The 56,693-nt window shown below is 68.5% G+C and carries 51 protein-coding genes (2 of these 51 only partly in view); 16 read left to right on the top strand and 35 right to left on the bottom strand.

All coding sequences use genetic code 11. The annotated features are described in order from the left end of the window. Positions 1 to 2,821, bottom strand: the 5' portion of a protein-coding gene (locus AB0N68_RS09015; protein ID WP_292796470.1) for a pyruvate carboxylase. The gene continues 587 nt to the left of window position 1, outside the view; only the first 2,821 of its 3,408 coding nucleotides appear in the window; its start codon is at positions 2,819 to 2,821; its stop codon lies off the left edge, out of view. 92 nt (positions 2,822 to 2,913) lie between these two features. On the opposite strand from AB0N68_RS09015, the gene AB0N68_RS09010 reads away from it, so the two are divergent. After that, positions 2,914 to 3,726, top strand: a complete 813-nt coding sequence (locus tag AB0N68_RS09010; RefSeq protein ID WP_025105105.1) for a ParA family protein — start codon at positions 2,914 to 2,916, stop codon at positions 3,724 to 3,726. A gap of 68 nt (positions 3,727 to 3,794) precedes the next feature. Here AB0N68_RS09010 and AB0N68_RS09005 read toward each other — a convergent pair whose 3' ends face one another. The 3 genes from AB0N68_RS09005 to AB0N68_RS08995 all read right to left on the bottom strand — a co-directional run bounded on the left by AB0N68_RS09005 (position 3,795) and on the right by AB0N68_RS08995 (position 5,608). Next, positions 3,795 to 4,340, bottom strand: coding sequence for a MerR family transcriptional regulator (locus tag AB0N68_RS09005; RefSeq protein WP_060921155.1), 546 nt, complete (start codon positions 4,338 to 4,340; stop codon positions 3,795 to 3,797). Positions 4,341 to 4,439: 99 nt separating this feature from the next. Further along, positions 4,440 to 5,126 carry a transcriptional regulator FtsR gene (gene ftsR / locus AB0N68_RS09000; RefSeq protein ID WP_280564186.1) on the bottom strand — a complete coding sequence of 229 codons (687 nt, stop codon included), beginning with the start codon at positions 5,124 to 5,126 and terminating at the stop codon, positions 4,440 to 4,442. Beyond that, the gene (locus tag AB0N68_RS08995) at positions 5,126 to 5,608 is read right to left on the bottom strand and encodes an FHA domain-containing protein (RefSeq protein ID WP_187661811.1); all 483 of its coding nucleotides are present in this window, start codon (positions 5,606 to 5,608) and stop codon (positions 5,126 to 5,128) included. Before AB0N68_RS08995 ends, ftsR begins: the two co-directional genes overlap by 1 nt. 100 nt (positions 5,609 to 5,708) lie before the next feature. Here AB0N68_RS08995 and AB0N68_RS08990 point away from each other — a divergent pair, with 100 nt between their 5' ends. Both AB0N68_RS08990 and lpdA read left to right on the top strand, forming a co-directional pair. Further along, a complete protein-coding gene (locus AB0N68_RS08990; protein WP_292796475.1) occupies positions 5,709 to 6,359 on the top strand; it encodes a copper resistance CopC family protein in 651 nt (216 codons plus the stop codon). A gap of 9 nt (positions 6,360 to 6,368) precedes the next feature. Beyond that, positions 6,369 to 7,766 carry a dihydrolipoyl dehydrogenase gene (lpdA, locus tag AB0N68_RS08985; protein ID WP_259962874.1) on the top strand — a complete coding sequence of 466 codons (1,398 nt, stop codon included), beginning with the start codon at positions 6,369 to 6,371 and terminating at the stop codon, positions 7,764 to 7,766. Positions 7,767 to 7,820: 54 nt separating this feature from the next. On the opposite strand, the gene AB0N68_RS08980 is transcribed toward lpdA, so the two are convergent. From AB0N68_RS08980 to AB0N68_RS08955, 6 genes are all read right to left on the bottom strand, one after another. After that, positions 7,821 to 8,948, bottom strand: a complete 1,128-nt coding sequence (locus AB0N68_RS08980) for an FAD-dependent oxidoreductase (protein ID WP_363332560.1) — start codon at positions 8,946 to 8,948, stop codon at positions 7,821 to 7,823. Then, positions 8,929 to 9,654 (bottom strand): methyltransferase domain-containing protein, encoded by a 726-nt coding sequence (locus tag AB0N68_RS08975; protein WP_292796481.1) that lies wholly within the window; start codon positions 9,652 to 9,654, stop codon positions 8,929 to 8,931. Before AB0N68_RS08975 ends, AB0N68_RS08980 begins: the two co-directional genes overlap by 20 nt. Then, positions 9,651 to 10,808 (bottom strand): type III polyketide synthase, encoded by a 1,158-nt coding sequence (locus AB0N68_RS08970; protein ID WP_292796484.1) that lies wholly within the window; start codon positions 10,806 to 10,808, stop codon positions 9,651 to 9,653. Before AB0N68_RS08970 ends, AB0N68_RS08975 begins: the two co-directional genes overlap by 4 nt. Before the next feature lie 62 nt (positions 10,809 to 10,870). Continuing rightward, entirely contained in the window at positions 10,871 to 11,482 is a 612-nt protein-coding gene (locus AB0N68_RS08965) for a CYTH domain-containing protein (RefSeq protein WP_292796487.1), read from the bottom strand. After that, positions 11,475 to 11,687 carry a response regulator gene (locus AB0N68_RS08960; RefSeq protein ID WP_292796490.1) on the bottom strand — a complete coding sequence of 71 codons (213 nt, stop codon included), beginning with the start codon at positions 11,685 to 11,687 and terminating at the stop codon, positions 11,475 to 11,477. Before AB0N68_RS08960 ends, AB0N68_RS08965 begins: the two co-directional genes overlap by 8 nt. A 47-nt stretch (positions 11,688 to 11,734) precedes the next feature. Further along, positions 11,735 to 12,205, bottom strand: coding sequence for a prepilin peptidase (locus AB0N68_RS08955; RefSeq protein WP_292796493.1), 471 nt, complete (start codon positions 12,203 to 12,205; stop codon positions 11,735 to 11,737). Positions 12,206 to 12,333: 128 nt separating this feature from the next. Between AB0N68_RS08955 and imuA' the strand changes: the two genes are divergently transcribed. From imuA' to AB0N68_RS08940, 3 genes are read left to right on the top strand one after another with little or no spacing between them, the layout of a single operon-like run. Next, complete coding sequence (gene imuA', locus AB0N68_RS08950; protein ID WP_292796496.1) at positions 12,334 to 13,119, top strand: DnaE2-dependent mutagenesis accessory factor ImuA'; 786 nt, start codon at positions 12,334 to 12,336, stop codon at positions 13,117 to 13,119. After that, positions 13,116 to 14,651: a Y-family DNA polymerase gene (locus AB0N68_RS08945; protein WP_292796498.1), complete on the top strand. Its 1,536-nt coding sequence runs from the start codon at positions 13,116 to 13,118 to the stop codon at positions 14,649 to 14,651. Before imuA' ends, AB0N68_RS08945 begins: the two co-directional genes overlap by 4 nt. Further along, positions 14,651 to 18,106, top strand: coding sequence for an error-prone DNA polymerase (locus AB0N68_RS08940; protein WP_292796501.1), 3,456 nt, complete (start codon positions 14,651 to 14,653; stop codon positions 18,104 to 18,106). The genes AB0N68_RS08945 and AB0N68_RS08940 overlap by 1 nt, the downstream gene beginning before the upstream one ends. A gap of 33 nt (positions 18,107 to 18,139) precedes the next feature. On the opposite strand, the gene AB0N68_RS08935 is transcribed toward AB0N68_RS08940, so the two are convergent. Together AB0N68_RS08935 and AB0N68_RS08930 are read right to left on the bottom strand one after the other, a co-directional pair. After that, positions 18,140 to 18,520 carry a hypothetical protein gene (locus AB0N68_RS08935; protein ID WP_292796504.1) on the bottom strand — a complete coding sequence of 127 codons (381 nt, stop codon included), beginning with the start codon at positions 18,518 to 18,520 and terminating at the stop codon, positions 18,140 to 18,142. A 387-nt stretch (positions 18,521 to 18,907) separates the two neighbouring features. Beyond that, positions 18,908 to 19,123: an Rv3202a family protein gene (locus AB0N68_RS08930; protein WP_268777344.1), complete on the bottom strand. Its 216-nt coding sequence runs from the start codon at positions 19,121 to 19,123 to the stop codon at positions 18,908 to 18,910. A gap of 84 nt (positions 19,124 to 19,207) precedes the next feature. Here AB0N68_RS08930 and AB0N68_RS08925 point away from each other — a divergent pair, with 84 nt between their 5' ends. After that, entirely contained in the window at positions 19,208 to 20,071 is an 864-nt protein-coding gene (locus tag AB0N68_RS08925; protein WP_292796507.1) for a DUF72 domain-containing protein, read from the top strand. Positions 20,072 to 20,086: 15 nt separating this feature from the next. On the opposite strand, the gene AB0N68_RS08920 is transcribed toward AB0N68_RS08925, so the two are convergent. After that, a complete protein-coding gene (locus AB0N68_RS08920) occupies positions 20,087 to 20,671 on the bottom strand; it encodes an NADPH-dependent FMN reductase (protein ID WP_292796618.1) in 585 nt (194 codons plus the stop codon). A 125-nt stretch (positions 20,672 to 20,796) separates the two neighbouring features. Here AB0N68_RS08920 and helR point away from each other — a divergent pair, with 125 nt between their 5' ends. After that, positions 20,797 to 22,926: an RNA polymerase recycling motor ATPase HelR gene (gene helR, locus AB0N68_RS08915; protein ID WP_292796510.1), complete on the top strand. Its 2,130-nt coding sequence runs from the start codon at positions 20,797 to 20,799 to the stop codon at positions 22,924 to 22,926. A gap of 14 nt (positions 22,927 to 22,940) precedes the next feature. Here helR and AB0N68_RS08910 read toward each other — a convergent pair whose 3' ends face one another. The 12 genes from AB0N68_RS08910 to AB0N68_RS08855 form a co-directional block, all read right to left on the bottom strand. Then, positions 22,941 to 23,153, bottom strand: coding sequence for a DUF2188 domain-containing protein (locus AB0N68_RS08910; RefSeq protein ID WP_187661826.1), 213 nt, complete (start codon positions 23,151 to 23,153; stop codon positions 22,941 to 22,943). After that, positions 23,153 to 23,470, bottom strand: coding sequence for a sugar ABC transporter ATPase (locus tag AB0N68_RS08905; protein WP_187661827.1), 318 nt, complete (start codon positions 23,468 to 23,470; stop codon positions 23,153 to 23,155). Before AB0N68_RS08905 ends, AB0N68_RS08910 begins: the two co-directional genes overlap by 1 nt. 115 nt (positions 23,471 to 23,585) lie before the next feature. Beyond that, complete coding sequence (locus AB0N68_RS08900) at positions 23,586 to 24,371, bottom strand: SDR family NAD(P)-dependent oxidoreductase (protein WP_292796515.1); 786 nt, start codon at positions 24,369 to 24,371, stop codon at positions 23,586 to 23,588. Positions 24,372 to 24,479: 108 nt separating this feature from the next. Then, positions 24,480 to 25,385, bottom strand: coding sequence for a LysR family transcriptional regulator (locus AB0N68_RS08895; RefSeq protein ID WP_292796517.1), 906 nt, complete (start codon positions 25,383 to 25,385; stop codon positions 24,480 to 24,482). A 59-nt stretch (positions 25,386 to 25,444) separates the two neighbouring features. Further along, positions 25,445 to 25,897, bottom strand: coding sequence for a DUF6389 family protein (locus AB0N68_RS08890; protein ID WP_187661830.1), 453 nt, complete (start codon positions 25,895 to 25,897; stop codon positions 25,445 to 25,447). Continuing rightward, the gene (locus tag AB0N68_RS08885) at positions 25,894 to 28,956 is read right to left on the bottom strand and encodes a hypothetical protein (RefSeq protein ID WP_292796520.1); all 3,063 of its coding nucleotides are present in this window, start codon (positions 28,954 to 28,956) and stop codon (positions 25,894 to 25,896) included. The genes AB0N68_RS08890 and AB0N68_RS08885 overlap by 4 nt, the downstream gene beginning before the upstream one ends. Positions 28,957 to 28,993: 37 nt before the next feature. Continuing rightward, a complete protein-coding gene (locus AB0N68_RS08880) occupies positions 28,994 to 29,347 on the bottom strand; it encodes a hypothetical protein (protein WP_292796523.1) in 354 nt (117 codons plus the stop codon). Between the two features lie 162 nt (positions 29,348 to 29,509). Next, a complete protein-coding gene (locus AB0N68_RS08875; protein ID WP_187661833.1) occupies positions 29,510 to 30,973 on the bottom strand; it encodes a purine-cytosine permease family protein in 1,464 nt (487 codons plus the stop codon). A gap of 69 nt (positions 30,974 to 31,042) precedes the next feature. Further along, on the bottom strand, positions 31,043 to 32,686 hold the full coding sequence (locus tag AB0N68_RS08870; protein WP_280564208.1) for an amidohydrolase: 1,644 nt from the start codon (positions 32,684 to 32,686) through the stop codon (positions 31,043 to 31,045). A gap of 19 nt (positions 32,687 to 32,705) precedes the next feature. Further along, the gene (locus AB0N68_RS08865; protein WP_280564211.1) at positions 32,706 to 33,809 is read right to left on the bottom strand and encodes a C45 family autoproteolytic acyltransferase/hydrolase; all 1,104 of its coding nucleotides are present in this window, start codon (positions 33,807 to 33,809) and stop codon (positions 32,706 to 32,708) included. Beyond that, entirely contained in the window at positions 33,806 to 35,527 is a 1,722-nt protein-coding gene (locus tag AB0N68_RS08860) for an amidase (RefSeq protein ID WP_292796529.1), read from the bottom strand. Before AB0N68_RS08860 ends, AB0N68_RS08865 begins: the two co-directional genes overlap by 4 nt. Next, a complete protein-coding gene (locus AB0N68_RS08855; protein ID WP_280564214.1) occupies positions 35,524 to 36,567 on the bottom strand; it encodes an agmatine deiminase family protein in 1,044 nt (347 codons plus the stop codon). The genes AB0N68_RS08860 and AB0N68_RS08855 overlap by 4 nt, the downstream gene beginning before the upstream one ends. A gap of 72 nt (positions 36,568 to 36,639) precedes the next feature. Here AB0N68_RS08855 and AB0N68_RS08850 point away from each other — a divergent pair, with 72 nt between their 5' ends. After that, positions 36,640 to 37,278 carry a TetR/AcrR family transcriptional regulator gene (locus AB0N68_RS08850; protein WP_268777334.1) on the top strand — a complete coding sequence of 213 codons (639 nt, stop codon included), beginning with the start codon at positions 36,640 to 36,642 and terminating at the stop codon, positions 37,276 to 37,278. A gap of 330 nt (positions 37,279 to 37,608) precedes the next feature. Here AB0N68_RS08850 and AB0N68_RS08845 read toward each other — a convergent pair whose 3' ends face one another. From AB0N68_RS08845 to AB0N68_RS08835, 3 genes are all read right to left on the bottom strand, one after another. Further along, on the bottom strand, positions 37,609 to 38,253 hold the full coding sequence (locus AB0N68_RS08845) for a hypothetical protein (protein WP_149085713.1): 645 nt from the start codon (positions 38,251 to 38,253) through the stop codon (positions 37,609 to 37,611). 2 nt (positions 38,254 to 38,255) lie between these two features. After that, on the bottom strand, positions 38,256 to 39,257 hold the full coding sequence (locus AB0N68_RS08840) for a CFI-box extended C-terminal domain-containing protein (protein ID WP_126892908.1): 1,002 nt from the start codon (positions 39,255 to 39,257) through the stop codon (positions 38,256 to 38,258). Positions 39,258 to 39,343: 86 nt separating this feature from the next. Beyond that, a complete protein-coding gene (locus tag AB0N68_RS08835; RefSeq protein ID WP_126892907.1) occupies positions 39,344 to 44,731 on the bottom strand; it encodes a DUF3320 domain-containing protein in 5,388 nt (1,795 codons plus the stop codon). A 281-nt stretch (positions 44,732 to 45,012) separates the two neighbouring features. On the opposite strand from AB0N68_RS08835, the gene AB0N68_RS08830 reads away from it, so the two are divergent. From AB0N68_RS08830 to AB0N68_RS08820, 3 genes are all read left to right on the top strand, one after another. Next, positions 45,013 to 45,522 (top strand): hypothetical protein, encoded by a 510-nt coding sequence (locus AB0N68_RS08830; RefSeq protein ID WP_105950077.1) that lies wholly within the window; start codon positions 45,013 to 45,015, stop codon positions 45,520 to 45,522. After that, positions 45,522 to 46,004 carry a hypothetical protein gene (locus tag AB0N68_RS08825; protein ID WP_105950078.1) on the top strand — a complete coding sequence of 161 codons (483 nt, stop codon included), beginning with the start codon at positions 45,522 to 45,524 and terminating at the stop codon, positions 46,002 to 46,004. The genes AB0N68_RS08830 and AB0N68_RS08825 overlap by 1 nt, the downstream gene beginning before the upstream one ends. A gap of 163 nt (positions 46,005 to 46,167) precedes the next feature. Then, positions 46,168 to 46,737, top strand: a complete 570-nt coding sequence (locus tag AB0N68_RS08820) for a hypothetical protein (RefSeq protein ID WP_105950079.1) — start codon at positions 46,168 to 46,170, stop codon at positions 46,735 to 46,737. 267 nt (positions 46,738 to 47,004) lie between these two features. On the opposite strand, the gene AB0N68_RS08815 is transcribed toward AB0N68_RS08820, so the two are convergent. Next, the gene (locus AB0N68_RS08815) at positions 47,005 to 48,183 is read right to left on the bottom strand and encodes a protein kinase family protein (RefSeq protein WP_158698549.1); all 1,179 of its coding nucleotides are present in this window, start codon (positions 48,181 to 48,183) and stop codon (positions 47,005 to 47,007) included. Between the two features lie 94 nt (positions 48,184 to 48,277). On the opposite strand from AB0N68_RS08815, the gene AB0N68_RS08810 reads away from it, so the two are divergent. Both AB0N68_RS08810 and AB0N68_RS08805 read left to right on the top strand, forming a co-directional pair. Continuing rightward, complete coding sequence (locus AB0N68_RS08810; protein ID WP_199787649.1) at positions 48,278 to 48,850, top strand: hypothetical protein; 573 nt, start codon at positions 48,278 to 48,280, stop codon at positions 48,848 to 48,850. A gap of 79 nt (positions 48,851 to 48,929) precedes the next feature. Continuing rightward, entirely contained in the window at positions 48,930 to 50,078 is a 1,149-nt protein-coding gene (locus tag AB0N68_RS08805) for a TRAFAC clade GTPase domain-containing protein (RefSeq protein ID WP_363332549.1), read from the top strand. Positions 50,079 to 50,432: 354 nt separating this feature from the next. On the opposite strand, the gene AB0N68_RS08800 is transcribed toward AB0N68_RS08805, so the two are convergent. The 6 genes from AB0N68_RS08800 to AB0N68_RS08775 form a co-directional block, all read right to left on the bottom strand. Beyond that, entirely contained in the window at positions 50,433 to 50,618 is a 186-nt protein-coding gene (locus AB0N68_RS08800) for a DUF2510 domain-containing protein (RefSeq protein WP_105950811.1), read from the bottom strand. 722 nt (positions 50,619 to 51,340) lie between these two features. Continuing rightward, a complete protein-coding gene (locus AB0N68_RS08795) occupies positions 51,341 to 52,237 on the bottom strand; it encodes a hypothetical protein (RefSeq protein ID WP_105950083.1) in 897 nt (298 codons plus the stop codon). A gap of 565 nt (positions 52,238 to 52,802) precedes the next feature. Then, positions 52,803 to 53,933, bottom strand: a complete 1,131-nt coding sequence (locus AB0N68_RS08790) for an NAD(P)/FAD-dependent oxidoreductase (protein ID WP_174235357.1) — start codon at positions 53,931 to 53,933, stop codon at positions 52,803 to 52,805. Between the two features lie 144 nt (positions 53,934 to 54,077). Beyond that, complete coding sequence (locus tag AB0N68_RS08785) at positions 54,078 to 54,380, bottom strand: putative quinol monooxygenase (protein WP_105950085.1); 303 nt, start codon at positions 54,378 to 54,380, stop codon at positions 54,078 to 54,080. After that, entirely contained in the window at positions 54,377 to 54,946 is a 570-nt protein-coding gene (locus AB0N68_RS08780) for a type 1 glutamine amidotransferase domain-containing protein (protein WP_126892905.1), read from the bottom strand. Before AB0N68_RS08780 ends, AB0N68_RS08785 begins: the two co-directional genes overlap by 4 nt. A gap of 1 nt (position 54,947) precedes the next feature. Further along, complete coding sequence (locus AB0N68_RS08775; RefSeq protein WP_105950087.1) at positions 54,948 to 56,114, bottom strand: glutathione-independent formaldehyde dehydrogenase; 1,167 nt, start codon at positions 56,112 to 56,114, stop codon at positions 54,948 to 54,950. 208 nt (positions 56,115 to 56,322) lie between these two features. On the opposite strand from AB0N68_RS08775, the gene AB0N68_RS08770 reads away from it, so the two are divergent. Together AB0N68_RS08770 and AB0N68_RS08765 are read left to right on the top strand one after the other, a co-directional pair. Next, entirely contained in the window at positions 56,323 to 56,499 is a 177-nt protein-coding gene (locus AB0N68_RS08770) for a hypothetical protein (RefSeq protein ID WP_153244971.1), read from the top strand. 92 nt (positions 56,500 to 56,591) lie between these two features. Then, on the top strand, positions 56,592 to 56,693 hold the 5' end (the start) of the coding sequence (locus tag AB0N68_RS08765; protein WP_199787650.1) for a hypothetical protein. 180 nt of this gene lie beyond the right edge of the window; only the first 102 of its 282 coding nucleotides appear in the window; its start codon is at positions 56,592 to 56,594; its stop codon lies off the right edge, out of view.

The following is a 56,693-nucleotide window of genomic DNA, read 5'->3' as shown; positions in this document are numbered from 1 at the left end:
GCCCGGTCCGCACGGAACGACCGGCGAGCACCTTGGACCGGAACGGCTCGGGCCAGCCTCCGGGGAGGTCGCCGAGCTCACCCGCCATGAAGCCGACCACGGAGTCGGGCACGTCGTACTTCTCCGGGTTCGCCTCGAAGTCCGCAGGGTCGGCCTTCACGGCGGCGAGATGCAGGGCGAGATCGCCCACTACCTTCGACGACGGGGTGACCTTCGGCACGCGTCCGAGGATGCGGTCGGCCGCGGCGTACATGTCCTCGATGAGCTCGAAGTCGTCGGCGAGCCCGAGGGCCTTGGCCTGCTGTCGGAGGTTCGACAGCTGCCCGCCCGGGATCTCGTGGTGGTACACGCGGCCGGTGGGCCCCGGGAGCCCGGACTCGAACGGCGCGTACTGGCGACGCACCGCCTCCCAGTAGGGCTCCAGATCCGAGACGGCCGCGAGCGAGATCCCGCTGTCCCGCTCCGTGTGGGCGAGGGCGGCGACGAGTGACGACAGCGACGGCTGACTGGTCGTGCCCGACAGCGGCGCCGAGGCGGCGTCCACCGCATCCACGCCGGCGGCGCTGGCTGCGAGCAGGGTCGCGAGCTGCCCGCCGGGGGTGTCATGGGTGTGCAGGTGCACGGGCAGGTCGAAGCGCTCACGGAGCGCCGAGACGAGCTTCGCGGCCGCGGCGGGGCGGAGCAGGCCCGCCATGTCCTTGATCGCGAGGATGTGCGCGCCGGCCGCGACGATCTGATCCGCCAGCTTCAGGTAGTAGTCGAGGGTGTAGAGCTCCTCTGCCGGGTCCAGCAGGTCTCCGGTGTAGCAGAGCGCCACCTCGGCGACGGCGGTCCCCGTGGCGCGGACCGCCTCGATCGCCGGCCGCATCTGCTCCACGTCGTTCAGCGCGTCGAAGATCCGGAAGATGTCGACGCCGCTTGCCGCTGCCTCCGCCACGAAGGCCTCGGTCACCGCGGTCGGGTACGGCGTGTAGCCGACCGTGTTCCGGCCGCGCAGGAGCATCTGGATGGCGACGTTCGGGAGGGCGGCACGCAGCTTGTCGAGCCGCTCCCACGGGTCCTCGCCGAGGAAGCGCAGCGCGACATCGTACGTGGCGCCACCCCAGGCCTCGACCGACAGCAGCTCCGGGGTGAGACGGGCGAGGTACGGGGCGGCGGCGACGAGGTCCTTCGTGCGGACCCTGGTCGCGAGCAGCGACTGGTGCGCGTCGCGGAAGGTCGTGTCGGTGATCGCGAGGGCGGTCTGCGCGCGCAGGCCGCGGACGAACTCCTCGGGGCCCACCTCGAGCAGCCGCTGCCGGGAGCCGGGAGCCGGCTCCGTGCTGAGGTCGATCGGCGGGAGCTTGGTCGCGGGGTCGATGACGCCGGGGTGCGCACCGTGCGGCTTGTTCACCGTCACGTCCACGAGCCAGTTGAGGATCTTCGTGCCGCGGTCCTTCGAGGCGCGACCGCGGAGCAGCTCCGGGCGCTCGTCGATGAAGGACGTGCTGACGTCGCCGCGGATGAAGGCCTCGTCATCGAGCAGCGCCTGGAGGAAGGGGATGTTCGTGGAGACGCCGCGGATGCGGAACTCGGCGAGGGCACGGCGCGCGCGGGCCACGGCGGCCGGGAAGTCGCGGCCGCGGCAGGTCAGCTTCGCGAGCATCGAGTCGAAGTGCGGGCTGATCTGGGCACCCTGGTGCACGGTGCCGCCGTCGAGCCGGATCCCGGCACCGCCGGGCGAGCGGTAGGTGGTGATCTTCCCGGTGTCGGGACGGAAGCCCTGCGTCGGGTCCTCCGTGGTGATGCGGCACTGCAGCGCGGCACCCCGCAGGTGCAGGTTCTCCTGCTGCAACCCGAGATCGGCGAGGGTCTGCCCCGCGGCGATGCGCATCTGGCTCTGCACGAGATCGACGTCGGTGACCTCCTCGGTCACCGTGTGCTCGACCTGGATGCGGGGGTTCATCTCGATGAAGACGACCTCTCCCGCGCGCTCCCCCGCCGTCTCCAGCAAGAACTCGACGGTGCCGGCGTTCTCGTAGCCGATGGAGCGGGCGAAGGCGACGGCATAGCCGTGCAGGGCCCGGCGCACGTCGTCATCGAGGTTGGGGGCGGGAGCGATCTCGACGACCTTCTGATGCCGCCGCTGCACGGAGCAATCCCGCTCGAACAGGTGCACCGTCTCACCGGTCTTGTCCGCGAGGATCTGCACCTCGATGTGCCGCGGGCGCACGACGGCCTGCTCCAGGAACATCCGGGGGTCGCCGAAGGCGCTGCCGGCCTCCCGCATCGCCTCGGCGAGGGCCGGTCCGAGGTCGCCGAGCGTCTCGACGCGTCGCATGCCGCGGCCGCCACCACCGGCGACGGCCTTGGCGAAGAGGGGGAAGCCGATCTCCTCCGCCTGGGCGACGAGCGCGTCGACGTCGTCGGAGGCCTCGGTCGAGCGGAGCACGGGGACGCCCGCCTCGACCGCGTGCCGCTTGGCCTCGACCTTGTTGCCGGCCATCTCCAGCACCTTCGCGGGAGGACCGATGAAGACGATGCCGTGGGCGGCGGCCTTCTCCGCGAGCTCCGGGTTCTCCGAGAGGAAGCCGTAGCCGGGGTAGATCGCGTCGGCACCCGACTCGGTGGCCACGCGGATGATCTCGTCGACGTCCAGGTAGGCGCGGACGGGATGGCCCCGCTCGCCGATCTCGTACGCCTCGTCGGCCTTGAGCCGGTGGACCGAGCCGCGGTCCTCGTGCGGGAAGACGGCGACGGTGCGCGCCCCCACCTCCACGGCCGCTCGGAATGCCCGGATCGCGATCTCGCCACGATTCGCCACAAGGATCTTCTGGAACATGCACACCTCTGAGAGCTCGATGCACGGCCGAGGCACGCACATGGGGCGGGGCTGAGTGTTCCCCCAGCCTAGGGGAAGGTAACGTGGAGTCCGTGCACGTACTCAGCGTCAGCTCTCTCAAGGGGGGCGTCGGCAAGACGACCGTGACACTCGGGCTGGCCTCCGCGGCTTTCGCCCGGGGTGTCCGGACGCTCGTCGTCGACCTCGACCCGCAGTCCGACGTCTCCACCGGGATGGACATCCAGGTCGCCGGACGACTCAACATCGCCGATGTGCTGGCGAACCCGAAGGAGAAGACCGTCCGCCAGGCGATCACCTCCAGCGGCTGGGCGAAGGTCCACCCCGGCACGATCGACGTGCTGATCGGAAGCCCGTCCGCCATCAACTTCGACGGCCCGCACCCGAGCGTCCGCGATGTGTGGAAGCTCGAGGAGGCGCTCGCAGCGGTCGAGGCGGACTACGACCTCGTGCTCATCGACTGCGCGCCGTCGCTGAACGCCCTCACCCGCACCGCGTGGGCCGCGAGCGACCGCGTCATGGTCGTCACCGAGCCCGGCCTCTTCTCCGTGGCCGCCGCGGACCGTGCCCTGCGCGCGATCGAGGAGATCCGCCGCGGTCTCTCACCGCGCCTCCAGCCGCTGGGCATCGTGGTCAACCGCGTGCGCCCGCAGTCGATCGAGCACCAGTTCCGCATCAAGGAGCTGCGAGACATGTTCGGCCCCCTCGTGCTCTCGCCGCAGCTTCCGGAGCGCACCTCGCTGCAGCAGGCGCAGGGCGCCGCGAAACCGCTGCACATCTGGCCCGGCGACTCCGCTCAGGAGCTCGCCGCGGACTTCGACCAGCTCCTCGACCGCATCATCCGCACGGGTCGCGTCCCCGTTCCGGAGAACGGACCGCAGAGCTGACACCGCGGAACGACGAAACGGCCATCCTCTTCGAGGGTGGCCGTTCTTCGTGAAGCGGGGGTGGAGCGTCAGGCGGAGCGCTTGGCGCGACGGGCGGAGAGCTCGTCGACGGGGTCCGGCGCGGAGGCATCGAAGGCGACGAGCGTCGACTCCACCTCGCGCAGCACCTTGCCGACCGCGATCCCGAAGACGCCCTGACCGCGGCTGACCAGGTCGATCACCTCGTCGTTCGAGGTGCAGAGGTAGACGGACGCGCCATCGCTCATGAGGGTCGTCCCCGCGAGATCGCGGATGCCGGCGCGACGGAGCTCGTCCACCGCGGTGCGGATCTGCTGCAGGGAGATGCCCGTGTCGAGCAGGCTCTTGACGAGCTTCAGGACGAGGATGTCGCGGAAGCCGTAGAGACGCTGCGAGCCGGAGCCGTTCGCGCCGCGCACCGTGGGCTCGACGAGCTCGGTGCGGGCCCAGTAGTCCAGCTGGCGGTAGGTGATGCCGGCCGCACGGGCTGCCACGGCGCCGCGATAGCCGACCTCGTCGTCCATCGCGGGCAGACCGTCGGTGAAGAGGAGTTCGGTCACGAACCGCGGGTCGCCTGCGAGCTCATCCGCATTCATCTGAAATCCTCCCTGGAACGGTTATCTCCACGGTAGAGCAGGGTCCCGGCACCGGCAACGACATCCGTGCGACGCCGAAGGTGTGTCGCAATCAGTTCGTTACGAAAGGATCCGCGTGAGCGCATCCTTCACGAACAACGTCCTGACGTCGTCGATGCGCGTGGCCAGCTCCGGTGCGAGTTCGTTGGCGCGCGCCCGCGAGGTGGCGTCGGTGCGACGCAGCAGCGTGGAGAGCGCCGACTCGATGAGCGAGACCTCCCGCTCCGCGCCCTGCCGCAGGGAGCGGAGATGACGCGGCTCGATGCCGTGCCGATCGAGCGCCACGAGCCCGCGGAGCAGCGCGACCGTGGATTCGGAGTACGTCTCCTGCGCGGTGATGACCCCGGTGCTGATCGCGTCGTTGAGGAGCTGCGGTCCGGCGCCGGCGGCGGCCAGGAGCTCGTCGCGGCGGTAACGCCGCGGCGCGGGGGCGATCGAGGGCGGCGGGGCGAGCGCGGCCGTCTCGCCCGAGGCCTCCGCCTCGTCGAGCTGCTCGCGGATCACGCTGAGCGGAAGGTAGTGATCCCGCTGCAGGGTCAGCCCCAGGCGGAGGCGCTCGATGTCCGAGGAGGAGAACTTCCGGTAGCCGGACTCGGTGCGGGAGGGACGGACGATGCCCTGCACCTCGAGGAACCGCAGCTTGCTGGAGGTCAGGTCGGGGAACTCCGGGGTGAGACGTGCGAGCACCTGACCGATACTCAGCAGGCCCGCGGACGCCGAGCGTTCGCGGGCGGGAGTTGCCGCCATCAGGCGTTCGCCGCGCGGTCGAGCGGGGACGCGAAGAAGTTCAGACGGAACTTGCCGACGCGCAGCTCGGAGCCGTCCGCCAGGGGGCTGCGGTCCACGCGCTCGCCGTTCACGTAGGTGCCGTTGAGGGAGCGCTGATCGATGATCTCGAACGTCGTCCCGTTGCGGGTGATCTCCGCGTGACGGCGGGACACCGTGACGTCGTCGAAGAAGATGTCGGCCTCCGGATGACGACCGACCGTGGTCACGTCGGTGTCGAGGAGGTACCGCGCACCGGCGAGCGCACCGGAACGGACGAGCAGCAGAGCCGAGCCCGAGGGCAGCGCCGCGATGGCCGACTGCTCGACATCGGTCAACTCCACGCCGAACGGCACGAACGACAGATCGGAATCGTGTCCGAACGTCTGCGTCACGTCGTGTCTCGGCTCGCCGGAGCGATGGATGGCGGCTTCACCGGCCGGTCGGCTGTCGCTGTCTGTCACTGTGCCCTCCTGGCTGTCCAGACTATCCGATCCGGAGGGGTGCGCGGGAGGCCGCTTTCACACTCAGCGGTCCCATACCGGGGATTCATAGGCTGGACTCGTGAAGACCACAGCTCTGCGCCGCCCGGCGGCCCCGATCGCCCTCGCAGCCACCCTCCTCGCCGCATTCCTCGTCCTCCTCTCCCCGCTCTCCGCGTCCGCCCATGACGCGCTCGTGTCGTCGTCGCCTGCGGCGGACAGCTCCGTGGAGACGCTGCCCTCCGAGCTCACCCTCACCTTCAGCGCGAAGCTCATCGACGGCGAAGGAGCGACGGAGCTGACCGTCACGGATCCGGCCGGTCAGTCCGTCATCGACGGCACTCCCACGGTCGAGGGCGCCATCGTGACGCAGCCCCTGCTCGGCTCCGGGCCCGCCGGTGAGTACCACGTCGTCTGGAAGGTCGTCTCGAGCGACGGCCACCCGACCTCCGGCGAGTTCTCCTTCACCGCCACGGTCGGCGACGAGGCCGCGCCGTCGGACGAGCCCACCACCGCTCCCCCGACGGCGGCGCCGACGACGGAGCAGACCGCCGCCCCCGAGGCGACCGCGACGACGGCACCGGACGCGGGAGACGACGCGGGAGCCCCTTCGGTGTGGATCTGGGTGCTCTCGATCCTCGTGCTCGCCGCGCTGGCCCTTGTCGTCTGGCTCGTCCTGCGCCGCCGCCGGGGACCGGCTCCGACCGATTCCGCTACCCCCTCGGAGCGATAGGCTTAAGGCATGCCACACTACGACGTCGTCATCCTTGGTGCAGGTCCTGGCGGATACGTCGCTGCGGTTCGCAGCGCGCAGCTCGGTCTGTCCACCGCCATCATCGAGGAGAAGTACTGGGGTGGTGTCTGCCTCAACGTCGGCTGCATCCCTTCCAAGGCGCTCCTGAAGAACGCGGAGATCGCGCACACGCTGAACCACAAGGCCGACTTCTTCGGGATCTCCGGAGAGTTCACGATCGACTACGGCAAGGCGTTCGACCGCAGCCGCGTCGTCGCCGATGGCCGGGTCAAGGGCATCCACTTCCTCATGAAGAAGAACAAGGTGACCGAGTACGACGGCCGCGGCACCTTCACGGGCCCGAAGGCCATCTCGGTGGCGAAGGCGGACGGCTCCACCGAGGAGATCACCTTCGACAACGCGATCATCGCCACGGGCTCGAAGGTCCGTCTGCTCCCCGGCGTGCAGCTCAGCGACAACGTCGTGACCTACGAGGAGCAGATCCTCTCCCGTGAGCTGCCGAAGTCCATCGTCATCGTCGGCGCCGGCGCTATCGGCATGGAGTTCGCCTACGTGATGACGAACTACGGCGTCAAGGTCACGATCATCGAGTTCCTCGACCGCGCCCTCCCCAACGAGGACGCCGACGTGTCGAAGGAGATCACGAAGCAGTACAAGAACTACGGCGTCGACATCCTCACCTCCACCAAGGTCGAGTCGGTCGTCGACAACGGCTCCTCCGTGACCGTCTCCTACACGGGCAAGGACGGCCAGCAGGCGTCGATCGAGGCCGACAAGGTGCTCATGTCGGTCGGGTTCGCGCCGAACGTCGAGGGCTTCGGGCTCGACAAGACGGGCGTGAAGCTCACCGAGCGCGGCGCGATCGACATCGACGACCACATGCGCACCAACGTCGAGGGCATCTACGCCATCGGCGACGTGACCGCCAAGCTGCAGCTCGCGCACGTCGCGGAGGCACAGGGTGTCGTCGCGGCCGAGACCATCGGCGGCGCCGAGACCATGACGCTGGGCGACTACCGCATGATGCCGCGGGCGACCTTCTGCTCGCCGCAGGTGGCGTCCTTCGGGCTCACCGAGCAGCAGGCGAAGGACGAAGGACGCGAGATCAAGGTCGCGACCTTCCCCTTCATGGCCAACGGCAAGGCGCACGGCCTCGGCGAGCCGGTCGGCTTCGTCAAGCTCATCGCCGACGCCGAGCACCTGGAGCTCATCGGCGCGCACATGATCGGACCCGACGTGTCGGAGCTGCTGCCCGAGCTCACCCTCGCGCAGAAGTGGGACCTCACGGCCCTCGAGCTGGCTCGCAACGTGCACACCCACCCGACCCTGTCTGAGGCGCTGCAGGAGGGCTTCCACGGCCTGGCCGGCCACATGATCAACTTCTGATCCCCCGCCTCGAGAAAGGCCCGGTCCGCGCAGGCGGACCGGGCCTTTCTCGCGTCAGAGGCCGCGCATCGTGATGAGACCGGTCGTCCACGGGCGCAGCGCGGAGGAACCGAGCGTACGCACCAGCCCCTCCCGCACGGCGACGACCGGGGCGACCGCCGGAGCCCCCATCGCCATGAAGAACGCGGAGCGATGATGCGCCTTCCGCGCCGCCCGCTGGACCTCCCGGGCGAAGCCGTCGAGGACGGGGGCGGCGCCGCGGTCGGTCCGGCGCAGCGCCGCGACCAGCCGGAGCGCATCCGCCCAGCCGAGGTTCATGCCCTGGCCGCCGATCGGGCTCACCTCGTGCGCGGCGTCGCCGAGCAGCACGATCCGTCCGCGGTGCAGCCGTCGAGCCGCGTGCTGGGCCGCGCGGAACGAGGAGACAGGCGCGGTGGGGTCGACCTCGAGCCTCTCCCCGGTCCGGTGACCGACGATGTCCGCCAGCTCGGCGGCTGTGGACACCGTCCGACCACGGTCTTCGCGCACCACCCAGCGGCGCCGGCCGCCCGGCAACGGGAAGGACTCGACGAGGCCGTCCGGCTCGAAGTACAGCACGGCGCGATCGTCGGCCGGCGGATCGTCGACGTCGAGCATCGCGTAGCCTGCGGTTCCGGTGCGCGCCAGCCACCCCGCACCGAACGCCTCCCGCAGGGGACTCCGGACGCCGTCCGCGACGACGACGATCGACGCCGTCTCCTCCCGACGTCCGTGCTCGCCGTCGATCCCGACCCGCACGAACGCCCCCTCGTCGCGGACCGAGCGGACGACGGAGCCGGACTGCAGCGCATCCGGTTGCAGCGTCCGGAGACGGTCTCGCAGCAGCTCCTCGGTGCGGGGCTGCGCGAGCGTCAGGATCGGACGCTCGGTGGTGAAGGTCAGGGCGGCGAGTCGCCGGCCGCGGCTGCGGACCTCGCCGCCGGAGAGGCGGAGCGCCTCGGAGCGCACGCCGGTACCCACTCCCGCGGCGTCGAGGGCATCGAGCCCCGGACGGTGGATCCCGATCGCCCGCGTCTGCGTGCCCGGCTCGGGGCGACGCTCGCACACCCGCACCCGGCGACCGTCCTGCCCCACGAGGCAGGCGAGGAGCAGCCCGAAAGGACCGCCGCCGACCACGAGGACATCATGGTCGACCATCGCCATCCTCCCAGCGCAGTTCGAGCCGAGCGGGCAGGTGCGACCGGACCTCCCAGCCCGGCGGCGCGACGGCCGCGAGCTCCCGCGGGGTATAGGAGCGGCGGATGCTCAGGAGGCCGTCGACTCGGATGAAGGAGCCCGCGAGAAGGTTTCCCGCGAACGGCCGGGTGCCCACGGCGAACGCCCCGTAGGCGAGGCGGCTGCGGGCGATGTCGTGGTGGGAGACGAGTCCGCGATCACCGACCAGGGCGCGGGAGTCGTCGAGCACCGCGTGCAGCGCTGCGGCGTCGAGGTGATGGAGGACGTGGTTGGAGAGCACGACGTCATAGGTGTCGCCCGCCGCCACGAGGTCCCCGGAGAACGCGTGGCGATAGCGGATCCCTGCACCGTCGTCGTGCGCCGAGGCCCAGCGGATCGCACGCTCGTCGGCGTCCAGGGCGGTGACATCGGCCCGGAGGCCGTCGCGACGCAGTCTCCGGACCAGATCGCGGCACAGGTCGCCACCACCGGCGCCGATGTCGAGGATGCGCAGCACACGCCCGGCCGCCGCCCGGGGACGGATGTCCCGCCGATACAGCCGTCCGGGGCGCGAGACGACCGCGTTGACGGCGCTGAAGCGCCGATACGTGCGACCGAGCGCCTCCTCATCCGCGTCGGGGTCGTCCATGAGCTCGACGAGGTCGACGGCACGCGCCGACAGGTCCAGGCTCACGGTGCGGGCGCGACCACGGTCAGCAGCGCGCTCTCGGCGGTGAGCCCCGGGCCGAAGGCCATCGCCGCCACGCGGTCACCGGGATCCGCGCCCTCCTGCTCGAGGATGCGCTTCAGCACGAACAGCACGGTCGCACTCGACATGTTCCCGTACTCCCGGAGCGTCTCGCGCGCGGGTCGCAACTGCACGTCGCTCAGGGCCATCCGCTCCTGCACCCGGTCGAGGATGCTGCGCCCGCCGGGGTGGATCGCCCAGTGGCGCACCCGCTCGCCCACCCGCCCGGCGGCGAAGGCCTCCGCCAGGTCGTCCTCACGACCGTAGAGCGGCGTGAGCGCCCCGATGATCGACTCCCCGATGATCTGTGGGACGGCGGTCGAGAGGATCATCTCGAAGCCCGAGTCGCCGATCGTCCAGGCCATGTCGTCCACGCCCTCCGGCACGATCGCCGTGTGGAAGCCGTCCAGCCGGAGCGCGGGGACGGCAGTGGGCAGGTCCCGTGCCGTCACGATCCCGGCGGCAGCCCCGTCCGCGAACAGGGAGGAGGCCACGATGGTGTCCGGATCCTCGGAAGAGCGCAGATGCAGCGTGCACAGCTCGACGCTGACGACGAGGACGACCGCGTTCTCATCGGCCGCGCAGAACTGTGCGGCCGCGCGCAGGGCCGGCATCGAGGCGTAACACCCCATGAAGCCGAGGTGATAGCGCTGGACGGCATCGGACAGGCCGAGCCCGCGCACGATCTCGTACTCGGGGCCCGGGGCATGGAAGCCGGTGCAGGAGACCGTGATGACGTGCGTCACGTCCGCCGGGTCCAGGTCGGGGTCCGCCTCGAGGGCGCGGCGCGCGACATCGACGAAGAGACGGGAGGCCTCACGCGTGTAGACGTCGTTGCGCGCCTTCGTTCCCGGCGCCAGCAGCTGTCCGGAGGCGCGATCGTAGAACAAGGGCTCATCCTGGTCGGCGTCATCGGCCAGCTCCGCGATGACGGTATGCCGCGTGTCGATGCCGGAGACGTTGAACGACGTCGCCACGATGCGCTGCGCCAGCCGTCCCAGATCGGGCTGGGCGGCGAAGACGTCGCGTACCTGCTCCTGCACGAGGACGGTCTCGGGGACGATCGTCTGCAGCGATCGGAGCACGGGCGGTCGACTCATGTCGTCACTCAACCACCCCGGAGCCGGACGCGGAAAGGGGTTGCATCCGGAGAGTCCGCGGCCTAGAAGCCGAGGGCGCGGGCGAGCTTCGAGTCGGAGCTCGCCTCTCGGCCGCCGACCGCGCGCACGGCGCTTTCGATCGCCGCGAAGAACGCCGAGCGGCCGGCGTCGTCGGAGGGGCCTGCGGGCCCGAGTTCGACCTCCCACTCCCGCCACGCACGTCGCGCCCCGGTGCGCAGGTCGGTCGCCTGGACGTGGTCGTCGACGAACTCCGCCACGACGCCGTCCTGTCCGGTGAGGAGGTACGCCGTCCGGTCGTTCTCGATGCGGGCGAGAGGTTCCAACGGCGCGGTCGTCCAGGCGGCGATCGCCTCACGCACCGCCGTCGGGATCTCCTCGTCGCCGAGGGGCCAGCCCTGCTCGACCCGGCCGTCACCCTGCCGCGGACCCTTGATGTGCCACCCCTCGTCCGGTCCGCCGGAGCGACGACGCAGGGCGACACCGGCACGGGCCAGCGCGCCGTCCGCGGTGTCCAGATAGCGGGCGTCGAGGGCACGGTACTCGGCAGGCGAGACGGCATCGACGCCGGGGATCGCCGCCCAGTCCGGCAGCGGAGTCCCCTCGTCGACGTCGTACTTGCGCTCGACCTCGACGGTGCGAGAGGGCTCAGTCATCCTCGAGCGTGAGGTCCTCGAGGGCTTCCTCGAACCAGTAGTCGACCTCGGTGGGGCCGTCGCCCTCGCCCGTGTTCTGCGGCTCGCCGCGGCGGTTGTAGACCACCTGCGTCTCGCTGTAGGGGACGATCAGCTTGTCGTCCGCGTCGTCGAGGGGGATGATCTGCCCGTCCAGCGGGCCGCCGTGAAGTCGTGCGAGTGCCATGTGCCCAGGGTAGCGCCGCCCTCCCCCATTCGGTGCGACCTGCACGGTCAGCCCCCGAGGACACCGAGGACGGCCCCCGCGATCATCCACGGCCCGAAGGCGATGCGCGTCCTCCGGTCGACCCCTCCCGCGGCGAGGAGCACGAGCGCGAAGACCGCCCCGAGCACGAAGGCGGACGACGCGCCCAGGAGGAACGCGCCCCAGCCGTGCCACGCCAGGAGGAGTCCGATCACGAGGGCGAGCTTCACGTCCCCTCCTCCCATGCCCGCGTGGCTGATCATCCGCAGCACGGCGTAGAAGCCACCGAGCACGACGGAGCCGAGCAGGCCCCGGCCGAGCGGCGCCGCGTCTGCGGTGATGACGGCGTCGACGGAGACCGCCACGACCAGCAGGGCCAGGGTGGGCAGCACGATGCGGTTCGGCAGTCGGTGCGTGCGGACGTCGATCACGGTGAGCAGGATCCCGATCCCGAGGAGGGCGCCGTGCACGAGACCGAGGAGGGCGAGACGGATGTCCATCCCGGCAGGGTAGGGAGATCCGGGACGGCGCGGAGCGCCCTGTGGACAACCAGCGGCGATGTCGGATGTACGAACTAGCGTCAGTCTCATCACTTGCTTTATTCGTACATATCTTCGAGGATGGATACATGGGGATCGGGCTCGATGCGATGACCGCGCTCTCTCCGACCAGCGACACCCGCGCCGGAGAGGTGCTGCGACTGCGCCGCGAGATCAGCCGGATGCAGCGACGGCGCAGCGAGCACACGCTCCTCCCCCTCGATCCCGCCTTCGCGGCGCTGCTGCCGGAGGAAGGGCTGCAGACGGGCACCTCGTACACCGTCTCCCCCTCGCCCACCCTCGTGCTCGCGCTGCTCAGCGCCTCCTCCGGTCGGGGCCACTGGTGCGCGGTGATCGGCATGCCCACCCTCGGGGTCGAGGCCGCCGCCGCCTACGGCATCGATCTGAGCCGGCTGATCCTCGTCCCCGACCCGGGAGACCGCTGGCTCGCGGCGGCGTCCGCATTGGCCGAGGTGGTGCCCCTGATCGTCGTGCAGCCGACGACGAGGGCACGGGACGCCGATGTCTCCCGGTTGAGTGCCCGCCTGCGCGACCGCGGGGCCACACTGCTCGTGGCGGAGGAACCGGGCGCCGGCCGCTGGGCGCAGAGCGAGGGGACCATCCGACTGCACGATCCTGATTGGCACGGGCTCGGCGAGGGGTGGGGGCTGCTCTCGGACTGCACGGTGACGGTCACCGCGCGGACCAGGCACAGCCCCCGCGCCTCGAGCGTGCGCGTGCGACTTCCCGGCGGACACGGAGCCGTGGAGACCGCGGCCGCGGAGCTGACCGCCCTGCCGCCGCTCGCCCCCTCCCCGACGGACAGCGCTGCGTCCGCGTCCTCCGACCTCCTCTTCTGGGCGGAGGCGGGATGAACGCTCCTCTCCGCGTCCTCGTGCTCTGGTTCCCCGACTGGCCACTGCGGGCGGTGCTGGGCGGAGGGCCGCATCCGCCGACGGCCCTGGTGCAGGCGAACACGGTCGTCGCCTGCACCGCCTCGGCGCGGGCGCACGGCGTCCGCATCGGGCAGCGCCGCCGCGTCGCCCAGGGCCTGCTCTCCTCGCTGCAGGTCCTCCCCCACGACGCAGAGAAGGACGAGCGCGCCTTCGTCCCGGTGCTGCAGCTCATCGAGAAGCACGCCCCCGGCGTCACGCTCCTGCGCCCCGGCCTCGCGATCCTGCGCGCCCGCGGCATCGCCCGTTATCACGGCGGAGAGGCCGAAGCTGCGGCGGCGCTGTCCGCGGTCCTCGCTGCGGCCGGCTTCCCCGAGGTGCGTGTCGGCGTCGCCGACGGCCCCTTCACCGCCGAGATCGCGGCCCGCGGCGCCGCCGCCTGCACCGTCGTCCCGCCCGGAGGATCCCGCGAGTTCCTGGCCCCCTATCCCGTGCAGGTACTCCGCGACGAGCAGATCAGCGATCTCCTCCTCCGCCTCGGCGTGCGGACCCTCGGCGAGTTCACCGCGCTCGCCCCTCTCGACGTCCGCGACCGCTTCGGCGAGCACGGCGCCCGCCTGCAGGCCCTCGCCGCCGGCGCCGATTCCCGCCCGCTGGCCCCTCGGCCGCCGGATCCCGAACTGGCCAGGACCATCGAGTTCGAGTCCCCTCTCGGCGGCACCGACCAGGTGGCCTTCGCCGTGCGGCAGACCGCCGATGCCGTGATGCTCGCCCTGGCGGATGCGTCCCTCGTGTGCACCGAGGTGCGGATCGACCTGACCGACGACGACGGCGTCGTCCACTCCCGCACCTGGCTGCATCCGACGAGCTTCGACGCCGCCGACCTCGTGGACCGCGTGCGCTGGCAGCTGGAGGCGCTGGCCGCCCTGACCGCCCGCGAACCCGTCGATGAGGCGAGGGCGTTCGGGGGCATCATGGCCGCCCGCCTCCTCCCCGTCGCCGTGGACGACGCCGCCCACCACCAGCCGGGGCTCTTCGGCTCGGGCACCGATGAGCGGCTGCACCACGCGGTCTCGCGGGTGCAGACCATGCTGGGGCATCAGGGCGTGGTCACCGCCGCCCTCTCCGGAGGGCGCTGGCTCGCCGACCGCCAGGTGCTCACGCCATGGGGCGAGCGTCCGGTGCCTCCGCGTGATCCGCGGTCCCCCTGGCCGGGGAGCCTCCCGGATCCCCTCCCCTCCGAGGTGTTCCGGCCCCCGCGTCCCATCGGCGTCGTCGCGGCGGACGGGAGCACGATCGACGTCGATGACCGCGGCGCCCTCACGCACGATCCCGCCCGCATCGACGGGGCGACCGTGCAGGCCTGGGCCGGCCCGTGGCCCGTGCACGAACGGCGCTGGAGCACGGGCGGCGGCAAACGAGGACACCGGCTCCAGATCGTCGACGACCGCGACCGCGCCTGGCTGGTCTTCCTGGCCGGCGAGCGCTGGTGGGCCGAGGGGAGGTACCGCTGATGGGCTGGCACAATCCGCCGTTGACCTGGGATCAGCTCGAACGCACTCTCAGCGGGGAGCCCATCCCCGAAGCGGCCTCCGCACCCCCGGGACTCCGACCGGATCCCGGGCCGGTGAGTCGCCCGCGGAAGCTCGTCCCCCCGGCCCTCCCGGAGCGGCCAGAGGAGGCGGTGCCCTATGCCGAGCTGCACGCGCACTCGTCCTACTCGTTCCTCGACGGGGCGTCCTCCCCCGACGACCTGCTCGCGGAGGCCGAACGTCTCGGCCTGAGCGCGCTCGCCCTCACCGACCACGACGGGTTCTACGGTGCCGCCCGCTTCGCCGAGCTGGCGGAGCTCATGGAGCTGCGCCTGCAGACCGTCTACGGCGCCGAACTCTCCCTCGACCTCCCCTCCGCTCCGCAGGGGGCCGCCGATCCGCCGGGCACGCATCTGCTCGTGCTCGCCCGGGGCCTCGAGGGATACCACCGTCTGTCGGGGGCGATCACCGCGGCCCAGCTGCGCGGCGGGGAGAAGGGGCGCCCGGTCTACGACCTCGACGAGCTGGCAGCGACCGCCGACGGGCACTGGACGATCCTCACCGGCTGCCGCAAGGGGGCGGTACGGCAGGGGCTGGAGGCCGGAGACGCCGCTGCGCCGCTGCGTCACCTCGTCGACCTCTTCGGGCGCGACAACATCGCCGTCGAGCTCTTCGACCACGGCGATCCGCTGGACACCCGGCGCAACGACACCCTCGCCGACCTCGCCCGTCGGATGCGGCTGCCCGTCGTGGCGACCAACAACGTGCACTACGCCCGCCCGGACCAGGCCCCTCTCGCCGAAGCGGTGGCCGCGGTCCGCGCGGTCCGGAGCATGGACGAGCTCGACGGCTGGCTGCCGGCCCACGGGGGTGCGCATCTGCGCAGCGGGGCGGAGATGACCGCCCGCTTCCGACGGTACCCCGGCGCGATCTCCCACGGTCTGGAGCTGGCCGCGGCCTCGGCCTTCCCGCTCCGGATGGCGCGTCCCGCCCTCCCCCGCCAGGACGTGCCGTCGGGGCACACCCCGATGAGCTGGCTGCGGCACCTGGTCTGGGAGGCGGTCCCGTCGAAGTATCCGCGGCTGGACGAAGACGGCCGTCGGCGCATCGCCCGTGAACTCGACGTGATCGAGGAGAAGGACTTCCCCGGGTACTTCCTCATCGTGCACGGCATCGTGGCGGAAGCACGGCGACGCGGCATCCTCTGCCAGGGCCGGGGTTCCGCTGCGGCGAGCGCGGTCTGCTATCTGCTGGGCATCACCGCGGTCGACCCGATCCTCTACCGCCTCCCCTTCGAGCGCTTCCTCGCCACCACCCGCACGGAGGAGCCGGACATCGACGTGGACTTCGACTCGCGGCGGCGGGAGGAGATCATCCAGTGGGTCTATCGGGAGTATGGCAGGGAGCGGGCGGCTCAGGTGGCGAACGTCATCCAGTACCGGCCGAAGAACGCGGTCCGCGACATGGCCAGAGCCCTGGGGCACTCGCCGGGGCAGCAGGACTCCTGGTCGCGGCAGGTGGACGGCTGGGGGTCGGGACTCGAACCCGTCGAGGGGCACGACATCCCCGACACCGTGCTCGACTACGCGGCCGAGCTGCTGAAGGCTCCGCGGCACCTGGGGATCCACTCGGGCGGCATGGTGCTCACCGCCCGGCCGGTCGGCGAGGTGGTGCCGGTCGAGCACGCCCGCATGGAGGACCGCACTGTCATCCAGTGGGACAAGGACGACGCCGCCTTCATGGGGCTGGTGAAGTTCGATCTCCTCGGCCTGGGCATGCTCGCGGCGCTGCAGCACTGCTTCGACCTGGTCCGGGAGGCGACGGGCGAGGAGTGGACGCTGGAGAGCCTGCCGAAGGAGGAGGCCGGCGTCTACGACATGCTCTGCCGGGCCGATTCGATCGGCGTCTTCCAGGTGGAGTCCCGCGCGCAGATCGGGCTGCTCCCCCGGCTGCAGCCGCGACGCTTCTACGACCTCGCCATCCAGATCGCCCTCATCCGCCCCGGGCCCATCCAGGGCGGCGCCGTGCACCCGTTCGTCCGGCGCAAGATGGCGAAGGACAGGGTGGACGAGGCGAACCGGGAGCGGGAGGCCAGGGGCGAGCCCCCGGAGGACTTCCCCATCCCGTACCCGCACAGCGACCTCGAGGACATCCTCGCGCGGACTCTGGGCATCCCCATCTTCCAGGAGCAGCTCATCCAGATGGCCACGGCCGTCGGCGACTGCACCGCCGATGAGGCCGACCTGCTGCGCCGCGCGATGGGGTCGAAGCGAGGTCTGGAGAAGATCGAGAAGGTCAGGGACAAGCTGTATGCGGGGATGGCCCGCCGCGGGCTCGTCGACGAGGCCGCCGACCGGATCTATGCGCAGATCCAGGCGTTCTCGAACTTCGGGTTCGCCGAGTCCCATTCGCTGTCCTTCGCGCTGCTCGTCTACGCGAGCTCGTGGTTGAAGCTGCACTACCCGGCAGCCTTCCTCGCGGGTCTGCTGCGCTCGCAGCCGATGGGCTTCTACTCCCCTGCGACCCTCACGGCGGATGCCCGTCGGCACGGCGTGGAGGTCCGCCGCCCGGATCTGCATCTCTCCGGCGCCACCGAGACCCTCGAACCCCTCACCCCGGACGCGGCGGGCACGACCGGGAGGGACGACTGCCTGGCCGACCCGCAGCCGCCCGTGCACCGGTTCGACAGGAACGCACCGGACGAGTCCGCGACGCACCGCAGGGACGGACGGTTCGCGGTGCGTCTGGGCCTCAGCGGCATCCGCGGGATCGGGGTGCCGATGGCGGAGCGCATCGTCGCCGAACGGAAGGCTCACGGTCCCTACCGCGATCTGCACGACCTCGTGCGTCGCACCGATGCCACGGCCGCGCAGGTGGAGGCCCTCGCCACCGCCGGAGCCTTCGCATGCCTCGGGCTGGAGCGCCGGGAGGCCATCTGGCTCGCCGGGGCCGCCGCGGAAGACCGCGCCCGGTTCCTCCCGGGGACCACGGTGGCGGTGCAGCCGCCGCTGTTCGCCGACCAGACCAGCTACGAGCGCCTCTCGGCCGATCTCTGGGCCACGGGCATCTCGACCGACGACCACCCGATGACGCACTTCCGCGACGACCTCCGGGCTCGCGGCGTCCTGACCGCCGCGGACCTGCAGCGCCACGAGACCGGACGACGCGTCGAGGTGGCCGGTCTCGTCACCCATCGACAGCGACCCGCCACCGCCGCCGGCGTCACGTTCGTCAACCTCGAGGACGAGAGCGGGTTGGTGAACGTGATCTGCTCGACGGGGGTCTGGGGACGGTTCGGTCGCATCGCCCGAGAGTCCCCCGCGCTCATCATCCGCGGCATCCTCGAGCGCTCACCGGAGGGGGTCGTCAATGTGCTCGCCGACGCCTTCGAAGACCTCCGCACGGGGGTCATGCACCGCTCGCGGGACTTCCGATGACCCCGGAGCGCGAGGGGCCCCGGCTTCCGGCCGTCACCAGAAGCGTTCGGGCTCCTCCGGCGGGGGCCGATCCGATCCGCCCCAGCGATCAGCCTCGGCCTTGGCCGCGTTGACCGCCTCGTCCGCGCCCCGCAGAGCGATGCCCGCGCCGCTGGCCGAGGGCCCGATGGGGTCGAGGAGCAGCGACGTCCGCGGAGCGACGCCCACCGCCACCGTGCAGTCGAGGACGCGACCGATCCAGTGCGTCACCTCGGCCCGCGGCTCCTCGGCGCGACGGTAGCGGATACCGGTATCGAGGTCGAGCAGCGAGAGGACGACCGGCTCCTCCGTCTGCGGGTCGACGAGTTCGGAGACCTCGACCCGGTGCCCGACCGGGAGCGCGACCTGACCGGCGAAGACGAGCATCCTGTCCATGCCCCCACCCTACGGAACGGCTCGCATCGGCGACAGGGATCGGAGCCGCGCAGAATTTTCGAAGAAATCTTTGTCCCCCAAATGGCGGACAAGGAGATTAAGGGATATCCTGCTCTCGTAGCGGGGGCTACCGGCTGAATCTCTGGGGGATCAGCCGTAGAGACAGCGAGACTTCGCCGCCTCCCCAACCGTCCGGGTAGGACGGTGAGCCCTCTCGGCAGCACCGAGTTGGGGCGGTCCCGTCGAGAGGGCATACCCCGCGGCTAGCCGCCGTCACGCCGAGCGTCAACCCCGGCGAACGCGCGCGCCCGTCGGACTACCGTCGTGCACCATGACGCGTCTCCGCAGTCTCCGACGCCAGACCGGCGCGCACACCGCCGGATGCGGTCAGTCGTCGGCGGGTTCGTCGAGGCCGTCCTCGTCCAGGGGCACCTCGATCCGCTGCTCCGCGGCATCCGCGGGATCCGCCTCGATGGGGTGCGGCTCCGGCGCCGACGGGGTCGGCACTTCCGGGTCCTCGGGAGTCTCCGCGGCGAGACGCTCCTGCTCCTGCAGGTCGGCTTCGGGCTTCACATCGTCGATCGGATGGTCATTCAGGGACATGGCTTCTCCTCCTTCGGTGTGGATGTCTCCAGCTTGCCGACGCCGGATGACAGCGGCAAGGGGCTTGACCCGACGGAGGCGGCGATGACGCGGAGGGGCGGTGGAGGCCGGGTCCGCATCGGCGTCTCCGGATGGCGGTACGCCCGGTGGCGCGGCGACTTCTACCCGCGCGGCCTGCCGCAGCGACGAGAGCTCGAACACATCGGGTCGCTGTTCCCCACGGTCGAGCTCAACGGCTCGTTCTACTCCCTGCAGCGGCCGGACAGCTACCGGCGGTGGGCGGCGAGCGTTCCCGAGGACTTCGTGTTCGCGGTCAAGGGCTCGCGCTACGTCAGTCACATGCTCCGGCTGCGGAACGTCGAGCAGGCGCTGGCGAACTTCTTCGCGTCGGGGGTCCTCGCCCTCGGTCCCCGCCTCGGACCGATCCTCTGGCAGCTCCCCGAGCGTCAGCGCTTCGACGCCGAGCTCCTGGAGTCGTTCCTCGACACCCTTCCCCGGACGACGGCGGAGGCCCTCGCGCTCGCTCGACGTCATGACGAGCGGCTGCAGGACCGGGCGTGGCTGGAGATCGATGCCGACCGCCCACTCCGGTACGCCCTCGAACCGCGTTCCGACTCGTTCGCCGATCCGTCGAGCCTGCGTCTTCTGCAGGAGCACGGCACCTCCCTCGTCGTCGCCGACACCGCCGGGAAATGGCCTCGCTTCGACGCCCTCACCGCGGACCTCGTCTACGTCCGACTCCACGGTGCGCAGATGCTCTATCACAGCGGGTACACGGACGCGGAGCTGCGGGAGTGGGCGGCCCTCATCCGCGGATGGGCGGACGGCTCAGGAGCCGACGACGGGAAGCCGCGCGACGTCTACGTGTACTTCGACAACGACGCCCGCGGGCACGCGCCCCATGACGCCATGGCCCTGAGCGCCCTCGTCGCTGACCTGCCCTCCTGACGCGGCGAGCACGGCCTACCGATCGCCGACGTGACCCGGCGCGGTGAGCGACAGGACCCGCTCGACGAACGCCGCATACTCCTCCATGTAGTGCGCGAGGAACTTCTCGGTGTCGGCGTCGTGCACCGTGCCGTCGGCACCGAACACCTCGGGCCGGAACGTGATGTACGCCTCCGGGGCGTTCAGCTGCGGCGCGTTGAGGAAGCTCAGCACGCTCCGCATCGAGGACTGCATGACAGCGGTGCCGATCGCCCCGGTCGAGGCGCCGATGATGCCGGTGGGCTTCCGCGCGAAGGAGTTGTGCCCCCACGGCCGCGAACCCCAGTCGATGGCGTTCTTCAGCGCACCGGGGATGGAGCGGTTGTACTCCGGCGACACGAGCAACAGACCGTCCGCCCCCTCGACGGCACTCTTGAACGCGGCGACCGCGGCGACGGGTTCGAGCTCGTCGTCGCGGTTGTAGAGCGGGAGGTCCCGGATGGGGATCTCCACGAGCTCCAGGTCGGGCGGGGCGAGCCGCACGAGCGCCGTGGCGAGGACGCGGTTGATCGAGTCCGATGCGAGGCTGCCGATGAGGTAGCCGATCCGATGGGTCATGATGAGGTCCCCTCGTCTCCCTGCACTTCCAGGATATCGCCGGGGTGGGGGCTTGCCACAAGGCCCCCACCACGAGGCAGAATCGACGGCTCGTGTGCCCCCGCCCGCTCTCGCGAAGGAGACCTCCGGTGCTCGACCCCTTCACCCTGCCCGACGACCACGCGGCGAAATCCGCGGATGCCCTCATCGCCGTCGATCGTGCCCACCTCCGGCGTCTCGGCGCCGCGCTGTCCCGGGAGCGGGACGCCCTGACCGCTCGTCTCGCCCTCGTCCGTCGGCAGGCCGCGGACGCCGGTGTGACGGCGGTCGACCGCGACCTCGAGATTCGACGGCTCAGTGCGACCCTGCGCCTGCGGGAGCGCTTCGACATCGACATGTGCCTCGGGCGGATGACCCCTGCGGAGGGCCCGCCCGTGTACATCGGGCGCGCCGGGGTGTCCGACGCGGACGGCACCCGTCTGCTGGTCGACTGGCGGGCTCCGGCAGCCGAACCGTACTTCGCGGCGACCTGGGAGGACCCCCGGGGGCTCATCTCCCGGCGACGGTACCGATGGAACGCAGGCCGGATCACGGACTACTGGGACGAGGCCCTGTCGCCGGAGGGTCTCGACGGTGCGGCATCCCTCGACGATCAGTCCGCGTTCCTCGCGAGCCTGGAGGCGCACCGCACCGGGCGGATGCGGGACGTGCTGGCGACGATCCAGGCGGATCAGGACGCCATCGTTCGCGCCCCCTCCCCCGGCGCTCTCGTGGTGGACGGCGGGCCCGGCACCGGGAAGACGGTAGTCGCGCTGCACCGGGCGGCGCACCTCCTGTACGCCGAGCCGCGGCTGACGAACGGCGCCGGCGGCATGCTCCTCGTGGGTCCGAACCCGCAGTACCTCGGCTATGTGGAGGACGTGCTGCCGAGTCTCGGCGAGGACACGGTGCGGTTGTGCACCCTGCGCGACCTCACACCCGAGGGCGCGGGCGCGGTCGCAGAGCAGGACCCCCGCGTGGCCGAGCTGAAGCAGGGCCTCGACCCGGACCAGGTGATCGAGGCGGCGGTCGCCGTCCTGACCCGGCCGCCGAGGCACGCGCTCCGCATCGAGACGCCGTGGGCCGATCTGTGGATCAGCCGAGACGACTGGGGCGAGCTGTTCGCCGCGGCCGATCCCGCCTCCCCGCTCAACGAGGCCCGCGACGAGGTGTGGGAGGAGCTGCTGGAACTGCTCGTCGACCAGGTGCACGGCGAGGACGTTCCGGAGTCCTCGATCCGCCGGTGGCTGCGGCAGGACGACGAGCTCACCGGGACCTTCGTACGGGCGTGGCCGCTGCTGGCGCCGGAAGCGGTGGTCGCCGCGCTCTGGGCGTCCCCGACGCTGCTCGCGCAGTGCGCCCCCGACCTCGCGCCCGAGGAGCTCGCCCTGCTGCACCGTGCCGAGGGGGCGCCCTGTACGGATCCCGACCTTCCCCTCCTCGACGCCGCGCACCGCCGGATCGGCGATCCCGAGGTCGTCCGCGAGCAGCACCGCCGGCAGGGCGCGGCGGCCGCGGCGCAGGAGCAGATGTCGGCGGTGGTCGAGCACCTCGTCGCGAGCGACGACAGCGAGATGAAGGTGATGTCGATCCTGCGAGGTCAGGATGCGCGCAACGTTCTCGCCGGAGCGGACGTGCCTCCCCCGCTCCCGCCGGACGAACTCGCCGGCCCCTTCGGTCACATCGTCGTCGACGAGGCCCAGGAGCTGACCGATGCGCAGTGGCGCATGTTGATCGCACGGTGCCCGTCCCGCAGCTTCACCGTCGTGGGCGACAGGGCCCAGGCGCGGAGGGAGTTCACCGAGTCGTGGTCCGCCCGCCTCGAACGTCTCGGCCTGCGGAACGTGCGGGTCTCCTCGCTCCGGGTGAACTACCGCACTCCGGCCGAGGTCATGGCGCTGGCCGCGCCGACGATCCGCGAGGCTCTGCCCGACGCGAACGTCCCGACCTCCGTGCGGGAGAGCGGCATCCCGGTCCGCTACGGCGCGGTGGCCGAGCGCGACGCGGTGCTGGACACGTGGGCAGCGGCGAACCCGGAGGGTGTCGCCGCCGTCATCGGCGACGAGAGTGCCGTGCCGCGGCCCCGGGTCCGCGCGCTGACGCCGGAGGAAGCGAAAGGGCTGGAGTTCGACCTCGTGGTCCTCGTGCGCCCGGAGGCCTTCGGCTCCGGGCGCACGGGGGCGGTCGACCGCTATGTGGCGATGACCCGCACGACGCGCGAACTCGTCATCCTCCGCTGAGGGACCGTCCGGTCTCAGACGTCGTCCGGGTCGCCGCCGTCGGTGATCGTGCCGGTCGGCTCGCTCTCCTCGACCTCATGGCGGGCGCCGTGCTCGGAGGCGAGCGCTTCACCCTCCTCGATCGCCTCATCGCGGCTGGTGTAGCTGCGGGAGAGCTCCGGCGCGCCCTCCACCTCGTTGACCCACTGGCCGTTCTTCGAGCGGGTGACGATCGACGTGATGGCCATCAGACGTCCCCCGGTCCCAGGTCGCCCTGGCCTTCTTCGCCGAGATCGGCGAGGACCGGATCCTCCCCTTGGCTCTCCGGCTGCGGCGCGGAACCCGGCAGGTCCGCCGCCGGCACCTGGTCGTCGGGGTCCGGGATCTCGTCCGGATCACGGCCCGTCGCGGTGGTCGCGTCCAACTCCTCCGGCGTCGCACCCTCGTCGAGGGCTTCCGTGCGCTCCCATTCCGCCTGAGCGGGATCGTTGCTCGGGTCGGCCTCGGTGGTCGCGTCGCCGTCGCGCAGCGGCTGACCGCCGACGTCGTCGGGTGTCGATTCCATGTCTCCTCCTTCGATCGGGCTGGCCCCAGTCTTCCCGCCGGAGCCGCTGTCATCGAGGGGCTTGAGGAGACCTCGCCGAGCAGCTAGGTTCCCGGAGCGTCGGGAGAGGGCGGGTTCAGTTGCGCCCGGCCATCACGCCGCCGTCCGCGTCCCAGACCGCTCCGGTCACCCAGCCGGCCCGGTCGGACAGCAGGAACGCGGCGACCTCCGCGATGTCCTCCGGGGTCCCCACGCGGCCCAGGGGGTGGAAGGCGTCGAAGCTCGACACCACCTCGTCGACCTCGTCCTTCGGGATGAAGCCTTCGTAGATGGGGGTGCGCACGACCGCCGGGGCGATCGCGTTCACGCGGATGCCGTGCGACGCCAGCTCCATCCCCAGGTGCTGCGTGAGCGAGTGCAGGCCGGCTTTGGCCATCGAGTACGCCGACGAGGGGGTCGCGGCGATGGCCTGGCGCGCCCACATGGAACCGAGGGTGACGACGGCTCCGCCGCGGCCCTGCGCGACCATGCCGGAGACCACCGTCTGGGTGACGAAGAAGGTCGCCCGGTTGAGGTCCAGATACGCGTCGTAGTCGGCTTCGGTGTGCTCGAGGAACGGCTTCGGCGCGAAGACGCCTGCCGCGTTGACGAGGAGGTCGGCGTCGGCGTGCTCCGCGGCGAGGCGGGCGCGGAGCGCTGCCACACTCGCGGGGTCCGTCAGGTCCGCCTGCACAGTGATGGCGTCGATGCCGTGGCTGACGAGAGACGCCCGCGCCGCCTCCAGCTTCTCCCCGCGCCGGCCGACGAGGACGACGGTCGCGCCCTTCCGTCCGATCCGCTCGGCGATGGCGAGACCCATCCCGCTCGTGCCCCCGATCACGATCGCGGTGCGTCCGGTGAATTCCCTGTCGAGCTCGGCCATTGTGTGGCTCCTCTCCGTCATGGACGGCGGGTGCCGTCTCGTCTCCACGCTACGAAGCGAGAGCCCGCCGCAGTAGACGAGCGCGCATGATGGAGTGATAACGACTGCTTATGACCGGACGGCGGCGGGATCCAGCGAGAGCGCGGCGGTGAGCTCGGCCAGGTCGTCGGCGAGCGGGGAGGAGGGATCCCAGACGGCCTCGTAGAAGATCTCCACGTCCATGCCGCGTTCGCGCAGCGGGCGGTGCGGCGCGTCCGGGGACGTTAGCTTCGATCGCGGGATCACCGCCGTGCCGAGGCCGAGCTTGGCCCACTCCTCGAGCACACGGTAGGTCGCGGCCTCGCCGTCGTAGGCGCTCAGCGGAACGTCGTTCGCAGCGAAGAGATCGGTGGTGAAGGTCGTCAGCCCGCACGTGTCCGGCATCAGGATCAGGGGTGCGTCCGTCAGGTCGCTGAGCTCCACGGGGCCGTCCGGCGACGGCTCCTGGTCGACGACGACCACGGGCTCCGCGTCGACGATACGGTGCCGGAACCGCGGCATGGGGGCGACGGACGGCACGAGGATGAGGTCGAGCTCCCCGGCGGAGAGCTCGCGCCGCAGGTCGGCGACGTTCGCCTCGCGGAGGACGAGCTGACGCGGCGCCGGAGAAGCGGGAAGTGCACACACGGCCGTGTAGGCACGAGCGACGATGGCCGGGTTCATGAGCGGGGAGACGCCGACCCGCACCCGTGCATCGGCCGACCGGTTCCAGCGCGCGGCCTCGGCAGCCACCTGGTCCACGGCGAGGAGCGCGCGGTCGATGACCGGGAGCAGATGCGCACCGAACGCCGTCGGGACGACTCCGCGGGGCGAGCGCTCGAACAGGCGCTCTCCCAGACGGTCCTCCAGCTTGGAGATGCCCGTCGAGAGAGCGGGCTGCGTCACGCCGTAGGCACGCGCGGCCGCGCCGAAGGAGTGCGTCTCGGAGACAGCCTGGGCATAGCGGAGGGCTTCGACGCTCACGCGGTCACTCATAGCCCGACGTTATCACCGCGCGACGGGCGGTCGGGCCGTTCGCGGCAACCCGCGCGCGGTCAGGCGTAGCCGAGGTCCGGCGCGCCGACCCAGAAGAGGCCCTCCTTCGCGTCCGCGGGGAGGAGGCCTTCGATCCACTCGGCGACGATGACGAGGACGGCTTCCTCCAGGCGATCCCGCGTCCACCGGCGCGGGCGCGAGGGTACCGCGGGCTCCCAGCCGTCCGCGGTCCACTCGACCCCGAACAGATGGCGCTGCTCGTCGAGACGTCGGTCCAGCGCGAAGGCGTCAGCCCCCTCGAACCGCGCCCAGACGTCGAACGGGCCCTCGCCGTCCTGGTCGACGAAGACGTCGATGAGGATCGCCTCCACGCCGTTCTCCGCCTCGACGGCGGCGCGGTGCAGGTCCCCCAGGGCGGCGGCGACGCGCTCGCTCTCCGTGTCGAGCACGGTGCGCAGGGCACGGGCGTACGATTCCGCATCATCCCCGCGCGCTCCGGGCTCAGCGCTCATCGCTCCGGCTCCGTCTCGGTGTCGAGGTTCCTGCCCACGGCGATCTCGCGGATCGCCGACGCGAGCGCGTCCCTGGACCGTCCGTGCGGGAAGGGGCCGGCTGCGAAGTCCAGCAAGCTGCGGCCGTCGGGGAGAGCCGGCGTCGCGGGATCGACGTCGCCGTGCACGAGGAGGGTCCGCACCAGTGGCGCCAGCGCGGTCTCCTCCATGTCGCGATCCAGCAGCTGCACGAACGGATGACCCTCCGGGAGCGTCGCGACGGGTGTCGGGCCCGGGATCGCGCCCTTCTCGAGGAGGCGTCGCAGTACGGGCTCGTCCTCCGCGTCCAGCGTGGGGTTCGCGAAGAGGACGTTGACCGGGCTCAGGAACGACAGGGAGGAGGACGCGTCGAGGCGCTGGTCCAAGAGCCAGAGCGCGAGCTCGCGGCGGCGCTCCGGGTGCGGGTTACTGAGTGCGGCGTCGAGGAGGAACCGGTATCCCGGAGCATCGACGACGACGTCGAGGAGATCGTTGAGCGTGCCCGTGAGTGCGAGATCGGGGAACACCCCGAGGCCCGCGTAGACCTGCTCGATCTCCTCCCGCTCGGGCACCCGATCGAAGACGAAGCTCGCGTACGGCGCATCCAGCAGGGTCGGCGGCCCCATGCGGTCCCCCATCCGCAGCGCCCACTGGAGCTGCGGCACCCCGAGGGCTTCGGCGTAGATCGTTTCCAAAGGGTTCGTCGTGTCCACGTCGTCCGGGTCGAGGGCAGAGCGCACCCGTCGCAGCATCCCTTCCGAGGCGCGCCAGTCGACGTCATCCCGCCAGAACACGGCGTGCACGGCGGGCAGGGTCGTCGCGCCGGGGAGGAGGCCGCCGGTCTCAGCGGGGCCAGGGGCCGAAGCCTCGCGATGCACGACTGGGAAGAACCCTCCCTGGTCTCGGTCCACCACGAGCGACAGCAGGTCGTCGGGCACCCCGCCGAACAGGGCGAGCTGTTCCTCGAAGGTGGGCTCGGGTCGCGCGGCGGCGTCGGGACCCGTCGGATGCGACAGGAGGAGGCCGCGCCCGTCGTGGGTGAAGTGCCACGTCCAGAAGTGGTCGCCGGTGCGGAAGCCGCCGCGCATCGCATCGGGGACGAGGGATGCGCCCGCGAGCGGCGGGCCGTTCCACGGCACGGGTTCGGACGCGGGGGCGCCACCCACGAGGGCGGAGACGTCGGAGATGATCCGGGAGCGGATGCGAAGCTCCCAGGGACTGCTCCCCCGCGCGAGGTCGAGCACGGCGTCCGGTCGCGCGATGACGATGATGACTTCGGGGTCGTCGCCGTACGAGGGGTCGGGTGTCCCGGCGACGATAGCCACCGCGTGGCCGTTCACCCACCAGAGCGGCGCGGTGAGCAGTCCGGTGGCGCGCATGACACGGGTGAGCGGGCTGCGGCGATCGATTCCGGTCTTCTCGTTGCGGGCGTGGATCTCCCCCGCCGCTCCCCACCGTTCGCCCATGATGCGGATGAGGTCGTCTGCCCAGGCCTGGAGTGCATCGACCGTCCAGCGCTCCCCCGAGGCGAGCACGACGCGGAGCGCCCGACCGTGGTCGTCGCGGAGCCCGCGTCCGCCGATCTCGAACGTCCGATCCGCCCAGTCGGCGTCCTCCGGCGAGCGCTCCCACCACGCTCTGGTGACGCGCTCGATGTCCGCCACGAGGTCGTGATGGTCGCCGCTCGTCGGTACCGCGTAGCCGAGGCGGTCCGTGTCGGACGGGCGGTCCTGCTCCGGGTACGGGCACGCGGCGAAGACCTGCTCGAACCAGGCGCGCCGCTCGTCGCCCTCCCGGGACATCTCGTCGAGGGTGAGCGCGCCTCCGAGGCGATACGGCTGCCGCACCGCGGCGCCGAAACCGAAGTCGTCCATGCCGAAGTCGTTGCGGCGGCCGATCTCCATGAGCGAGGGCGAGACGCACCAGTGCGCTCCGTCGAACCACACCGCGCCGGTGATGACCGGCACAGGTTCGTCGCCGAGCATGCGGAACTCCAGGTCGTGCTCCGCGACCGCGGCGCGGGCGTCCTCGCCACGGGCGGCGATGAGGGCACGGAGGTCGTCCGGCACCCTGTCGAGCATGCGCGCGGCCAGAATCAGCCACGCCTCCGCCAGATCCGCTTCCCGTTCGGAGGAGTCCACGACGTCCGCCGCCTCGCCACCGTGCTGCTGCGCCACCTCGGCGAGGAACTGCGCCGGCGCTTCGTCCGCGAACGTCGACGTCGGGTCCTGGATGAGGACGAGGATGCGGCCGTCGTCCGTGAACGTCCAGACCGTCGTCACCCCGCTGCGAGACTGCAGGCTGAAGCGGGACGCCGGGGTGTCGACGTCGCGCAGCCGCACCTCCCCGGCGCCGAACAGTGTGCTCAGCAGCCAGGCGCGGCGCCGCAGCTCGAGCGGATGCTCGCCGTTCATGAGGAGGTCGTTGTGCATGTCCTCCTCGGGCAGGAGCGCGCTGAGGCTGCCGACGGCGTACTCCCGCGGCAGCACGACCATCGCCTGGCGCAGCATGCTCTGCCGCGGTTCGGCGTCCCAGTTCGTGACCAGCACGCAGTACAGATCGCCGCGGTCCCACATCTCCGCCTCCGGGATGCCGACCGAGACGAGGACGACGTCGAGGATGCCCTCCGGGTCCTGGTTCTCCCCCACGAGCGACGGCTTCCGGACCATCGGCGCGCCCCACGCTTCGTGCAGCGTCCGGCGCACGCCCTCCGTCCACTCCTCCGCGTAGGCGGCGAATCCGCCCTCGGGGACCACGAGGTCCGCGGGCGGGTTCGGCTGCAGCGACTCGTCGGCGTCGGGGTCGTAGCCGCCGAGCGGGAGCAGCCAGACCCCCTGCGACTCCTCGACCTCCACCCCCTCGAACGTGAAGGCCTCCCGCGTCTCCCCGGCGAGCAGGTGGGCGACAAGCCGGTCGAGGAACCCCGGGACCTCTTCCCTGCCGAACGGCGGTGTGTAGTACGGGAGGTCCTCCTCCGTCTCGTCGCTCGTGTCCGCGTCGTCCCTGCCGGTGTCGTCGACCATGCCCCACCCCGTCGTCATCGAAACAGCCTTGGGACGAGCATACGGACGCGTGGCGTCAGGCGTCCTCGGAGTCGATGAGCTCGAGGAGCTTCCGCAGCTCGTCCCTGATCTCCGTGTGGTCGTACTGCCCGGCGCGGCTCTCACCCGAGATCACGCCGGATCGACGGACCTTCTGGAAGTCGCCGAAGGGAAAGCTGTACGCCTTCTTCGTCTCGGGGTTCTCGCTCTTGTCGATGCCGAGGTGCCAGTGGGAGAACTCCGTCCACCCGTGCTCGTCGATGAAGCGGTTCTCTTCCTCTGCGCTGGGCGCTGCCTCGGACCAGTCGTCGCGTTCATCCCGCACGACCTTGCCGTCGCGGACGAGGGAACGCGCGAGCTTCAGCGCCGGTCGGTTCAGTTCGATAGCCATGGGGGAACGCTAGGACGCGGAGTGACGGTGCTGTACCCCCTTGACGGGGGATGCAGGAGGCCCGGAGACTCGTGCGGGTCTCCGAGCCTTCTCGGTCGGGCTGATGGCACAACGTGATCTGGCGCGGGTGGCCGAAGAGAGCAACCGCGGAGACCCCCGGTCTCAGCCGCCGATCTGCGTGCGCACCGTCCGTCCTGCGAGCACGGCGTACAGGCCGATCGAGACCAGGAGTCCGATCGGCACCGAGAGGTCGAGCCCGCCCAGCGCCGCGCCGAGCGGGCCGGTCCACACCGTCGTCGACAGGAACATCGCGGTGGCGAAGCCACCGGCGACCACGGAGACGAGACCCGGGATGCCGAAGCCGCGGGTATACCAGAACCTACCGCCGGAACGTTCGTCGAACAGGTCGGTCCCGGAGTAGCGGTTGCGGCGCAGGACGATGTCGGCGACGTAGACGCCCATCGTGGGCACGGAGATGATCAGCAGGAACTGCAGCATCAGGTTGACGGCGCTGATCAGGTCGGATGCGACGACGAGCACGATCGTGAACGCGCAGCCGAGCGCACCGATGAGGATCGCGGAGGGGATGCGGCGGATCGGCACGCCGATCGACTGCAGGGCCATGCTGGCCGTGTAGGTCGTCATGCCGTTGAGCGAGATGCAGTTCACCAGGACGCCGAGCACGAACAGCGGGGCGAGCCAGACCGGCAGCTTCTCGAGCAGGGAGTACTCGATGCCGTTCGCGAGACTGTCCGGCCCGATGGAACCGCCCAGCACGACGCCGAAGGCGGTGATGAGCACCGCGGGGAAGAGCTGTCCCAGCGCGGTCGCGCCGATGATGCCGGACGCTGTGGTGTCGCGTGGCAGATAACGGGCCATGTCGGCGCTGTTGCTGAACGACAGCGGCGACGACGCCATCAGCGCGAACGCGATCGTGACGCTCACCCACAACGGCAGCCCGCTGAGCGGCTCGGGCTGCGCGAACCCCCAATCCAGCGCGGGGGCGATGAAGCCGATGACGAGTGCGAAGATCACGAACAGCCCGATCGAGATCGCCAGATAGGCCTTCAGGATGAGGGCGTGACCGTACACGGCGACGATCACGGTGATCGTCGAGACCACGACCGCCACCAGGATCGATGCCGCGATCGGATCGGGGAAGCCCCACCGCACGAGCAGTTCGCCGCCGATGAACGACGCCGCCACCCAGTTCAGCGCGAGGAAGACCCCCGAGATGAACCAGCCGTAGAACGCGATGACGATCTTGTTGCCGTGGATGCCGTAGATCGCTCGCTGGACCACTGAGCCGGACGTGCCGGCTGCCGGTCCGGAGATGGCGACGATGCCCGGCAGCAGAGCGAGCACGCTCGACGCCAGAATCACGAGCAGCGCCTGCCAGATCTCCAGGCCGAGCACGAGCGTCATCGACGCGCCGACCGTGATGTTCAGCACGCTGACGCCCGGTGCGCTCCAGACGAAGAACAGATCGCGCGCTCTCCCGTGCCGTTGGGCGTCGTCGATGAGTTCGATGCCTCGGGTCTCGGGGGTGTTCGCGGAGTCGATGAACTCGGACTCGGATCCGGGCGCGACGGCACCAGGAGCGGGGATGGCGGATGTGTCGGACATGACGGTCCTTCCAGGACGGGCACCCACCTGCGTCAGTGCAGGGGGCGTTCGGGATTCAGGAGCGGAAGCTCATGGGCGCCGGTAGGCGACCTCGCCGTGCACGAGGGTGAGCAGCACGGCGCCGGTGAGCAGGTCGTCGGTCGGCGCGGACAGCGGGTCGATGTCCAGCACGGCGACGTTCGCGAAGAAACCGGGCGCGATCCGGCCGTAGGCGTCGTCGATCGCGCCGACGTAGGCCGCGCCGGACGTCGCCGCCGCGACTGCCTGCGCGGCGGTGAACGCACGCTCGGGGTGGTACGGCGGCAGCGTGCGGTCGATCGAGGATCGCCCGGACATCGCGATGAACAGGTTGTGCAGCGCCTCGTGGGGTGCGGTGGGGGCGTCGGTGCCCAGCGCGACGGGAACGTCGACGTCGCGGAACCAGTTCCACGGGAAGCCGTCTTGAGCGCGCTGATCACCGAGCATCGCCATCCAGTTGTCCAGGATGGCGGGGTCGCAGTGCACCGGCTGCATGGAGGCGGCGATGCCGTGCGCGCGCATCCGTGCGACCGTCTCGGGCGCGACCGACTCCAGATGCTCGATGCGCGGCCGGCGGCCGGTGCCGGTGCCGTTCTCGCGCTCACAGGCCTCGACGAGGTCGACGGCCAGTGCGCTCGCCGCGTCTCCGATCGCGTGCATCGCGAGCTGCAGGCCGGCGCGGTCGGCGGCGATCGCGACCGGCGTCGCAGCCTCGCGGCTCCAGATCGGGTCGGCGTTCGAGCCGTCGGCATACGGACGCACCATCGCGGCGGTGCACGCGTCGATCACGCCGTCGAGGATGAACTTCACCCCGACGACCTTCAGCCACGGCGTGCCCGTGGCTGCGAGTTCGTCGCGCAGCTGCACCGCACGCTCGACCTGAGCGAGATCGGAGGCCGGGTCGCCGGTGGAACTCAGCCACCAGTGCGCGGTGACCGGGAACGGCAGCCGACCGTCGCGGTCGAGCCGACGCCGCAGCGCCGCGATCGACTGCTCTGTCATCCCCATGTCGGCGGCGCCGGTCACGCCGGCCGCCAGGTACGCGCTGAAGGCGAGGTCGAGGTGGCGGTCGACCTCCTCCTCGGTCCGGATGCCGTCGAGATACTCCGCCAGCAGATCCATGGCCGCGGTCTCGAGCAGGAACCCGGTCGCCTCTCCGCCCTCGTCCCGCACGACCTGGCCGCCGATCGGGTCGACGGTATCGCGGTCGATGCCTGCTGCGCGCAGCGCGGCTGTGTTCACCCAGGTGCTGTGCAGGTCGTTCGCATCGAGGAAGACCGGGATGTCGTCGATCACTTCGTCGATCATCGCCGCGGTCGGCTGGGTGACGCCGTCAGGCAGCGCGTCGAACAGCCAGCTGACACCCTCGATGATCGTCGCGTCCGGGTTCATCGCCCGTGCCTCGAGCAGCCGCTGCTGGATCTGTGCCACCGAGGTGCAGTCGCGGAGTTGCACCTTGCCCTGCGCGTGGCCGAACATCGCCAGGTGCGCGTGCGCCTCGATGACACCGGGCATCACGAAGGCCCCGTCAAGGTCCACGACCGCGGCACCCTCACCTGCCGCGGAGCGGACCTCCGTCTCCGTGCCGACAGCGAGGATGCGATCGCCGCGCACGGCGAACGCGGACTGCACCGGAGCATCGGCGAGCCCGTCGAAGACGATGGCGTCGCGATAGACGGTGGCGGTGTCGGTCATGGTGGTCCCTTCGATCGGGTCAGAGCGCGAGCGTCAGATGCGGGCGGGTGGCGGTTTCAGCCGGAGTGCCGTCGAGCACGTCGGCCCGACGACCGGCGGGGTCGAGCACGACGGTGGCCAGGCTGGCCCACCGCTGTCCCATCGGAAGCGCGAGGTCGGGTACGCAGGTCACCGGAGGCTCGCCGTCGCCGGTCACGAGCATCGCGCGCAGCTGCTCGGCATCCGTCGGTGCGCCGGCCGACAGCAGTCGGCCCCGCAGGAAGTCCCAACGCTGACCGGAGTCGGGCTGGTACAGCCAGGTCTTCTCGTGCGCCGCTGGTTCTTCGGTGAGGAAGTGATTCGTGCGCAGCCAGGTGCCCTCGGCGATGGCAGGCGCGGAGAACACGCCTTCGGGGCTGATGTCGAGCAGCACGGCGTCGCCTGCGGCGTCGAAGAGCGCGAACGAGCCGGAGCTCGTGACCGGCGCCTCGCGCACCAGTTCGACGGCGTGCGCGACACTGGAGGCTTCCTCGAGCACGAGAGCGGCGAGCACGTGCATCGGGATGCCCTCGGGCCGGTCGGACCGATGTCCCAGGATGTTGAAGTGCAGCGCGACGCCGGCGCTGTTCACGCCGATCTTGCCGAGGATGCCGCATTCGGTGAGTCCGGCGTAGTCGTGGATGCCGCCGCGCGAAATGAGGGTGTGCCAGTACGGCGCGATCTCCATGTGCCAGTCCCACGTCTGCACGCCGAGGGTGCGCGCGCGGCCGTCCGCATCGCGGATCGAGCGCACGATGGTCGAGCACTCCCCCGGCGGTACGGCGACGCTGCGGGACAGGATCTCCGTGCGGCCGTTCAATGCTGCGACGCGCCAGATCTCGACGTCCGCACCGGCGGCCATGCCCTCGATCTGCGCGCGCAGCGCCGGACGGTGGGCGTCGACCGCGTCGAGCAGCCGCTCGGCGTCGTCGCGCACGGTCTTCTCGTCGACGGCGCCAAGGCGGAAGAGCCGATCATACGCGGCGATCGTGCCGGGCAGAGTCGCGCGCAGCTGCATGCCTCGCTCGGCGCCGCGCCGGAGCGGATCCGCGGCATCGGCCGTGATCTGCAAGCGCCGCTCCGGGCGCGGGAAGGGCGACGTCACGAGAGTTCCTCTCCGGGAAGAGCGGGAGTGCGCGGCGGCGCGGTGCGGCGATCGCCGGTCGCCTCGAACGCGGCGGCGAGGCGCAGCAGGGCGGTATCGTCCCAGCCGCGGCCCGCGATGGTCAGACCCACCGGCATCCCGATGTCTGCCATCGTGCCCATCGGCACCGTGACGGTCGGGATGCCGAGATGACGGATCGCGAGATTGCCGTTCGCGACCCACACGCCGTTGCGCCACCCCGCGTCGGCGGATGCCGGGTTCACGTCCATGTCGGCGGGGCCGACATCGGCGACGGCAGGGAAGATCACGGCGTCGAGGCCGAGCGCGTCCATCCACTCCTCGAGGTCGACGCGGCGGGTCTCCTCGAGCCCGCGCACACCCTCCTCGAGATGCGGGATGTCGGTGAATGAGGCGTACGGGCGCTCGCGGACGAAGGCCGGATACCCGGCGATCTCGTCATTGAAGCCGGTGTAGCGATCCGGGAGGGCACCTCCCGGATGCGGGAAGATGCGCGCGCCGTCGACGAGTTCGAGCCGATCGAGCGCGGGGTCGCCGTTCGCGCGCAGGAAGTCGTCCCACGCCCAGGCGGAGAGATCCTCGATCTCGGAGCGCAGGAACCGCTCGGACACCAGTCCCCTGGTGCTCACGGTCGGCGCCCCGGCGCGGTCGCCCTCGTAGTTGGTGACGACCGGGAAGTCGACGTCGACCACGTGGGCGCCGGCGTCTTCGAGGTCTCGGCGCGCCTGCTCCCAGAGGTCGATGACGGACGCCCGGATCACGATGCCCTGCCCGGTCGCGCCTCCGATGGTGGTGCCGGTGCCGGCATCCGGATCGGCATTGACGTACATGCGCGGCACACCGAAGCGGCGGCCGGCGAGAACGGAACGAGGGTCGGCCGCGGCGAGGTCTCGGTACGACGACGGACGCACCTCGGAGGCCGCAGGAACACGCACCCACGGCTGGGCGCGCCAGAAGTCGCCGCGGACGTCGGCGTCGTCGGCGACGATCACGTCGAGCACCTCGAAGAGATCGGCCATCGTACGGGTATGCGGCACCACGACGTCCATCGTGGGCACCAGCGGCCAGTTGCCGCGCACCGAGATGACGCCGCGGCTGGGCGTGTATGCGCAGAGGGCGTTGTTCGACGCCGGTGCCCGACCGCTCGACCAGGTCTCCTCGCCGAGTCCGAAGGCAGCGAAGCTCGCGGCGGTCGCGGTGCCCGATCCGTTCGAGGAGCCGGATCCGAATGCGCTGGTCAGCCAGTCGGCGCTGTACGGACTCTCCGCCCGTCCGTACACACCGCGCTGCATCCCGCCGTTTGCCATCGGCGGCATGTTGGTCAGGCCGAGGCAGATCGCCCCGCCGGCCCTGAGCCGTTCGATCGTGAACGCGTCCCGCTGCGCGACCAGATCCGCGAACACCGGGGAACCGCATGCCGCGGTGAGCCCTGCGACGAGGTAGCTGTCCTTCGCCGTGTACGGGATGCCGTCCAGCGGGCCGAGCGAGTGCCGGGCCGCCCTGCGGGCATCGGACGCCGCGGCTTCGGCGAGGGCGTCGGGGTTGCGGACGACGACCGCGTTGAGCGCGGTCTCGGTGCCGGGTGCGTCGTACGCGTCGATACGGGTGAGATAAGCCTGCACCAGCGCGACGCTGGTAGCCGCACCGGTCTCGAGTGCTCGTCGCAGGTCCGCGATGGATGCTTCGACCACGTCGATCATGCGGGCGCCTCGCCCGTTGCCGGCTGCTGCTGGGTGATGCAGTGGATGCCGCCGCCGCGCGCGAAGATCGGGCGTGCGTCGACGGTCACGGTCCGTCGCCCGGGGTACGCGGCTCCGAGGATGTCCCGCGCACGGGCATCGGCGGCGTCCTCGCCGAACCCGCAGACGATCACGGCGTCGTTCACCACGAGGTGGTTGATGTAGCTCCAGTCCACGTAGCCCTCGTCGTCGCGGAGGGTCTCGGGGGCCGGGACGTCGATGATCTCGAGCGGGCGGCCCGCGGCATCCGTCTGGTCCTGCAGGAACGCATTCAGCTCCCGCGTGACGACGTGGTCGGGGTGTCCCGCGTCGTCCTGGCGGTGCAGCAGCACCCGGCCCGGAGCGGCGAACGCGGCGACGATGTCGACGTGCCCGTTGGTGCCGAACTCGTCGTAGTCACGCGTGAGGCCTCGCGGCAGCCAGATGGCTGTGGTCGCGCCGATCGTGCGTGCGAGTTCGGCTTCGACGCGGCCTCTGTCGGCGTAGGGGTTGCGGTTCGGGTCGAGCTGCACGGTCTCGGTGAGCAGCACCGTGCCCTCGCCGTCGACGTGGATACCGCCGCCCTCGTTCACGAGCACCGAACTGATGTGCTCGGCTCCGACGTGTGCGGCGACGATGCCTGCGACGCCGGCCGACACCTGCCACTCGGCCCATGCGGGCGCACCCCAGCCGTTGAAGATCCAGTCGACCGCGCCGAGGGAGCCCGGCCGGTCGTCGTCGAGGACGAAGGTCGGGCCGAAATCGCGCATCCAGAACTCGTCCAGCGGCGACTCGACGATCTCAACGGCCGAGCCGAGCATGTCCCGCGCCCGCGCCATCTCGGTCGGGTCCACGACCATCGTGACCGGTTCGAACTCGGCGATCGCCAGCGCGACGTCGGTCCACGCGCGGTACGCCGTGTCGCGCCAGGCAGCACCGTCGCCCAGGGTGACGCCCACGCGCGGAAACGCCATCCAGGTGCGTTCGTGCCGTTCGCCCTCGTGCGGCATCCGCCAGCCCATGTCATCTCCTTTGCCGACAACGGCTTGTTGGTCGCATGACCAATACAGGAATGTTCCTACACTGGAGGCACCATGTCAACACCCGATACGCGTCCCCGAACCAGGAAAACGCCGGAGCAGCGCGCCGGCGAGATCTACGACGCCGCGATCGCGATCGCCAGGGAGAAGGGACTGTCCGCGCTGACGCTGCGGGCGGTCGCCGGCAGGGCAGGGGTGGCGCCGGGGCTCGTCTCGCACTACGCATCGAGCATGGACGAGTTGGTCGCGCGCACCTTCCGCGAGCTGACGGCATCCGAACTGGACGACGTCCGCACCCAGGCCGAGACCGAGAGCGAGCCGGCGGCACGGATGGCACGGATGATCTCCACGGTCCTCAGCAGCGGCCACGACGACATCACGCTCGTGTGGGTGGACGCCTGGTCCCTCGGCCGCGGCAGCGCAGCGCTGTCGGTGACCATCGACGAGCAGATGAGCGCCTGGCAGTCGTTCATCGCGCAGCTCATCGAGGAGGGCCGGCGCTCCGGCGTGTTCCGCACGGATGACACGGATGCCGTGGCCTGGCAGATCCTCGCGATGATCGACGGCATCGCAGCGCATGCGCTGACGCGCCGTACCGACGCCGCGCTGTTCGCCGCCCGGTTGGCACAGGCCTGCGAGACTCTGGTCGGCGCGCCCCAGGGGACGATCGCGGAGCTCCTTCCCACGCGCTGACGGCCGCGGAGGGCCGCATAAGGCGTGCCCTCTTCGTGCCCTCGGCGATCCCGGGAAGGCAGAAGGGCCGGAACCTCTTGCGAGATTCCGGCCCTCAAATGGTGGGCTGTTGGCACAACCCGCTGTGGCAAGGCTACGTACGTCGAACGTGAGGCCACTTTCCCATGAACCCCTCACCATTTTCCTGTGGTGCCGCCAGCCTCCGCAGCATCGTCCGGGCACGGGGACCAGTCCCGCTCCTGGGCAGTCAGACTACGGCCTGGTCACAGCTCCCGCGCCGGTTGACCATAGGTCTGCCTACGCGGTCACGCAGACGACGGATGCCGCTGGCTAGGAATGCTTCGAGATCTCGTCCACACTGATGGGAGCCTCATAGCTTCGACGCTCCCAGCGCAGTCCTACGGAGTCAGTGAACCGGACAACACCTTTACTCTCGGCGGGAGCGAAGAAGTCGACGAAGGGAACCGTCGCCGCTAGCGAGAAAGTCTGGGACACGCTTCCGAGGTCCTGCATGCTCTTCACCTCTGTGACACGCTCACCGTTCTTGACAGCCCACACCTCGAGCTGGGAGATGAGCAGCCCGCTGGTGTTCTGAACTTCCACCGTCGCTCCGTGGGTCAAGCCACCGCTGAACTCACCCCGCCACGACACGACTACCGCGAGAGCCTGCCTCATGACATCTCGCTGGTGGGCTAGTTCGAAGGTCGCTCGCTCATACTCCGCGGTCTTCTGTGCTGCGTCGGCAGCGTTGGCCGCATGCTCGGCCGATTTCTCGCCGACCCGCGCTGCGTCTCGAGCGGCGGTAGCGGCACGCCACGCGGCGACAGCGGCGAAGAGGCCGACGACGGCGGCAATTACAGACACTGCCAGCCCCAGTATTGCGAGGAACTCGTCGCCCACCACCTCCACTTGAACGGGCGGCGCCGCCATCGCGAACGGAGCGCTAGTAGGAGAAGGAAAAGGGCCGAAGATCACGGTCACAGTCTGCCAACACCATTCTTCGCGAACGTCCGTTCGACGCCTGAGCGAATGCATGTTCTCCTCGGTGCTGCGAGTCCATCGGTAGCGCGGGTGACCTCATCATCCCTGCCTCCGTCATTGGAACGAAGACGGTCCACCACAAAGTCGAGCATTCCTCGAATCCGAGCACTCAGTCTCTTGTGCCTTGGCAGTCGTCTAGCTAGCGAGGGGCTAAGCGCGTAGTACGTTGCGATGAAAGTTCGGCCAAGCGCCGTGCGCCGAAGGCGTTCGTCTCGGAACTCACGAAGCACCATCACCTCAGGCGCGTCGTAGCTTCCGTAGACGGCCGTAGCGATGTAGCACCCGCCTGTCGACTTCGGGGTCGCTGCAGACGTATCAACTGTTTCTCGCACGTTGGTTGCGCGAAGGTCGGCAACGATTTGCCGATATGGCCTAGGAAGCACGTAGTTGGGGTTCCCTGAAAAGTCGCGAAGCCGCGATGCGCACGACTCCTCTGTCTGCAAAGCGCCGAGAACGTCTGCCAGATCGTCTTGCGGCGGGTATGGCAACTGCTCGTACAGCCTCGCTGCGTCGTAACGCTCGTAGACAGAAACGGCGGCCCTAATGAGGGCGACCGCCCCTCGGGCATCACCGCCGCAGAGAGTTGTTTTCCACAAGTTCCTGAGGTTGCCGAGGTCAAAGTGGCCTTCTAGCCGAAAGGACTCGATGAGCTTCTCTGCGGACGCGAGGTACTCACCTCTGCGCTTCATAGCTGTGGCTTCGAGCCGGAGAGCCGCAGGATCGGAGTAAGTGAAGAGCATGCTCGGCTCAGCGCCAGACGAAGCCGCAAGTCCCCACCCGAGCTTTCCCGATGCTCTGTCAGCATCGGACATCTGTGTGAGCGTGACCGTCTCAGTCAAGCCTTCGTTGATGTAGGGCATTGCGGCTGTATCCAGCTCAGTTGCGAATGCACTCACGAGGGCCTTGAGCTTCTCGACCTGTGTGCTGTCGTACACCATCGCCTATTCCTTTCCTACTCGCGCGAGAACTTTGCCTCGAGCTGCTGCCATCATCATCGAAGTCCGTAGGCCGATGGCCGACTGCGTCACTTAGCTGGTGGTGCCGACAAGGTATCGCCGGATTCGGCGAGAACCCCGCGGGCAACGGCGCGGTCGACAGCTGCATTCACGCGCTGGTCTACGATGGCGCCCGTCCGCGTCCAGCCGAACTGGCGCGCGATGGCGTTCACCACCTCTGAACGTGACGCTCCACCGACGTCTCGTACGAGCATCTCGGCGGCGAGCGCGAACTCGTCGAGGTGGACCTGGTCTGGCTTGCGGTTGTGGTCGCGTGACCGCACCTTGGTTACCGCGCGGTCTTTCACATCGACGAAATCGCCTTCTCGGGCGAGGCCCGCTTTGGTGATGGCTAGGTCGATGTTTTCCTTGAGTCGAGCGGTGACTCGCCCGACGGACCACCATTCTCGGATCCGCTCGCTGACGGTGTCGAGGTGCACAGGGCCTTCAACCAGGACGAGCGCCCTGAGGGGTTCAACCAGGTGGAGATGGTTGCCGGGCTCTGCTGGCTGAACCCAGTAGGGCAACGCGACCGGTTCCGCCTCGATGTAGTCGACAGCCCAGGTGAAGGGCACTTCGACTTCCGCCGCGGTCGTCTCAACCGTCGCGCGCGGAATTGTGAAGTTCCGCTTACGGGTCGCAGTTCCCGTGACCGCGGCTTCGATGGCCGCCCGGAGGCGTTCTTCTTCCTGATGACGGTCTCGGTACCATCCGGTGCCCCAGATCCGGTGGAGGGTCCACCCGAGGCCTGAGAGCACTTGGTCCCTGAGCCGATCCCGGTCACGTGCGGCGGGTGCCGAGTGGTACTGGTAGCCGTCGCACTCGACGCCGAGGGCGAAGGAGCCGGGCTTGGCGGGGTGTCGCACACCGATGTCGATGCGGAAGCCTGCGGCCCCCACTTGGGGCTCCACGACATAGCCCCAGGACTGTATCGCCCGGATTACGGATTCTTCGAACGGGGAGTCCGGCATGAGCCCCGTCACTGAGGCTTGCGTGCCGAGTACAGAGATGCCTCTGCGTGCGAAGTCTAGATACGAGCGCAGGGCTTCAACGTTCTCATTCGTGGATTGTGGGATATCGCCTGCGTCTATGGATGCGACGACCTCGATGCGTTGCCTTGCGCGTGTGACTCCCACGTTGAGGCGACGCCATCCCCTGTCTTTATTGAGGACACCGAAGTTGGTGGAGATCTTGCCCGCTTCGTCTGGGCCGTACCCGATGGAGAAGACGATGACGTCGCGTTCGTCACCTTGAACCGACTCGAGCGACCTGACGAAGAATCCATTGAGTCGGTCGCTCTTGTCGAAATGAGGATCGAGATCTCTGTGCTGCCCACGAAGCTCGTCGACCGCGGCCACGACGGCGTCGGCCTGCGCGACGGAGAAGGTGACGACGCCGAGGGAGAGCCCGGGTCTTGTCCGGTAGTGCTGAATGACTCTTTCGGCGACGGCTTTGGCTTCCTTCGGGTTGTCTGCTCCCCCGCCTCGGCGATACATCCCGTCTACGTGGAAGAACTCGACTCCGACGTCTGGTCCTTCGTCCTGCGCGGACGGGTAGGTGACGAGGTGCCCCTCGTAGAACCGGTAGTTCGAGAAGGCGATGAGGGCTTCGTGACGTGACCTGTAGTGCCATCTGAGGCCCAGGTTTCGGAAGGCACCGGAGGACTTGGCGAGTTCGAGGATCGAGGTGAAGTCTTTGACGTCCGAGTCCTCTTCGTCGGAGTCGTCGGATTCCACCGCCCGTTCGAAGAATTGCGACGGTGGAAGCTGCTTGTCGTCGCCGGCGAGGATGAAGGATCTGCCGCGGTAGATGCAGTTGATGGAGTCGCCCGGGGTGACCTGGGATGCCTCGTCGAAGATGACGACGTCGAACTTCAGGTCGTGCGGAAGGTACTGCGAGACCGCCAGTGGAGACATCATGAAAACGGGCTTGATGGCTTGAATCGCGGTGCGCGCCTGGGTGATGAGGTTGCGAACCGCCATGTGGCGTTTCTGCTTCATGCCCTCCCGCCGGATGAGGGCGGGCTCTCCCAGCGAGGTGTTCGCGGGCCGCCGCGTGTTCGCGGACTGGATGATGTCGCTGGTGGCTGCTGCGACGATCTCTCGGTCGAGCTTCTGGAACTCGGCGACGAGGGCTTCTCGGTCTGCGGCGAGTAGTGGATGCAAGCGGGTGTCAGTTCGAATGTGCTCGTCCGCCCACGCGCGCAGCAATGCACGCTCGATGACTTTCGGAACGTCCGCAGCCTGCAAGCGCTGCTCGATACAGAAGTTGACGGTCTCATCGAGGTCGAGTTCGCGAAGCTCGGCGCGGATTGCCTGATAGTCGAACCACTCCTGTTGACCGATGGTGTCGGACTGGAAGTCGCTCAGAAGCTCGAAGGCAGTCACGAAGTCGCCGAAGTCCTCCCTCAGCTCGTCCGTCCGCGACGAGTCGAACGCGTTGAGGATCTCGTCGCGCGCGCTCTCCCACTTGCGGAGGACAGACTCAAGGCTGCCTACGGGAGAGGACTGGACCAGAGCAGAAACTTGGTGGGGCGATAGCGCAGCGCCCGCAAGCTCGCGAACTCTCCCCGCCCATCCCAGTGCCACGTCCACGACGGTGAGGTCGGTGCGGGCGCCTTGGTAAAGGTCTCCGAACTGGGCGCTCAGGTCGGTCGTCGCCAAGTCCAGCTCTCGCGTACAAGCGCGCACATCCTGGACTGCAGCGATGACCGCGTCAGCATCTTCAAGAGTGTGCTCTCTGCCGGTGTGGGCTGACACCGACTCGATCCGCTCAGCGGCGCTCCTCATGGGGGCGACGTGCGTGGACAGCCACGCGACCGAAGTCGCCGGTTGCTCGACGAGCAGTTCCGGTCGCCCGGCCAGAGCAGGAGGCGATGCAACAGTTGCTCGCCAGTTGACGAGCTCGAGACGCACGGACTCCGCAACTGCCGCCTCAGCGGGGTCAACCGTCGCGGAAGCCAGGTAGGCGACCGTCGAGCGAGAGACCATGTCACCGCTGAGAGTTATGGCTTCCTCGGCCGCTCCGAGGTATCGGTCGACCGCTTCCCAGTCGGTGGACCGTCCCTGCCACCATCGCCCGAGCAGATGCCCGGAGGCGACGCCGGCGGCCTCGAACTTTCCGACGGCATCGGACCAGGCGATGGCATCCGAAAGGTGGGCGATGCCTGACTTCACCTCCTTCGCGTCGGCGAGGAGCGCTCCGAGCGCCTTCTTGTCGGTACGGTACGCGCCGGACAGTTTTCGGAGTCCGGTGTGGAGGTTGGCGAAGCGCTCCTGGAGATCCCGCAGCGGTGCCGTGAGAGCGCTCGGGGTGAAAAGTCCGCTCGCTTGTGATTCGCTTCGCTCGAGCGCGAGAGCTTCGAGACGAAGAGTGTTTGCGGCTTCGCGGGCTGCGTGGAGACCGGAGGCTGTGAGCCAAGCGGCTTCGATGCCGGGGAACTCGCGATGTATTTCAGTGATGCGCACGACACGGTCTGCGTCAGCGAAGGAAAGAGGGGTGCCCACCCCGACGAGGTGCGCGAGGTTGCCGACGGCGTTGATCGCGGCTGTGAGCGATACCGCCCTGGCTGCGAAGGAGTCTGCGGTGCCTCTCAGCGTCTGCGCGGTGAGCCCGGCGAGGTCAACTGCCCCGCGAACGGCGATGGCCTCCGAGTGCGCGGGGAAGTCGATGGGCAGCTGCTCGTGGCCGACACCCGCCAGTTCGAGAACGAGGTCAGCAGCGCGCTGGTACGTGGTGACCAGATCGCCTAGGCGTTGACGATCTGCGTGGATGGAAGTCTGGTCGACTGCGGTCAGCCATGCATCGTTGACGAAGCCGGGACGGTGAACGTGTTGGAGATCCAGCAACTCCATCAACGTCGTCGTTTGGCGAGGCGTGCGCAGTCCGAACGAATCGACGACATCGTCATTGAGGCGAATCGTGCCTTGGAGCTCTTCCAGGGCGCTGACTGCGGAATAGAGGCGAGATTCGAGCGAGGAGGGATCCGTGACAGCGCGCCAAAGGAAAGTCGAGCCTTGCGCAGCGGGGCGCCATGTTCGTTCAAGGCGACTGAGAGTGTCGCCGAGTGCTGCGCGCCCCTCTTCTGACAGTTGGAGAGGTGGGCGACCCGGAGCGGGAGCAACGGGCACGTGGACGAGCTCGGCGAGTTCACCAAGGACATCGTGAAGCGATGCCTGCAGTGGTGAGCGAAGCTCGTTCATCGCCAGCGCGTAGGAGTTGAGTCGGCGGCGACGGTCTTCAAGGGCTGAGCGAGATGGGGCGCTCATCGCGTGGGGCGGTTGGGCGACGTTGTCGAGGGTGCGAAGGAGTTCGGATGCGACGTCTTTGCGGTTTGTCTTGTGAGAGTGCAGCTCGAGCAGGTAACTCTCGAGACCGCTGTCTTTGAGGCGGTTCTTCACCACATCGAGTGCGGCGATTTTCTCCGAGACGAAGAGCACCGACTTGCCGGCGTGCATGAGCGCGCCGATCATGTTGGCGATGGTTTGAGACTTCCCCGTTCCTGGCGGTCCGTCCATCACGAAGCTGCGTCCGGCCAAGGCGGCTGCGACAGCGGCACGTTGAGAGGAGTCCGCGTCGAGCACGAGCGGTGTGCGCTCCGGCGGGGCGACCTCGTCGATGTCGGCGGGATCAACAGGGTCGAACTGGAACTCATCGCTCTGACTCGTGGGACCGCCGTTCGCCAGTGCACGGACCACCGGGTGTTCGAGGATGGTCGCTTCGTTGTCGAGGAGGTCCTTATACATGGCCTCCTTGGCGAAGGAGAATGTGGCGAGATGAACTTCCGGCTCCAAGCTCCAGTCCTTGAAATCCTTCGCCTTGCCGAGTTCTGCGGTGAAGCGGGACAGGATCTCCGAGACGGTCAGCCCCTCGACCTCTTCGTACGTCGGAAGAGTGATCCCGAACTCGTTGAGGCGCAGCGGAAGGGCAGGGTTGAGGACGGCGTCGTCCTCACCGCCCTTGATCCTCGGGGTAGCTCGAGGCCCTTCCGGGACCAACTCAACGGGGAGCAGGTAGAGCGGACTGGTCATGTCCGTCTTGTCTACGTCTTGCCACTTCAGCATGCCGAAAGCGACGTAGAGCACGGAGAGGCCGCGGTCGAGGAACTCTTCGTTCGCGCGGCGCATCAGAGTGCGGACCACAGGACCGATCTCCGCGTCTGCGCGAGGAACGTGAAGAAGCGGCCCGGAGCGTGCCGGGCGCGCTTCGCCGCTGTTCGCGTCGATGATGTCGCCGACGAAGCTCTGCAGCTTTCCGGAACGGAGCAGTTCGAGGATGGCGTCCGCGGAGGGAGCATCGAAGCTCAGCGAGGATGTCCTGGGAGCCTTGAACCGAAGGAGACGGCTTCGTCGATCCAGTCCGATGAGCCCCTCGCGCCATGTCTTCAACGCAGCACGAGTCTCGGTGGTAGTGCCCATGTCGCCCCTCCAGTGTGCCGTCGGCCGACGGTGAACCCTCACCCGACGCGATGCTTCCCCACATCGTATCGACGCGGCCGCCTCACCCGGAGAAGAAGCTTCTCCGCTCACCCCGTCGCCCGGCAGACGCACACTGTGTGATGCCAGATTCCACCTCCAGGCGCTGAGCTCACCCACGCACAACGCGCAACAAGCGTCGAAGCAGCGACCCCACGAAGGTTTCACACCGTATGGTGCACTGTATGTTGGTGGAGTACAGCACTTGAAGTAGGATCTGCAACATGAGCAACCTCATCACCATCGACGTACCGTCGGAAATCGCCGACGAAGTGCGAAGGTTCGCGGCTTTTCTCATCACCGACCAGCCGAACCGCCTCCCACGAACAGCCGTTCCGGACGACGGGATTCCCGACTATCCGCTATGGCCTGACGAACAAGTCGAGCGGTTCGCATCAGCCCCCACGACGACAGCGCGTGTTTACGTCAAGATCATGGATGCCGTCGTAGAGCACGGCGCGGCGGGCCAGTGGCTCAGCATCGCTGAACTGGCGGAGTGGACCGGACAGACGCCATCGGTGATCTCGACTTTCCGCACACACCTCTACCGCTACATCAACGCGCACCTGCCAGAGGGAACACTCGCGCCGTTCACGAGGGCAACCGGCCAAGACCTCCGCCCGGCCCGAGGACGCGAGGTCTACTACCGCATCAGCCCCGCATGCGCCGAGCAGTGGACGCGATTGCGCGGCGAAATCGAGAGAACGAGCCTCTTCGCTGGTAAGGAGTCCTAATGGTCCTCTTCAAAGACATGCTCATCGACACGCCCTACCCGATCCTCGACATCGAAGACCGCGGCGATGACAAGGATCCACTGACAAGCGAATGCACCTACTGTCGCCGCGAAGAGTGGGGACGGAACCACAGCACGCAGGACATCGTCGTGGTCCGTCGCTGGCGTGAACGCAGCGTCTGGGCCCCCGACCTCGACGGGCTCGCCAATGGCGGCTGGTTCGAATGGCGTTGCTCAAAGCACCCGTACAGATGGGAGAGTTCGCCGTACGCCGCGAATGCCCCCGACCGTCTCCGTCCAGCACCAAGTGCGCGGTGTGAGCACGTCAGCCTCGGGGACCGGTGTCGGACGCGGACGGGCGAGAACTTCGATGGCCAGTGGCTTTGCAGCGAGCACTCCACATCGGTCGTCGCGCGACTCCGGATCGAGGAGCGCATGCGCGAGATCGGCGAAGCAATCGCCGAGTCGGACCAGCACATGTGAAGCAGATGGTGGTGCCGCGTACGGCCCCACAGCACGCATGCATGCCCCCGGCAAATAGCGCAGCGCCGCGCTCGTCGTCGTCGTCGAACGTGGCCGTCACCTCACTGACGAGGGCGCTCCGACCCCAGTCCCGATGGAGCTCTACGACGGATAGGCTCACGGCATGACGATGGTCGAGCCGCCTCCTCTGGATCCGCTGACCGGAGACGAGAAGTTACTCGGACTTGACGCGTCGGTGTCTGACTTCTGGCGGTTCGCGTTGCCCGACGTGACGACGAACAATGTCCGTGGGTGGCTGGCCGAGTACCTTGTGTGGCGTGCCACCGGGGTCGAGCGGCCGGTGCGCGTCGAGTGGGACGCGTTCGACGTCCTGTGGGGCGACATCCGCATCGAGGTGAAGTCCAGCGCATTCGTGCAGCGGTGGGCGCAGCGCCAACCGTCCACGCTCGCATTCTCAGGTCTTCGTGGAAAGCTCCTCGACCCTGTGACGAACACATACGCCGCCGAGTCGACCTACAACGCCGACGTGTACGTTCTCGCCGCGAATCTCGCCGGGCGAGAGCAGTTCGATCAACTCGACATCGGGAATTGGCGATTCGCCGTGGTCTCGCGCGTTGCGCTAGAGGCAACTGGGCAGTCAACTCTCACCTGGGTGCGAGCGCAACAGCTCGCTACCGCGGTCGTCGGTTACGACGGCCTCGCGGCGGCGATCCAAGAGGCCGCCACGGGTTAGTGTTCGGGCCGGAGGCGTCGACGGGCGAGCTCCAACTCGTCACACCCGCTGATACCTCCAGGTTCGGGAGATCATCAAGGTTGTTCCGGGTGGCGGGCTTTCAGTCTGTTCGCCTGCCTGACGCGCGCCCTGAGCAACGCGTACTTACGTGCGCTTCTCCCGCCACTGCGCGAAGTCGAAGCGAACCCGAGATGCGATGTCACCGTTTTTCGCCGACCGGCAGAGATCATCCCTTCCGAAAGCCCACTGCACTGCGGACGGGCGATGCTAGACGCTGGCTTCGGCGGACGCAGAGAGAGGCGCCTCCAGAGCCTCAACGGCTGAGATCATGTCGGCGATGGAGCCAAACCGCGCGGACTCGTCGAGACTGGTCGCGCGGTTCACAATGTCACCGACCGGGCCGCTGGCGACACCCAGTCGGGTCTTGCCAGTGAAGATGAACGAGATGATTACCCCTGCGGCGTAGATGTCGTTTGTGGGCTTGAAGTCTCTGAAGGATTCCAGGAGCGGGTCGATGATCGATCCCTTCATCTCCGTCTCCGTCCGCGTGAACTCAGAGTCCCGATGCTTGTGCAGTCCGAAGTCTGACAGCTTCACGAGCACGGCGCCCATGTCGTACTTCTTGATGAGGATGTTGTTGCGGCTGATGTCCCGATGGAGCGTGCCGCGGAGGTGGAGGTAGTTGAGCCCGTACAGGAACTGGAGGGTCACACGCTTGCGTGTTGGCCAGGTGATAGTGGAATTCCCCTTACGTATGTACTCGCCCAAGGTCTCATCGCAGTACTCCATGGTGAATGAGTTGCGGTTCGGATCGTAGTCATAGGCCTCGACGATGTAGGGGAAACGGATTGACCGCAGCAGTTCGAATTCTGCTCGGAAGCGAGCGAGGTCTCGCTCGGAGATGTTGGCCTTGGCTCGCTTCACCGCGAACGTTTCGTTGTACAGTGCGTCGTCGTACTTGTGTACCAGCGCGAAGGAACCTTCCCCGACGAGTGTGAGGACCGGCGGGGCATCGCTCCTGCGTTGTGGAGCTGGCGCTGAGGTGAACATCACGGCCTCGTAGCGCTCGATCTCTATTCGTTCGACTGAGTCCGGGATCGGACTTCCTCCCGAGTAGACCAGGAACGATTTGCACTCTTCGATGAGCTTTCTGTAGTCCTCGCGCACCTCGAAGGTCACACCGGCACGCTTGAGCGATTTCCTCATGTCGCTGATCTGCTGGATCAGGTCCATGAGGTCACGACTGTCGCCCGCGTTGAAGTGACGCCCAATGGTCATCTTCGTGTTCATGAACCGGAAGTGGCCGTTGAGCCTCTCGTGTAGGACCGCGAAGATGCCATCGAGCGGTGGGGCCTCCGCTGAATACAACGCCAGGTATTCCGGCTCGGCATCATCGGGGTCGATATCTGTCGCCAGCCCGCGCGCGACATCGTCCAGCGTGACCATATGCTCATCCTGGCAGAACGGGAGCGGGCGCCTCGGTACCGCAGCGTTCGCTGAAGCAGCGTCAGCGCTGCCGCCGGTACGAGAGACTGGGCGGATGACCACCCTGCCTGACATCACTCTCCTGCCGGTTCGGCACCTGCTACAGCTAGAGGCGAGGGTCGTGCATGAACTTCGGCGGCGCGACCTGGTACGGACGAACAACAAGCCGTTGGGCGATATCGCAGAGCACGTTGTCTGGCTGGCCCGTGGCGGAGTACTGGAACCCAACTCGACCAAGTCGCACGACATCACCACCGCCGCTGGCTGGCGCATCCAGGTGAAGGCGATGGCCAACCGCGCAGCCGGGCCCGGCGCGCGCTTTAGCCCGTTCCGGAGCGCGGACTACGACACCGCAGTGTTCCTCGTTTTCGGTGCCGAGTTCGACATCGTTGAGGCCATTGAAGTCGAAGCGGCCCTGATCGAGGAGCGCGTGCGGTTCGTCGCGCACGTCGCGGGCCGCCAGCCCAGCCTCACCCAGGTGCGCGCGCTCGGCAACGACGTGACCGCAGAGATGCAGTCGGCGTATGAGCAAATCGATGATCAGCCGCTTGCGGGGCGCGACAGCGTCCGCTCTGGCCAGGCGGGCGACGGCGCCGGCCCTGGCGAAGTTCGTCGGCAGAGGCCTTAGGCGTCCGAGAGACAACGGATTCCCGCGCCGTTGCGGCACTGTCGGCCGGTTGTCATAGACGTGCTCTACGTTGGGACCCATGCAAGAGAAGAAATCTGCGCTTGAACAGCACATCGCCGTGTTCGGGGAAAGCGGAAGCGGCAAGACCGTGCTGGTGTCGTCCTTCTATGGCGCGGCGCAGGAAGCATCGTTCTTGAAGCAAAGCCTCTATCGCGTCGTGGCCGAGGACATCGGTCAAGGCGCCCGACTGAACCGCAACTATCTCGGTATGCGAGACGAAGCCAGAGCCCCCGACCTCACCCGCTTTGCGGCGACGTCATACGCCTTCTCGATCAAGTTGAAGGATCCGCCAAACCAGAAGGCGTCCAAGGCGCAACCGTTCCACGCGTTGCAACTTGTCTGGCACGACTACCCCGGTGATTGGTTCGAGCAGGGTGCGAGTGGCGAAGAGGCACGGCGCCGCGTCGACACGTTTCGCTCACTCCTCGGGTCAGACGTTGCGTTGCTGCTCGTCGATGGTCAGCGCCTACTGGATCATGCAGGCGACGAAGAACGCTACTTGAAGTCACTCTTCAGCAACTACGCCAACGGACTCCTCGCGCTCAAGGACGATCTGCTCGAGGAGGGGACGCCACTTGCGCAGTTCCCGCGCATCTGGATCGTGGCGCTGTCGAAGGCGGACCTGCTTCCTCACATGGACGTTTTCAAGTTCCGAGACCTGCTCGACCTGAACGCCGCCGACGACCTCGACGAGCTGCGTAAGGTGCTCGCTGGCTTCGTTCAGAATCCAAGCGCGATGTCAGTCGCCGAAGACTTCCTCTTGTTGTCATCAGCGAAGTTCGAGCCGAACAAGATCGAAGTCGACAAGCGCGTCGGGATCGACCTCGTTCTGCCCGTGGCCGCATTGCTTCCGCTTGAGCGCCATGCGAAGTGGGCGAGGCTCGGGCAGCTTCCGACCAAGGTCGCTCAGAGCATCATCAGCGGCGGGTCAAAGCTTCTAGCCGCCGCGCTCCTCGGCAAGCAGAATAAGGGCAAGCTCGGTGCCGTCCTCGCGATGCTAAGCCCAGACGTCATTGATGAAGCAGCTCAGATGGCCGGCGACAAGCTCCGTGAGCTGAACGCGCAGGCGCTTGCCAAGCACAATTTCGTCACTGCGACGCTGACGCAGTTCCAGATGGACTTGGATAAGGGGGAGGAAGATGATGTTCTCCTTCGGAGCCTGACGTGATGCTTCAGCCGGGTTCATACATCTGGGCGACGCGAGGTCGAGAGTGGGGCTTCCGTTTCCTCCGCGATGGCGGGTACGACGATCCCCTCCCGGTCTACGAAGACGCGTTCGATGGGGTGGCTGAGCAACGCACGGTCATGAGACGAGTTGGTGATGTGCTGGCGATTCGCTTCTTGGATCCGGAAGGAAGGGAAGACCACGCGCGTCGGCCCATTTCTCACGACTTCGTTGTCCGCGCGACAGGCTCCTCCCGTCTGCCGGACATGACCATTGCAGCGCGAGTCGCCTGGGAGTCCGTGGCCGAGGAGTACGCCGGTATGTGGAATGCGGAGGCGCCGTAGCACTGGGCACCGCTCAGGGCATAGGTGCGACGTGACCCGTCCAGCCCGTTCCGTCCCACCACCGGATGGAACCGACCCTGTCGTCGTACCACCCTGCAGGAATCGTAGGCGCCGACTGACGGTGCTCCGTCCATGCGGCGCCGTTCCACCAACGTAGCCCGACACTTGCGCCGTCGGTGTACCAGCCTGCTGAGGGCATCATCGGCGTTGCGTCAACGACTGTCCCAGGGCTGTCTGCGTCGGCATTTTGGGAAGATTGATCCGCGGCTTCACCTTTGCCTTCGCGCCGCTTCTGGAATAGTCGTACAGTGCCGTACGCGAGGCCTCCAATGGCGGCGATAGCTGCCAGGTCTCTCAGCCTGAGGTCCGCTTCGCCCGCTCCGGACGAGTCATCGACGGCGCCTTCGACGCTCTCGCAGTCGCACTCATACTGTAGGCATTCCCACTCGTGCGAGTGCCAGCACCAATGCTCACATTCACCTTCGCACTCCCACGACCACTCGTGCGTGCAGAAGTCCGCCACCGTCATCGACACAGCGGTCTACTAGGACGAGCGCGTTCCTGAGGCACGGCCTGATCTTATCGGTCTGAGGATGTGCCGTTGGTATGTGAGCTCCTAACCCGCGAGCCTCAGCTAGCAGGGCCGACTCAGGCCTGCAGGACGTGCTCAGCGTCTTGCAGACCGGGGCGAACGACCCTTGGACCTGGGCGCAGTGGTAGAACGTGGCGCTGCCCGAAGCGGCTTCATCCCGCAACATCACGCAGCTCTGCGAAGGGCGTCTCGAGGAGTCGCTACTGGCTGCCCGACACGACGCCTGGTCGTGGAGCAGCTGAGCCCGTGGCGGACGTCACGCCTCCGCTGTCCCGAACGGTCAGCATGCATGCGCACTAACGTTGGAGCGGCAGAGAGGGCCCTCGCTGTCAGCGGAGCGTGCGGTTGCGGAACTCGTCGCCCACTTCGGTCAGCAGCAACAGACCTTCCTTGAACGGGAGGTTGAGGTTACGGATGACGCTCTCGATCTTCTTCTTCTCGACCGAAAGCTCACTCTTGTAGGTGGCGCGGTGCGCGGCGTTCAGAGCCTCTCGGATCTTCCGAGCCTTCCGGTCTTCCCCCGTAGGTGGAGCCTTCACGTACTCGAGTTCGGCGACGCCTTCGAACCAGAGTCGGGTAGCGATGCCGTCGGTGCGCTTCGGCAAGTCGCGACGCGCGACCTTCTCCTCCGGCGACATCCCGACACCTCGCCTTACTGCTTCTACGTCCTCGGCTCGGCGGTCACCCTCAAGGTCCACCGGAGCGCGAGCTGGTGCGGGAGCCGTCACGGCCTCGGGCTCCACCTCGGTCGTGGCGAGCCCGAGCTCAGATCGGAGCTTGGCTACTTCGGCGCGGAGCTTGACGACTTCAGTATCCACTCCGGCCGGGGCGGGAGTGGGAACTGGCGAAGCTAGCGTCGTGGGGGCCGCGGTGTGCCCCTTGAACGACGCGTTCAGCGCGCTCCTGTACTCGCGTGGAGACCCTGAGAAGTGCGCGATGTTCCCGTCGCGGAAGTTGATGCGGAACTGTACCGTGTCGTCTTTGAAGGCCTTGGGCACCAGTCCGCCAACCAGGGCTCCGACGGGCCCGGCGATGATGCTGCCAGCGACGATCCCGGCGCCTCCTGCGGCGTAGTTGTATTCCTTGCCGGTTCCGACGATGTCAACGGAGGAGACGGTGTTGGCGTTCAAGTCCCAGCTCCCCGAGGGGAGGCGGGTGAGCGAGCCGAACCCGATGGCGTAGACACCGATCTTCGGCAGCGTGCCACCAATGTACTTGAGGGTCATGGCATGAGCTTACTGACGATGACCCCGTCAATCAGGGCAGGGCGCATACACGTTCTCCACTGCCTTTCCCCACACCCAGCACCAGAACACCTGCTCCTCGGCCCCGAACTCGACGCCCGCGGCGAGCGGCGTGGACCTGGGTACCAACGAGGACGGCTACGCAATGGTGTTCGATGTCTTCAAGGCCGAGGATGGCTCCGAGCGAGCCTGTCTAGGCTCCGGCCTGGTGCACGAAGCGGTCTGCAGTGCCGGGGCGCGCGGCCGATAACGTCGCAAGATTCGACCTCGACTCGCTCTGACTCGCCTGCCGGGGGTCCTGACCCCTGATGAGTGGTGCCGACGCTGCGGCGCCGAGGGCGCTGCTCGGGACACGGTCATCCGTCGACTCGCGCACGAGCCGCTGGGGTGGCGACCCACCGTCCTTGAGGTCGCGGTGCGTCGTCGCGGACAAAGGTGTCGGTGCTTCCGCGGGCTACCTCACCGCCGCACTGCACGCAGCCACCAACGTGACCCCATCGCGACGAGTCCAGAGTTGCGGGCCACCCCCGCGATTGGGAGACATGCCCTAGCTCTGGGCCTCGCCGAGGCGCGCTTCGTGCGTGAGCTCGGCGCGGAGACCGCCGCCGGTCGCAGCCCGGGCAAGAGCGCGACCCAGCGCAGGTGCCTGCTTGAACAAATTGTGACCGGCCACAAAAAGGACAGAGCCTGCCTCCCACACGGCCACGCCGTCCTCACTCCACGGGAGATCGGTCACCCAGCAGTGAAGGAAGTCGCGCGGCTCCGGGTGGAGACCGGGCAGCGCCCGTGTCACGTACTCGCGTGCGCGTTCGTCCAGCGATCGAATCGCCGCCGGGTCGATGAAAGTTCCGTCGTCGCGGACGCGGACGGTGTCGCTGAGTCCGACCGAATAGCTGCTGTTGCCCGGTAGCGGCGTCGCGTAGACGCCGACTTCGCCGAAGACGCCGCTGCTGTCCTGCAGGCACGCGACTCGTTCCGGGGCGGCGGCTTTCACGTCGAAGGTCAGCCTGACGTGAGCGGCAAGGCGAACCGGCAGCGACAGGCCGACGCTGCGTGCCAGGCGGGCGGTTTCGCGGCCGGCGCACACGATCACCTTGGAGTAAACAGCCCGGTCGGTGACGCTGCGCACCTCGACCGTCCCGTCGGCGCGGGGATCGATGGAGATGACCTCACCGGTGGTGACCGCATCTGCGAGGGCACCCGTTAGTGCCGTGATCGCGGCGCGGGTGCGGATCGCGCCGCCCGACTCGTCGAGCACCGCTGGCCCCGAGTACCCAGCAAGCAGCGGCATCCGCTGGGCGACCTCGGCCGCATCGATCTCGTGCGCTACCACGCCGCCGACCTGGTCGAGCACCCGCAGCCGCGCCAGGGCGCTGTCTCCGATCGCCAGGACACCGTCTGATGAGACCAGCTCGACGTCGAAGTGTTCGGACCACTCATCCCATACGCCGCGGCTTTCGCGCGCGAAAGCGACGAGTCGCGGGTCGTCGTGGGCATGCCGGAAGATCCGCGACTCGCCTGCGGACTGACCCGTCCCGGGCACACCAGCCTCGTACAAGCGCACCGGCACGCCCTGCTCCCGCAGCGCGTACGCCGTCGAGAGACCGACGATCCCGCCCCCGATCACTGCTACCTCGGGTGAACGCGTCGTGGCAACGCCGTCGTCAGTTCCTGTCATCGCGGTTTCCCGATCTGTTGGTGATCAGCGGTAGGCCGAAAGGGAAGGGGCCGCTGCCACGATGTCAGCGGGCTGTGTAAGCCCGAAGTCACCGCGCGCCGCGACCCCCCCCCCTTTCTGGGTCAGTACTCCCGGTCTGTGGTTTCAGGCGGGGAGTTTGGAGCCCAGGACGTCGAGCTTCTCGATCGTCGGCTCGCTGAACAGTTTGCCCGTCTGCTCGCCGAGAGCGGTCGCAACTGCGCCGGACAGGTGCGCGTCGCGGCCGGCGTCATCGGGGAACACGTCGAAGATCCCGAATGAGGACGGGCCGAGACGGATCGCGAACCACGCGGTGGTGGCCGGTTCCTCCTCGACGAGCCCTCGCCCGATGCCGAGAAACTCCTGGACCTCGTCTTCCTTGCCGGGCAGGGCCTCCAGCCTGACAAGCAGTCCCTTCGTGACGCTCATGACGTCACCTCTTCCTGGGTCGAACTGCTCGCAAATTTCGCCACGATCGTATCGCAGAACGCAGGCAGGTCGTCGGGTGAGCGGCTGGTGATCAGGTTCCCGTCGACCACGACATCCTGGTCAACGACCTCCGCTCCGGCGTTGCGCAGATCCGTGCGGATGCTCGGGAAGGACGTCAAGGTGCGACCTCCGACCACGCCAGCCTCGATCAACGTCCAAGGCCCGTGACAGATCGCGGCAATGGGCTTGCCAGTTTCGACGAAGTCGCGGACGAAGGAGACGGCGTCCTTGTCGACCCGGAGCTGGTCGGGGTTCACCGTGCCGCCGGGAAGCAGCAGGGCGTCGTAGTCGCCCACCGAGGCGTCGGCGACCAACCCGTCGACGGTGAACGTGCCCGCTTCATCCAGGTCGTTCTTACGGGCCTTGATCTCGCCGTCGTGGATCGAAAGGACCTCGGTCTGAGCGCCGGCCCGTTCCAGTGCTTCGCGGGGTTGCTCGAGCTCAACGCGTTCGACTCCGTCGGCGGCGAGGATCGCGACCCTCTTGCCCTGAAGTTCTGCTGCCATCTCAGTTTTCCTTCGTTCCGTTTGACATGCCGGGCTTGATGAGGACCTTAGTCCAACCCTTGGACCTGGCGTCGAAGTTCTTGTAGGCATCGGCAGCCTGGTCCAGCGAGATCTCGTGGGAGACGATCCACGAAGGGGTCGCCTTGCCGGCCGCGATCAAGTCCCGCAGCTGGCGGTTGTACCGCTTGACCGGGGCCTGACCGCTTCCCATGGTCTGCCCCTTGAACCAATGTGTGCCGAAGTCGATGGCCGCCTTGCCCTGCTTGGCCAATTCGCCCTCGGCCCCCGGGTCCTGGGGGACGAACACGCCGACGGTGCCGATCCCTCCGGTGAAGCGGACCGCGTTGATGAGCATGTTCAAGGTGGCGGCGGTGTCCTCGTTGCCCTGCGGATCGTGGGCCTGGTAGCCCACGCATTCGCAACCACGGTCAGCTCCGAGCCCCATAGTCTCGTCCAGCACAGCCTGCACGGGGTCGACCTTGGAGTCGTCGATGGCAATCGCACCGATCTGCTCGGCCAGCGCGAGCCGGTCAGGGTGGCGATCGACCACCATCACCTTTGCTGCGCCCTTGATCATCGCGGACAGGGCGGCCATCAATCCGACCGGACCCGCCCCAGCGATCACAACGCTGTCGCCGGGGATCACGCCGGCCATCTCGGTGGCGTGGTAGCCGGTGGGGAAGATGTCAGAGAGCATGACGTAGTCGTTCTCCCTATCCTCCGCATCCTCGCCCAGGCGCAGCGCGTTGTGGTCACCGAAAGGCACGCGGAGAAGCTCCGCTTGGCCACCGCCATAGGGACCCATGTCGGCGAACCCATAAGCCGCACCGGCGAGTGATGGGTCGGGCTGAGTGGTGAGGCAGTAGTTGGTCAGGCCGCGTTCGCAGTTCTTACAGAACCCGCACGAGATGTTGAACGGGAGCACAACCCGGTCTCCGACCCTGACCTTCTCCACGCCACTACCGACCTCGATGACCTCCCCCATGTTCTCGTGCCCGAACGTCCGGCCCACCTCGAAGGAGGTCCTCCCCTCGTACATGTGGAGGTCCGAGCCGCAGATGTTCGTCGTCGTCACCCTGACCAGGACATCGGTGGGCCGCTCGATCTTCGCGTCCGGGACCTCCTTCGTGCTGACCTGACGGGGTCCCTCGTACACCACTGCTTTCATGTCTACTCCGATCTGATGGTGTTGCTCGGTAGCCTTCTGGCCTTGATAGCCTCCTGGCAGAGCCTTGACAATGCAGCCCTTCGCGAGGTAGCGGACACCCTCGGGAACCACGTGTCAAGGGGCTCGCCTTGCGTTGATGTGTGTAGCGATCGAGCCGGGGTGGTGCCCGGGTCCCGCTGCGCGGAACCCTCTCCCCCAGTCTCAGGGCATGGGGTTCTCGGATCAAAAGAGCCACAGTCGACACCCGACCAGCGTCGTCGATGCCTGGGATACCGCACTCGCGGATCACAGCAAGGAGATATTGATCCGACTGCGGGCCGAGGTTGAGCAGATTCAAGCCGAGGCTGACGCCTCGGACGACCTGGCGGACGAGCACACGAAATAGAACATCTGTTCTAAAATCGATAACCTGGCGGTCCGCAAGGAGGATCGGCAGTGGGTACATCGAAGCGATACGCGTCGGCGGCCGATCGCAGGATGGATACGCGCATCCTCGAGCGGATCGCCGCGGAGGCCGGCCCCCTGCAGTCGCTCTCGAGCGCCGACCTGCGCTTAGACGTAGAACCGGTGACGATCGAC

Origin of the sequence: Microbacterium meiriae (assembly GCF_040685015.1) — a bacterium.
GTDB classification, from domain to species: Bacteria; Actinomycetota; Actinomycetes; order Actinomycetales; family Microbacteriaceae; genus Microbacterium; species Microbacterium meiriae.
This window is presented reverse-complemented; position numbering and strand designations above follow the sequence as displayed.

Coding starts and splice junctions, on each gene's coding strand:
- AB0N68_RS09005 (WP_060921155.1), bottom strand. CDS start 4,340: ATGAATGCGGATGAGCTCGCAGGCGACCCGCGGTTCGTGACCGAACTC.
- ftsR (WP_280564186.1), bottom strand. CDS start 5,126: ATGGCGGCAACTCCCGCCCGCGAACGCTCGGCGTCCGCGGGCCTGCTG.
- lpdA (WP_259962874.1), top strand. CDS start 6,369: ATGCCACACTACGACGTCGTCATCCTTGGTGCAGGTCCTGGCGGATAC.
- AB0N68_RS08980 (WP_363332560.1), bottom strand. CDS start 8,948: ATGGCGATGGTCGACCATGATGTCCTCGTGGTCGGCGGCGGTCCTTTC.
- AB0N68_RS08970 (WP_292796484.1), bottom strand. CDS start 10,808: ATGAGTCGACCGCCCGTGCTCCGATCGCTGCAGACGATCGTCCCCGAG.
- AB0N68_RS08965 (WP_292796487.1), bottom strand. CDS start 11,482: ATGACTGAGCCCTCTCGCACCGTCGAGGTCGAGCGCAAGTACGACGTC.
- AB0N68_RS08960 (WP_292796490.1), bottom strand. CDS start 11,687: ATGGCACTCGCACGACTTCACGGCGGCCCGCTGGACGGGCAGATCATC.
- AB0N68_RS08955 (WP_292796493.1), bottom strand. CDS start 12,205: ATGGACATCCGTCTCGCCCTCCTCGGTCTCGTGCACGGCGCCCTCCTC.
- imuA' (WP_292796496.1), top strand. CDS start 12,334: ATGGGGATCGGGCTCGATGCGATGACCGCGCTCTCTCCGACCAGCGAC.
- AB0N68_RS08945 (WP_292796498.1), top strand. CDS start 13,116: ATGAACGCTCCTCTCCGCGTCCTCGTGCTCTGGTTCCCCGACTGGCCA.
- AB0N68_RS08940 (WP_292796501.1), top strand. CDS start 14,651: ATGGGCTGGCACAATCCGCCGTTGACCTGGGATCAGCTCGAACGCACT.
- AB0N68_RS08935 (WP_292796504.1), bottom strand. CDS start 18,520: ATGGACAGGATGCTCGTCTTCGCCGGTCAGGTCGCGCTCCCGGTCGGG.
- AB0N68_RS08930 (WP_268777344.1), bottom strand. CDS start 19,123: ATGTCCCTGAATGACCATCCGATCGACGATGTGAAGCCCGAAGCCGAC.
- AB0N68_RS08925 (WP_292796507.1), top strand. CDS start 19,208: ATGACGCGGAGGGGCGGTGGAGGCCGGGTCCGCATCGGCGTCTCCGGA.
- AB0N68_RS08910 (WP_187661826.1), bottom strand. CDS start 23,153: ATGGCCATCACGTCGATCGTCACCCGCTCGAAGAACGGCCAGTGGGTC.
- AB0N68_RS08905 (WP_187661827.1), bottom strand. CDS start 23,470: ATGGAATCGACACCCGACGACGTCGGCGGTCAGCCGCTGCGCGACGGC.
- AB0N68_RS08900 (WP_292796515.1), bottom strand. CDS start 24,371: ATGGCCGAGCTCGACAGGGAATTCACCGGACGCACCGCGATCGTGATC.
- AB0N68_RS08895 (WP_292796517.1), bottom strand. CDS start 25,385: ATGAGTGACCGCGTGAGCGTCGAAGCCCTCCGCTATGCCCAGGCTGTC.
- AB0N68_RS08890 (WP_187661830.1), bottom strand. CDS start 25,897: ATGAGCGCTGAGCCCGGAGCGCGCGGGGATGATGCGGAATCGTACGCC.
- AB0N68_RS08885 (WP_292796520.1), bottom strand. CDS start 28,956: ATGACGACGGGGTGGGGCATGGTCGACGACACCGGCAGGGACGACGCG.
- AB0N68_RS08880 (WP_292796523.1), bottom strand. CDS start 29,347: ATGGCTATCGAACTGAACCGACCGGCGCTGAAGCTCGCGCGTTCCCTC.
- AB0N68_RS08875 (WP_187661833.1), bottom strand. CDS start 30,973: ATGTCCGACACATCCGCCATCCCCGCTCCTGGTGCCGTCGCGCCCGGA.
- AB0N68_RS08870 (WP_280564208.1), bottom strand. CDS start 32,686: ATGACCGACACCGCCACCGTCTATCGCGACGCCATCGTCTTCGACGGG.
- AB0N68_RS08860 (WP_292796529.1), bottom strand. CDS start 35,527: ATGATCGACGTGGTCGAAGCATCCATCGCGGACCTGCGACGAGCACTC.
- AB0N68_RS08855 (WP_280564214.1), bottom strand. CDS start 36,567: ATGGGCTGGCGGATGCCGCACGAGGGCGAACGGCACGAACGCACCTGG.
- AB0N68_RS08850 (WP_268777334.1), top strand. CDS start 36,640: ATGTCAACACCCGATACGCGTCCCCGAACCAGGAAAACGCCGGAGCAG.
- AB0N68_RS08840 (WP_126892908.1), bottom strand. CDS start 39,257: ATGGTGTACGACAGCACACAGGTCGAGAAGCTCAAGGCCCTCGTGAGT.
- AB0N68_RS08835 (WP_126892907.1), bottom strand. CDS start 44,731: ATGGGCACTACCACCGAGACTCGTGCTGCGTTGAAGACATGGCGCGAG.
- AB0N68_RS08830 (WP_105950077.1), top strand. CDS start 45,013: ATGAGCAACCTCATCACCATCGACGTACCGTCGGAAATCGCCGACGAA.
- AB0N68_RS08825 (WP_105950078.1), top strand. CDS start 45,522: ATGGTCCTCTTCAAAGACATGCTCATCGACACGCCCTACCCGATCCTC.
- AB0N68_RS08820 (WP_105950079.1), top strand. CDS start 46,168: ATGACGATGGTCGAGCCGCCTCCTCTGGATCCGCTGACCGGAGACGAG.
- AB0N68_RS08815 (WP_158698549.1), bottom strand. CDS start 48,183: ATGGTCACGCTGGACGATGTCGCGCGCGGGCTGGCGACAGATATCGAC.
- AB0N68_RS08810 (WP_199787649.1), top strand. CDS start 48,278: ATGACCACCCTGCCTGACATCACTCTCCTGCCGGTTCGGCACCTGCTA.
- AB0N68_RS08805 (WP_363332549.1), top strand. CDS start 48,930: ATGCAAGAGAAGAAATCTGCGCTTGAACAGCACATCGCCGTGTTCGGG.
- AB0N68_RS08800 (WP_105950811.1), bottom strand. CDS start 50,618: ATGCCCTCAGCAGGCTGGTACACCGACGGCGCAAGTGTCGGGCTACGT.
- AB0N68_RS08795 (WP_105950083.1), bottom strand. CDS start 52,237: ATGACCCTCAAGTACATTGGTGGCACGCTGCCGAAGATCGGTGTCTAC.
- AB0N68_RS08790 (WP_174235357.1), bottom strand. CDS start 53,933: ATGACAGGAACTGACGACGGCGTTGCCACGACGCGTTCACCCGAGGTA.
- AB0N68_RS08785 (WP_105950085.1), bottom strand. CDS start 54,380: ATGAGCGTCACGAAGGGACTGCTTGTCAGGCTGGAGGCCCTGCCCGGC.
- AB0N68_RS08780 (WP_126892905.1), bottom strand. CDS start 54,946: ATGGCAGCAGAACTTCAGGGCAAGAGGGTCGCGATCCTCGCCGCCGAC.
- AB0N68_RS08775 (WP_105950087.1), bottom strand. CDS start 56,114: ATGAAAGCAGTGGTGTACGAGGGACCCCGTCAGGTCAGCACGAAGGAG.
- AB0N68_RS08770 (WP_153244971.1), top strand. CDS start 56,323: ATGGGGTTCTCGGATCAAAAGAGCCACAGTCGACACCCGACCAGCGTC.